The sequence below is a fragment of the Pseudomonas sp. DD1 genome, from assembly GCF_044510355.1.
Classification (GTDB): domain Bacteria; phylum Pseudomonadota; class Gammaproteobacteria; order Pseudomonadales; family Pseudomonadaceae; genus Aquipseudomonas; species Aquipseudomonas shahriarae.
This window is the reverse complement of record NZ_MSAJ01000002.1, coordinates 112,878-168,230: the sequence shown is the minus strand read 5'-3', so window position 1 is coordinate 168,230 and position 55,353 is coordinate 112,878. Positions and strand designations below refer to the sequence as shown.

Sequence of the window (55,353 nt, the reverse complement as noted above, 5' to 3'; positions counted from 1 at the left end):
GCCAAGGCGGCTATCGGGTATTTCGGCAGCGCTCAAGTCGAAAGCGCGATACCAGATGCGGCCGTCACCATCCCGAACGAATACATCCAAGGCTTAAACTGGGAGGACTATTGATGATCGCCACCCTCTGCCTCGCCTACGTCTTCATCTACAAGGGGCCGAGGCCATGAAACAGCATCACGTTTTGATCGGCGACTGCATTGAGTCGATGCGGACGCTTCAGGATCAATCAGTGAACACCTGTGTCACGTCTCCGCCCTACTTCGGGCTGCGTGACTACGGTATGGCCGGACAGATAGGCCTTGAGGAAACACCTGCAGAATTTGTCGGGCGTCTCGTTGAGGTGTTTCGCGAAGTGCGCCGGGTGCTGCGTAATGACGGCACGGTATGGGTAAACATGGGCGACACCTATGCATCAATCGCAGGGGGATACGCACCTGGTGGGTCAGCAGGTAAGCACGACATGGTTTCTCAGGCTACACGCGGAGCGGTACTGCGTGGAAAGCGACGATCACCGCCGATAGGGCTTAAACAGAAAGACTTGATGGGCATCCCCTGGCGCCTCGCCTTCGCCCTTCAAGATGATGGCTGGTACCTGCGCCAGGACATCATTTGGCACAAGCCGAACCCCATGCCTGAATCCACCAGAGACCGGTGCACAAAGTCGCATGAATACCTGTTCCTGTTGAGCAAGTCACCGCGCTATTACTATGACCAGGATGCGATCAAGGAGCCTGTAGCATACAGTTCGATCAAGCGACTGGCGCAGGATCTCGAGCAACAGCTTGGCAGCGACCGAGTGCCCGGAAAGACGAATGGGCCAATGAAAGCTGTGCGTAGCAAGCGGGACAGTTTCAAGCGTGATGATTCAAAGCGAGAGCAACCTATTCCTGGTCAGTCGCTGGGAACACACCGGCCAGACCGAGAGGAAAGCGACTGGCCATTGGATACACGCAATAAGCGCAGCGTGTGGACAGTGCCAACGCAAGGATTCAAGGGCGCCCACTTCGCCACCTTCCCGCCAGACCTGATTCGCCCATGCATCCTGGCCGGCGCGCCACTCGGCGGCGTCGTGCTTGACCCTTTCGGCGGTGCCGGCACTACGGCGGTGGTCGCCATGCAGGAAGGCCGCAAATCGATCCTGTGCGAACTGAACCCGGAATATGCCGCAATGGCTGAACACCGGATCGCGGCCGCCTGGCTCGACGGCGCGGCGCAGATGGATGTTTTCCGCGATACAGCGCAACACCCAGCAGCCTAACCCCAATCCCCCTACATGCCTGCCGATGAGCGGTGGGCAACGAAACACACAAAAGAGTTCACCCAGCCATCTGAGGCCACTCAGCGTTTGCTCTGAAACATCTGGCTGGGCGAACAACAGAAGACTAGCTGCCTTTGATGGCCGCGTCCCTATCCACTTTCTGAACAATTCACCCTCACCTTCTGCCGCCCAGCGCGGCAAGGACACCCCATGTACGCAACGAAACTCACCCTGCTCATCACGGCCATCGTGCTGTACGTGGCGGGGTCCACCTTCTGGTTTTTCTGGCAGGTGCCGGAGCTGCTCTCCACCGGTACCGACCAACACCTTATCGCAGCATTCGCCGGCACCGTCGCCTGGATGCTGCTCACCTTCGGTTTCATCATCCACATCATCAAGACAGCGCGGCCTACAGCGGGCGGCGGGAGGTAGGCATGGACGACATTCAGTTTCTGTCGCATGAAGATGTCTGTGAGCTCACAGGCGCTAAGACAAAAGCCGGGCAGATACTTGTCCTGTCCCGAAATGGCATTCGCCACACCATCAAACGCAATGGCTGGCCATGCGTGATCTCCGCATCACTACTAGTTGGAAAACATGACCGGCAGCCTGAGAAAGTCGAATGGCAGCCTCGGATGGGAATTCAATAAATGGCAAGACGACCCACTAACCCCGGCAGCATTCCCCGGTTGAGAAAGCGACTGCGCCCCGGGGGAAGGGTTTATTACTACTACGACGCAGGTGATAAGCCGCGCCGGGAGATCGCTCTAGGATCTGACTACGGTGCCGCAATTGTTGAGTATGCCCGACTTGAAAAGAGCCGGGCCGCCAATGCAATCGTCGCCCAGGTGCTGACATTTGAGTACGTAGCGAACAAGTACATGGATGAAGTGGTACCGACAAAGTCCATGGCCACCCAAAAAGACAACATTCGCGAGCTGAAGCAACTGCTGGTCTTCTTCAATGACCCACCCGGGCCGTTAGAGGCAATCGAGCCCAAGCATGTTGTTCAGTACCTCCGCTATCGGTCGAAAACGGCAAAGGTGCGAGCCAATCGGGAAAAGGCTCTACTCAGCGCAATCTGGAACTTCGCGCGCCAGAGCGGCTATACGTCACTCGCAAACCCTTGTGCTGGCATCAAAGGGAACAAGGAGACCGGCCGGGACACCTACGTCGAAGACGAGATGCTCGCTGCGGTGTACCTGCATGCGGACCAGCCACTCAAGGATGCACTAGATCTGTTCTACCTCACCGCCCAGCGCATTGGTGACACACTGAAGATGGACGAGCGCGACTTACTCGATGGTCAGCTGCTCATCAAACAGGGAAAGACCAGTGCGAAGCGCAGGATAGAGGTTGTTGGTGAGCTGAAGGTGGTCATTGACCGTATTCTTGAAAGGAAAAAGGGGCACAAGATTCGATCAACCAAGCTCGTTGTAATGGACAACGGCCAGGCGATGACGGCGAGCATGCTCAGGGGAAGATTTGACGCGGCCAGGTTGAAGGCCGGGATTGAAAAGTCTGCGTTTCAGATGCGCGACCTGCGCGCAAAAGCTGCAACGGACAAGGAGGAATCGACAGGCAGCATCCGTGATGCGCGAGACCAGCTGGGACATACAACTGTCGGAATGACAGAGCAATATATTCGGCGCCGTAAGGGCCTGAAAGTGCTTCCAACCAAGTGAAAATCCGTTCCGCAATTAATTTGGCACCCTTGAAAACAAAGGCCTTCAAGGCCTCCTTTTCAAAACAATTGCGGGCCGGATACGACGATAACTTATTGATTTATATACCTTTGAATGCGGACTTAAAATCCCCCGCTCGTAAGGGCGTCCCGGTTCGATTCCGGGTTCGGGCACCATAGATATCAAGGGCTTGCATGATGAACTTCATGCAGGCCTTTATCTTTTCTGTTCCGCAATTTTAGACTCTACTCCGCAATTATCCCTCCCTCGGCGTCCTGCCGACCGAACACGAACTACCAAATTGCCCACGATTCGTGGTGCTTGTCGTATGGCCGCGTTCGGCCAGAAGCGGGAGTTCAGGTCATGGAAAATAAATCTGTCCCGTTATGACTGGTTCCGTTATTACTGCATCGCTTAGATACAGTGAAAAGTTCGCGACCGAGAGCTCGTGCAGTGTCCATATGAACCTTCGGATCCTGCATTTCTGACTCTAGTAGGAGTTCGGACGTCACTACGCATGCGCCGCAATAGTCGAAGATCCCATGGTCAATCTGCGTCTTCATGGCGTCGGCATAACCGTGCCGCTCATAGGTTCCCCCATCGGCACCGCCGACACCGACAAGATGAACGCGCAGGTGACGAAGCTTCTTCACCAGCTTGGCATCCGAACTGTAATCAAACGCCCAGCCATTGGCGAACACGCGATCGATCCATCCCTTGAGAAGCGCTGGCATCGACCACCAGTAGATGGGATAGACCAGCACAAGGGCATCGGCGCGATCGATCCGCGCCTGCTCGGCGGCAACATCAGCGGGAGGCGGTTCCTCCCTGTGATGGACAGCGAGATCAGCCGTAGTGAACCTCGGATCGAACGCTTGCGCCGAGAGGTCCGCGATTTCGAAGGAGTTGCCGGGATCTGCCAGGGATACGCCTTCGGCGATTTGCGAAGCGAGGCTATGGGTGAGGGACTGGGGATCGTGATGAGCAACAACGATAAGCGCGTGCATGTCGAAAACTCCTGCTAGTGATTGAGGGCGAAAGGGCGAACCCTATATACTATTGGTAAGTTACGTACAGTAAGTTACTTTTGGTATATAGCCATGTCAAGCATCGAGACAAGAGAGCAGGGTTCCAGACCGCAGCCGCGTCGGCGCATGTCAAGGGAAGAAAGGCAACGACAGTTGCTGGACGTCGCCTGGCGGCTAGTCCGGGAGGAAGGCACGGAAGCTTTGACGCTTGGACGGCTCGCCGAACAAGCTGGCGTGACAAAACCCGTGGTTTACGATCATTTCAGCACGCGGCCCGGGTTGCTGGCGGCGCTCTATCAGGAGTTCGATGCTCGCCAGACCGCACTCATGGACGCCGCGCTTCAGACGAGCGAACCCACCTTGCTGGAAACTGCGACGGTCATCGCATCGTCTTACGTCGACTGTGTGCTTCTCCAGGGCAACGAGATACCCGGCGTGATCGCGGCGTTGGCCAGCTCACCAGAGCTCGAAAAGATCAAGCGCGAGTACGAAGCGATCTTCATGAACAAGTGCCGGATGGCCCTCTCCCCATTTACCAGAGAGGGTTCTATCGCGCCCGCGAGTCTTCGGGCGATGCTCGGTGCGGCCGAGGCCCTATCCCATGCCGCCGCAACCGGAGAAATCACACCCGAGCAGGCGCAGGACGAACTCTTCGAAACGATCATCGCAATGGTCGACAGAAGCCCGCGCGGTGGCACGTAAAGTGTCGACGAGAGCGGTGAGTTGAGCGTTTAGTGAATCGGAGGGCCAAACACGAATCTATCGGACGTTGCACCGGACGTCCGAAAAGGGTCGATTGTAGCCGGTCGCGAAAGACCGGAACTGGCCCAGAGTGTGTAAAAACGCTCAATGCCTCATGGTCTTGGATCATTGACGTTCGTGGCTGAACGATCCCATGGCAAATGCTGCGTATTGCATCAGTCGCGACCTGGAACACGTCAACGCTGTTTTACAGCCTCTGGGATGGGCCAAAATCAGCTCTTTTATGCCGATAGCGCCTTCATCAAACCGTGAGTACCTATGATTTTCATGACCCGTTTCATGTTGTAGGCGAGCACATTTAAACTCATCTCCGCGCCCACCCCGGCCAGCTTTCGCGTCAGGAAGTGCGTCGCACCCATCCATTGTTTGAGCGTCCCGAAGGGATGCTCAACCGTCCGCTTTCGGACTCGCATCATCTCCGGTGCTTTGCTCAGCCGAAGCTGCATCTCCTCCAATACGGCTTCATGCTCCCAGCGTCGAACCCGCCGTTGTGTGCTCGGTGTGCACTGCGGCTTCATTGCGCAGCCCCGGCATTTCGAACTCCAGTAACGGTGCAACGTCAGGCCTTTTTCAACGTTGGTATAGCGCCAGATCAGCGCCTCTCCAGCCGGGCAACTGTATTCGTTTTTTGCCGCGTCATAGATGAAGGCATCGTTATTGAAACGCCCGTCTGCCTTGGCTCCAGAGGTCATCGGCTTGGGCACATAGGCGGTGATACCTGCATCGTGACAAGCCAGGATTTGTTCGCTTTTGAAGTAACCTCGGTCAGCCACTACCGACAACGTATCTGACGCCATCGCCTCGCGGGCCTGCTTGGCCATTGAGCTGAGTTGATCCCGGTCGGAACCGACGTTGGTCACCTCATGTGCAACGATCAAATGGTGCTGAGTATCGACCGCTGTCTGCACGTTGTAGCCAACGATTCCTGTGCCGCGCGTCATCATGGAACGGGCGTCTGGATCGGTCAGTGAGACCTGCTTATCCGGCGATTCATTGAGCTGGATTTCGATCGTTTGAAGCTCCTTCATTTGAGTTTTGAGCTTGGCGATTTTCTCTTCCAGCCGCCCGGCACTGGGCTCGGAAGCTGTGGGTTCTTGCCGATCGGCAGCATCGAGTGCCGCTAGGTAACGGTTGATACTCGATTCAATTTCTTCCATGCGCCGCTTCAGTTTGGCGCTGGTGAAATTGCGGTCGCGGTTGTTGGCTGCTTTGAATTTACTGCCATCAATGGCGACCAGATGTTCTCCGAACAGTCCCAATTGCTGACATAGCACAACGAACTGGCGACAGACGCCTCTGATGGCCTTGCTGTTGTCTTTTCGGAAGTTGGCGATGGTCTTGAAGTCCGGCATCAAACGCCCGGTCAACCACATCAGTTCGACGTTGCGCTGGGCTTCTCGCTCCAAACGTCGGCTCGACTGGATGCGGTTGAGATAGCCGTAGATGTAGATCTTCAGCAGGATCGCGGGGTGGTAAGCCGGCCGGCCAGTATCAGCTGGAATGGCACCTTCAAAACCCAGATTGACCAGGTCGAGCTCGTCGACGAAGACGTCGACTACCCGCACCGGATTGGTATCGCTGACGTAGTCGTCGAGGCTCTCTGGAAGTAAGGTGCCTTGGCCTCGATGTTCACCTTGGATAAAGCGCTTCATGGGCGATCCCTGCGATGAAATCCTCAGAAATCATAGCAAGAGTTCGCGAAGGCGTTTTTACACACTCTGGGCCAGAAGCGAACACTCAACATAACTCCTAGTCACCATGGTGCAGAATGCCCTTCCAAAGAGCGGCGGCCTCGATTACCGCCGCCATAGATGATCCTGATACCAGCCATCAAGGCAGATAGCCCGGCAGCATAAAGCGTTGGCGAATGCTGACTCAGCCATGCAAGCACGATGAGCCAGGTGTCTGGTTTGTCTGGCATGTTGGGCGTCGTACCTGCGCTGATTAAAGGTAAGTCGCTGATAAAGTTCAGGCTCGGAGAAGAGCATATGGCCACGTGTTACGATCGGCTGCGTTAAACGGATATGTCCCCCAGGAGAACCTGGTACACGATCTAATGAGCTGCAAAACGAGAGGCGAAATATGCAATTTAGAAAACACTACCCAATACTGATCGCTATGAGCTGTCTTCTCTTAACAGCGTGTGACACGAAGAAAGATCAGATTTATCAGGTCGTCCGTTGCGTTATGGCAACAGAGACTGTGGCCGGCGGCGCCCCTGGTGAAGTGGGGATCAAAACCGGGCAGGCGGTTGCTCAATATCAGAAGGACCATGGCCTAGATATGAACTACGAAGAAATTAAAGATCTCGCAGAAAAAGCACGAATAGAAATAACAGGAAATCCGGAGTTGCCAATGCCTGCTCAGATTGATCGAGCAAAAAAAATCATGGCTTCGGATCAATGCAAAAATAGTCATCCCTGATTAACTTGCTTCGCAAAATAATTTCGCAAATAAAAAACCCGACTATGTGGTCGGGCCTCTATCAAACTCGCCGTAGGCAAAATATTAACTATGGGGAAATAATGTTCTCAGCCGTGCGGGAATTCAAGCGGCCTCATTCATCTTGTAAGTTATCCCACCAATTGGGTGTAATGCCTTGGCGTCAATGTCATAGCAGGCATCGAAGCAGAGCTGCACAAAAGGCTCCCAGTCGGTATGACTCACCCACATGGGTTACAAATCAGTTCACGCACATAGGTAACAGTTACTGACTGGCAGGCAATTACTGATCGTCGGGTACCTTCAAATACCTACAAGACACCGACCAAAGCTGATCAAGTCTTGTCGTATAGCTCTGACTCATAAGCTCCCGCCGCATCGCTCCGTCAGGATTCGCCGGCACCGAACAAAGGGCCGGTTCTGAAGCCCTGACATACGCCTGGCACGCCTGCAGCGCGATCAATCCTTGGTCGTAGGCGTTGATATTGCCTATAATAGGCGACCTCAAGATAAAGACAGAGGAGCAAATTTGAACAAGAACTCGTATCGTTATTTGGTGCCTTTGATTTTTGGAACGCTGCTCTCTGCCTCCTTGCTTGTTACATGGCATAGCCATATTTACTCCAGAACCTTCTTCAAGCCAGATCTACAACAAAGCTACCTTATCGCCTCATCAGTACTAGCAATCATAACTTCGCTGGGCATGTTATTCTTTAAAGCAAACATCACACCAGGCAACACTCTCAAAAATATAAAAATCATTATCTGCACTCCAATAGCCGCACTTATAGTATGCATGCTTATATTAGTCATTCCATTTTCACTTTCAATCTACCTTTCCACTGGGACTCAAAGCAGCTACACGACTGCCTATAAAAAAACCTCAGGCGGCAGAAGAAGCTGTAGTGGGATTGAATTCTTCGAGCCAGAACTAAATAAGGAAATCAAAATATGCCGATCAAACGTTATCGACAATACTGGACAGGTAAGCGTTTACAAAACCAGCACTCATAACGGCATAGTCATAATAGGCACAAAAATTTAATGGTGTTCTTAGGCAGAGAATTCATATTTTAGGGAGCTGTAAACTATCCCCTCCCCTATCCGACAGGGTGAACACCTGGCCCTGGGCCCAGTCAGTCATGCCCCGGTAGATCGCCGAGATGTCACGCAGCAGCGACCAGGCATCAGCCTTGCTCTGCAGGTTCAGGTTGCAGATGAAACGCAGCTCCAAAGGCCGAGACTTTGACCGGCCTGCCATCACCCGCAATGACAGGAAAACTGCACGAAAAACCGAGCGTGGGTACAACAATCAGTTTGCGCAAAACGCCACCTGTCGACCCAATACTGTTCACCCTCTTCCCCCCGGCACCCCAACGCCCTGCAAGCTGGTGAACTCCAGAGCGACGGTAAAACGCTGCTGCTCAAGAATTACATCAATCTGCCAGCCCAATTTTGCACATAACTGACGCATCAACTGCAGCCCCAGGCCGTATCCATAATCGCTGGATTCCTCCCTCGGCTTGGCCTCCCTGATGTGGTTGGCAATTACCAGGCGCGGGTAGTTGAAGCTGATTTCTACCTGGCCCTCTTCCGCGTATTGCAGGGCGTTGCGCAGGAAGTTACCGATCACGATGCGGCACGCGGTGGGGGGTAGTCGGCAGGGTTCGCTGTGGATGTCGACAAGCAGCTCGATATCCCGGTTGCCGATCAGGTAGCGATGTTTGTCAATCAGCTCTCCGACCAACGCGCTCAGGTCTATATCTTCCTCAGGCAATGGTTCTGGGCGTTCGCGGCTCATCCACAGCAAGGTCTCGGCGATAAGTTGCATGTTCAACACCGAGCGCTCAATGCGCTGCAGGGAAGATGGCAAGACACCGCCGGCCTGCAGGGTCAACAGTTCTATATTGGCCTTGAGCACCGCCAATGGGGTTCGCAGTTCATGGCTGGTGTAGCGCAACAGGCGGCCTTCACGCTGGCTGGCAGCTTGTACTTGCTCAACACTCTGGGCCAGCGCATCGGCCAGGGTATTGAACTCCTTGAAGCTGAAATCCGGGCGCTCGCCGGCCCGGGCATCCGGGTTGTTCAGGGTACTGGACCATTGGGCCAGGCGTCCGAGCGGCCGCACCAGCCACCAGACCAACAGGGCGATGATGATCAGCGCCGGCACGAACACCGCCAGGCTGACGAACACGACGCCCTGCAGTACCTGATCAAAGTAGGCATCGGACAACGGCGTCTCGACCTCACCGCCCTCTTCGTGATCATGGTCAATGTCATACATGTAAAGGGTCTTGCCGTCACCCAGGGGCTGGGTGAGGACTGCCCGGATCTCAGCATCGTCATCATCGGAGTCTGTATCACCGAAGACCTGAACGGCACCGAAGGACATGCTCGGCGGAGCCTCGAGCAGTTGGCGCACGCTCGCCGGCAAGGCTTCCTTGCCGATGACGGCCTCGAAGAAGTAGTTGCGCGGCGGTGGCGTGGTCGGATCCTTCTTGTAATGCCTGACGAAATACTGAGCCTCTTCTTCCATCATCGCGCTGGCGGTGTAGAGCAGGCCACGCACGGTGTATACCGGCAGCAGTTGGCTGTAGATCAGTAACACCACAGCAATCAGGAACAGGAAGCTGCCACTGATCACCCACTTCAGACTCAGGCGGTTACGCATGGGGCTTCACCTGAACACCGACCCCAGGCAGGGTGTGGATCAGCGGTCGGTCAAAGGGTTTGTCTACCGCCTTGCGCAGCCGGTGCATGTGGACTTTAAGCGTGTTGCTGTCCGGCGGTTCATCGCCCCAGATCGTGGTTTCCAGGCGCTCCCGGGGCACGAGCTCAGGGCTGGCGCGCATCAGATACTCCAGCAGGGTCCAGCAAATGGGCGACAAATGCAGCTCCTGCCCGGCGCGGCTGACTTTGCGGGTGGTCAGCTCCATGACCAGGTCGTCCACCTGCAGGCGGCTGGTCTGGCCACTGCGGCGCACGCTCAGGGCGCGAATCCTGGCGACCAGTTCGGCCAGCTCGAAGGGTTTGACCAGATAGTCGTCGGCCCCCGCCGCAAAGCTGGCGAGCTTGTCAGGGAGCGCGTCCAGTGAAGTGAGCATCAGGATCGGCGTCTGGCTGCCTTGCTGGCGTAGCCGTTCGCACACTTGCTGGCCGTCCAGGCGCGGCAACATGATGTCCAGGAGAATCACGTCGTAATGCTGGTCGAGTGCCAGGTTAAGGCCGGCCTGGCCATTAGTGACGTGGTCGCAGACCATGCCGCTGATTTCCAGGTACTCGATGATGGTCGTGGCCAGGTCAAGGTTGTCCTCGACCAGCAGCAGGTGAATATGCACGGAAAAGTCCCCTCGGACAGGTGTTGCGCAGAGGGTTGAAGGATAACAGAAGTCGGGCGATTTCCCGTGGATGTTTACCTCGCGTTAACCCGGCACTCTCTAAGCTGGGGCTCTTCCTATCCTGAGCTCATCACCGTCATGAACCTTTACTCGATGGTTAAAAGAGTCCTGTTGGCTTTGATTCTATTCGGCCTGATGGCCAGCGTCCTGCCGTCTCGCGGGCAATTGGTCAACCTGGGAGGCGGCAGCCGGTTTCTGGTGGGCGGGCATCTCGAACAGGCAGCTGCGTGCTGTGTCGCCAGTGCGTTCCGATAACGTAGGCGCCAGTTACAGCTGGCAGGTGCTGATATGCCTGGGGCTGATTGTGGGTGTGTCGATTGCGATGGGTAGCTACATCGTTCATTTGAATGCGCGCATTGATAAGCAGCGAGAACTGTCGCCGGTGTATCTGCACCAATGTGGCAACGGGCGCGGGGGGTTTATTGTGTACCCCGACGGCAGGCGCAGCAGTGATGACTGCTACCCCGCCGATGACCTTGAATCGACGAGCACTGATCAGCCACAGGACGTACCAGGCACACCCCGCGAGCAATGGCTCAAATACATCCTGCCTGCCGTTGAAGGCCTGCGCAGAATGACCTCCAACAGTCTGATCAGCACCTCCAGGCCCCGGCCGAAACCCCGGCACGCCAGCCTGCCAGACACATCTGATATGCTTTTTTCTTTAACACCTGCATCTGTACCGAACAGTGCACAACCCGGACAATGGCTCATCGGCAGGAACTCTCCGGCCGCCCTTCTTCCTTTTGGAGGCCCCATGGCTAAGATGGCATTTTTTCTTTTAGGGTTTCTGGCACTGACCGTTGGCATTGGCCTGCTGGCCACGATCTCACCGGTCTGAGCCCCGGCCCGTAAAGGCCTGGACTCTTTAGCCGGCAAAAAACATCGGGTACAACGACAGCACCAACAGCCCCGCCATCGACCTGTTGAACAGCTTCAACCAGCGGGGCTCACGCAGGACATTGCGCAAGCCGGTGCCACACCCCGCCCACACGCACACACTCGGCAGGTTGACCACGGCAAACACCACGGCGATGACCAGCACGTTAGTGAAGTAGCCTTCAGCCGGCGTATAGGTGGTGATCGCGCCCAATGCCATGACCCAGGCCTTGGGGTTGACCCACTGGAACACCGCAGCGGCGAGAAAGGTCATGGGTTTGCGCTTGCCGTCGATGTCGTCCGACATTGCGCTGGAGGTCGCTATCTTCCACGCCAGGTACAACAAGTACGCCGCCCCGATATAGCGCAACGCGGTGTACGCCCATGGCAACGCCTTGAACACCTCCCCCAGGCCCAGGCCGACCGAAATCACCAACAACATAAAGCCCACGCTGATCCCCAGGGCATGGGGAATCGAGCGGCGAAAACCGAAGTTCACCCCCGACGCCAACAGCATGGTGTTATTGGGGCCAGGGGTGATCGAAGACACGAAGGCAAACAGCGCGAAGGCCGATAGCAAGCTGGTGGACATGAACATGGTGCGTCATCCGGCGAATTATTGTCGCCCTGACAGTAGAGGGTTCTGCCGCGCCTCGCCCCGTACAGCTAGGCCCAGATCGAGAGATACAATTCATCAAGGGTGGGAGCTGTCGAGCCCGGCGAGGCTGCGATGGCGGCTGCACACCCGCACAACTGCAGCTTCGCCGAAGCTCGACCGCAGATGCGAAAGGACTGACGCTTAAACCGGCATTGGCACCTGACGATAGGTAACGGTCTGCCCCAGCGCGATGGCACTGGCCTCAAGCCGCAGACGCTCGGCGTCAAGAAAGCCATGCAACGTTTTGAGATGACCGATCTTGAGTTGAATCTCAGCCATTTTGTCGGCCACCAACGCAGCGCCCTGGGCACAGTCAATCGTACTTTGCCGCTTGGCTTCGAGGATTTCGCCGACCTCAGCCAGGGAAAACCCCATCTTCTGCGCCATCTGAATAAACGCCAGGTCCAGTGCCGTCTGCTCACTGTAAACGCGGTAGTTATTGGCTCCCCGCTGCACGGTGATCAGCCCCAGCGCCTCGTAATACCGCAAGGTATGGCGCCCAAGGCCGCTCCTACGCTCAAGCTCTGCGACTTTCACGGTAAATTTTCCTTGACTGTAGAGGTAGCTCCACAGTTTAGCCTGCGCACCTTATCCAACCAAGGAATGCGCCATGAGTACTCAATGTTTTGTCACCGGCGGCAGCGGATTTATCGGGCAGCATTTGCTGGCCCACCTGAGCGCTACAGGGCACGAGGCCTGGGTGCTGATGCGCCACGCCGCAAACCTTGAAACGCTCAGGGAGCAGGTGCGCCAACTGGGGGGAGAACCCTCGCGCATTCAGGCCATTCAAGGCGACCTCAATCACCCGAACCTGGGGCTGAGCGCGACTGACCGCCAGCGTATTGCCTCAGCCCGCGTGGTATTCCACGTCGCCGCCCAGTTCGCCTGGGGCCTGTCTATGGAGCAAGCCCGTGCGGTCAACGTCAAAGGTGCTCTGGAGGTTGCCCGGTTATCGGCAAGCCAGCACAGTCGGCTGCTGATGGTGGGTGGCTACATGCTGCAAAACACCGCGCACTTGACCAGCATTGGCATTGATCAGCAATGCCCCGAACACACCGATTGGCCCGCCGTGTACAGGCGTGTGGGTGGGTACGAGGCAAGTAAGCTGGAGGCGCATTTTGCGGTCATTCGCTACATGCAGGCGCAACGGGCCGACTACACCATCGTGCACCCGGCAACGGTCTGCGGGCATAGCGAGAGCGGGCATATCCTGGCTGGTCAGCCGGTAGCAGAGCTGATTCGCAACCTGGCGACGGGCAAGTTGACGGCGATTCCTGGATCAACCCGCCACTGGCTGCCATTGGTCAGTGTCGATTACCTGGTGGCGTTGATGGTCGCGGCGGCATTCGACCCGGCAATGGCAAATCAGCAGGCCCTGGCACTGGACGAGCTCAGCCCCAATCTGCAAGGACTGGTCACACACATCGCCCACACCCTGGAAGTGCAGACTCCCCGCCGCCACCTACCACTGGGCCCACTCGGATGGCTGCTGAAAATACCGGGCGTGGCTACGCACTTTGGCACTAGCCCGGAATCCCTGAACTTCATCCGCACCGAGCGATTCGACATGACTCATAGCCGCAAGCTGGAAAGCCGATATCAGCTCAAGCATGCTGATTTGGCATTAACGCTGGAGAAAACTGCGCGATTCGTCAGGCATGGACTTCTGAACTGAAGGAGGTTTTGCCCCCCAACAAATGACATGAGCACTGTTGAGTGCTGGCGTAGAATCCAGCCCAAAGCACAATCATATTCAGGGAAATCCGGATAATGCTCTTCGAGAACCTCGCGCTGTTTTTGTTGATTGTCGAGAAAGGCGGATTGTCGGCGGCAGGCCGCGAGGTCGGGCTTTCGCCCACGTCTGTGTCGGAGCGGCTCGGGGCCTTGGAAAGGCACTACGGCGCGACCCTACTGACCCGTACGACCCGCTCAATCAGCCTGACGGACGAAGGGCGGACGCTGATGGAGGGCGCCCGGCGCCTGCTCGCAGAAGCTGAAGACATCGAGAGCACTATCAAACTGGGCACCGAACGAATCTCGGGGCTGATACGCCTGAGCGCCCCCGTCGACCTGGGCCGCAACCGCATCGTGCCCATCCTCGATGATTTTCTGCAGGAGCATCCCAACGTCAGCCTCGACCTGAACCTGACCGATGGCTACCTGGATCTCGCGGGGCAAGGGATTGATTTCGCCATTCGATATGGCGCCCTGTCCGACAGCACCCTGCGCGTCAGAAAACTCAGCGAGGGCCGTAGGGTCGTGTGTGCATCCCCCGCCTACCTCATGGCCCACGGCACGCCCCAACACCCATCGGACCTGGCGCAGCAACAGTGCATCCTGATGCGCTTTGGCAGCAGCATCCACCGTGAATGGCAGTTCCGCGCCGCTGGCCGTACGTTCAAGGTGCTGGTGTCGGGCAGGCGTATTGCCAATGATGGCGATCAGGTGCGCCAGTGGTGCCTGGCCGGCCACGGCATCTGTATCAAGTCCTACATCGATGTGCGTGATGACTTGGACGCCGGCCGACTGGTCGAGGTGCTGGAGACCTACTCCCTGCCGGGCGTGGACTTGCAGATTGTCTACCCTTCCGGCCACGCGATGCCGCGCCGGGTCAAACTGCTGATGGACGAAATCTCCTTGAAGCTGGCGACCTGAGCGCGCCCCAAGGAGATTTTTTTGGAGACCTACCGCTTTCAGCCCTGCTGAGCCCAGGCGGCAAAGTCCGAGTAACCACGTTCGGTACCGCCAAACAACTCAGCGCCTTCCAGACCGGCTAACGGGTAACCCTTCTCCAGCCGCAGTGGCAGATCCGGGTTGGCCACAAACTTGCGTCCGAAGGCGATAAAGTCTGCATAGCCTTTTTCCAGGACCCACTCAGCAAGCTCCAGGTCGTACTTACCGGCCACCACAATCGCATTACGAAAGCGCTCGCGCACGGCTTGGCGGAAGTCTTCGGGAAACTTGGGGGCATCATCCCAGTCCGCTTCGACCAGGTGCAGATACGCAATATTTTTGCCCTGCAAATAGCGGGTCGCTTCCAGCAACGTCGGCAGAATGTCCGGGCAAGCCATGCCACGCGCCGTAAGAAACGGCGCAACCCGGATCGCTGTGCGATCGGCCCCCACTTCATCAATTACCGCATCCATGACTTCCCTGAGAAAGCGCAGACGGTTCTCGCGCGATCCGCCGTACTCATCCGTACGCGTGTTCGACGTGGTGCGCAGGAACTGGTCGATCAGGTAGCCGTTGGCCCCATGCACTTCGACACCGTCGAAACCTGCCGTCATGGCATTACGCGCAGCCTTACGATAATCGTCGACGATGGCGTGGATTTCGGCGCGCTCCAGTGCCCGTGGTGTCGGGCACGGGGCCATACTGCCGACACCCGACGCGGCATCTACTTTCCAGATGCTGCCATCAAACGCAATTGCAGACGGCGCGACCGGTAATTCGCCATTGTGGAAGTCGGGGTGCGACATGCGCCCTACATGCCACAACTGCAGGAAAATTCGTCCGCCAGCGGCATGCACCGCATCGGTCACCAGGCGCCAGCCGGCGACCTGTTCGTCACTGTAAATCCCTGGGGTGAATGAATAACCCTTGCCCTGGGGCGAGATCTGCGTGGCTTCAGTCACAATGAACGCAGCCGACGCCCGCTGCGCGTAGTACACCGCGTTCATAGCGTTCGGCACATCGCCAGGCTGGGTGCTGCGCGAGCGAGTCATGGGCGCCATGACGACACGGTTGGGCGTGCTCAGTTGACCAACAACGCCTGGGGTAAAGAGTGTGGACATCGGTGTCTCCTCGTAGATAGTCGGTGGTGCCAATGACCACAGCGTATCTGCGAGGGGATTTCTTGATAATCGACTCAGTTCGGGAAACATATTCCGGCTAATCCGGATAATGCGATGGTAGGCAGACGCAAAGCCCGCATGATCAAAAGACGGTCGGCAACTCAAGCGCCAAAATTAAAGGCAATAGAAATGCGCGGACGCGCCCCTTCAAAACGTCTTACGGAATGCATCAGCCACGACGGAAACATAATGAATGTTCCACTGGTAGCGGCATAAGTCGTACTAAAGCCAGCAGTAACACAATCTTCCACCCTCATGCGCAGCGCAGGATTGTAGGTCGATGCAACCATCCCGCGGGGGTCGATAAACTCCAGGTCACCGCCAACAGCCGGATCTTCCTCTCGCCCGCCGGCATCCACCCAATAAACCCCCGACCAGAATGCCCCCGGGTGGCCATGCAACGCATTGCTGTGCCCTGCCTGGTTAACGTTTGCCCAGGCATTGAGTTTCCATGCAAAACTCGGCTCAGTTAAGCCGTACTGCTCGCTATGCACCGCCGTCAGTTGAGTGGCGAACTCGGTGGCAAAGCCGACCAACGCATCGCAGGCCTGCCCGCCCCATTCCGGGAAGTCGCTCGCCGACTGCCAGCCGCCGTCATTACTACGCTGCGCGCCGCCCAGATCGTCCGCCATGCGACACGTGATCAGGGTTTTCAGCTCTGCGTTGAGTTTTTCTGCATCGGGGTACTGGAGACTGGCCAGGGGAGTTGCAAACAGCCGTCTGATGTTTATCAGTTCAGGGTTTAGCGGGTTATTACTGGAGTGCATTACGATGCTGACCAAGTTGCGCTAGTTGCAAAAAACTTTACCCGACCCACTAAATAACAGCTGTAAACCTTTGTTAAAATTTACTGGACATTAGTTAACCACACCCTATCAAGTTGCCGAAAAGTCGAATTCAACCTCAGTCCATATAAACCCCCACCGACACACTCAAGCTGAATACTGAGTGATTACCAGCAGTATCCCGAAGCTCACCAGCAAGGCGCCAAAAGCCCGGTCAATCCATTGTCGTGCAGCCATCAGTTTTTCGCGCACCCTCCCAGCGGAAAAGCACAGCGCAATAAGGCTGAACCACAGCACATGCGCCCCCGCGATAAATAGCCCATAGGCCATTTGCACGGTCAACGCGGTGTCCGGTCGTACGACCCCCATAAACAGACTGACGATAAAAATCGATGTCTTGGGGTTCAACGCATTCGTGAGAAACCCGGTACGCAACGCTTCCAGGTCAGACATCGCGGCAGGTGGCGCGTCCAGCTGTTCAGTCGCTGGCCGGGAACGCAGCATCTTGATCCCCAAGTAGACCAGATATGCCGCTCCAGCCAGCTTCAACGCATTGAACAACCAAGGAGTCTGTTGCAGCACCAACCCTAATCCGAGCAGCGTGTAGCCCACATGAACCAGCACCCCCAGGCCGATTCCCACAGCGGTGAGCACACCTGCCCGCCGGGACAGGAGCAAGCCGTTACGAGACACCATGGCGAAGTCCGGCCCTGGACTGATGCATGCAAGGAGTGTGATGGTGATTACTGCTATCCATTCGCCCATGTTGTAGCCTTTGAATTATTGGTTGTGTAAGGCAATATTTGCAGATCCTCTGCTTGGGTAATAACGATGATTTCTGAAGAAAATAGTGACTACAACTCACTTATTTCTGAGACGCGCATGCCCTCCCTGCTTGCATTGCGCTGCTTCGAATCCGCTGCACGCCTGGAAAACTTCGCCCGTGCGGCTGACGAACTGCACCTGACACCCGGCGCCATTAGCCGCGCAGTGCGCCTGCTGGAAGAGGATTTGGGCGTTGACCTGTTCGAGCGACGCAGCCGAAGGGTGTTTTTAACGGAGCCCGGAAGACGCCTGGCAAAAGCCGTCAGTGAAGGGCTCGGGTTGATGAACCAGGCCGTGCGCGGGATACGCAGCGACGCCCGTCGAGCGCGCCGGCTTGTCTTATCCTGCGAGCCAACGCTGCTGATGCGTTGGTTGATCCCTCGCTGGAGCGACTTCCAAACACATTATCAAGGGCTGGACATTCACCTGGTTGCCGGCGGTGGCCCCTTCTCATTCAACCAGGGCATCGACCTGGCCATACGGCGGGACGATTTCCCACGGCCTCCCGGCTACCATGCCGAGACACTATTCCCAGAGAGGGTCGGCCCTGTATGCCGGCCGGACAAAGTAGCTGAGTGGTTTGGTAAAAACGGCAAATCCCTGCTCGCCTCGGCCCCGCGCCTACAGACGACTAGCCGGCCTACGGCTTGGCAAGAGTGGGCCAACGCAAAAGGCCTGCCCACTCCGACCATGGAAATGCAATCCTTTGAGCACTTTTACTTCAGCATCCAGGCAGCGGTTGCAGGCCTTGGAGTAGCCATTGGCCCGTGGCACCTGGTGCGCGACGATATCGAAAGCGGTGTATTAGCCGCTCCATTGGGGTTTGTTGAAGATGGCTCGCGGTACTGCCTGCTATCGCCGGCAGCCCCCAAGCCAGGCAGCATGGAAATGGCGTTACTTAACTGGTTGCAGGAGCGATCCTAAATGCCAGGCAACATTCACCCAGCGAAGGACAGACAGTGCTTATAGTATTCAGCGGCCTTCCCGGCACCGGAAAAACCACTCTCGCCAAGAACCTCGCCGCGACGACAGGCGCCGTCTACCTGCGCATCGATACCATTGAGCAAGCAATCCGAAACTCCGGAGCGCTTGCCCAAGACGTGGGACGCAGTGGTTACGTGGTCGCTAATGAGCTTGCACTGAGCAATCTCCTGCTAGGCCGCACCGTCATCGCCGACTGTGTAAACCCGGTAAGCGAAAGTCGAGTAGCCTGGAGCGAAACCGCCTCAAAGGCCGGTGTTCGGCTAGTCAATATCCAAGTGATTTGCTCTGATAAAAATGAACATCAGCGACGGGTAGAAACACGGAGGGTGGATATTCCGGGGCTGACGCCACCCACCTGGCAGTCGGTGCTCAATCATGAATATGAAGCGTGGAACCCCGCCCCGTTTTGCATAGACACTGCCCTGGCTTCGCCGGCGCAAGCGGTGTCGATGATCACGAACCAATTCCTGCCCAGGGGAGAAGGTGTGATTAGCGAGCAATGACATCGACAGGGCTGCAAATGTAGGATTTATGCAAAATGGTCTGGAGAGGCATATGGACGTTGCAACACTCGCATTATTCCTGCCCGCCTGCTTTGCACTGAATATGGCGCCAGGGCCCAACAACCTGCTGTCCATCAGCAATGCAACGCGCTACGGATATCGCACAGCCTGCATCGCAGGCGTGGGGCGCTTGCTGGCATTCGCCATCATGATCGCACTTGCTTCGGCGGGCCTGGCGGTGGTGTTGCAAACGTCAGAGCTGATCTTCTACGGGATCAAAATAGTCGGCGCGGCGTACCTTTTCTACCTGGCGTATCAGCTGTGGAACGCCGCACCGCAAGCAGCAGCCGAATCAGAAGCCTCTGGGACGGGGTTGTGGGGGCTGGCCAGGCAGGAGTTCCTCGTCGCTGCCGGCAACCCTAAAGCCATCCTGATCTTTACCGCGTTCCTACCTCAATTCGTTGACCCCACGGCAGACGTTGGCGCTCAGTTCCTATTGCTCGGGTTGCTGTTTCTGGTGCTGGAGTGGATTGCCATTGGCGCCTATGCCTATATCGGGCTGCATATGCGCCGCTGGTTTACGCAGCCTCGCGGCAAGAAGATTTTTAATCGTTGCTGTGCCGGTTTGTTGTCTGCGGCTGCCTCGGCTCTATTGATGGCGCGGCGTGCCTGATCCTAGAAACAGGAGCGTTTTATTTTCGAAGCAGCTGCACCAGTGCCCCGAACGCATTGTGTGTAGCACACTCGGGCGAAGCCTGTGTCAGGACGCTGGCCCGGTGGCACTGGATTCTTGCTCTGCCACAACCTGGTTACGCCCCTGTTGCTTGGCGCGGTACAGCAATTGATCTGCCTTCTGGAACACATCATCCATCGAGTCGCCGGCTCGCCAGAGCGCGACCCCCAGCGAGACAGTAATGTGACCAACAGCCTCCAAGGCGGTGGATGCGATCGAGAGTCGTAAACGCTCTGCGATGTCTACAGCGGCAGCGATTGAGCTATCGGGAAGCAGCAAAACGAACTCTTCCCCCCCTACACGGCAAAGCAGATCGCTCGGCCGAGAGTTCTGTTTCATCAGTCCTGCTACCGATCTGAGCGTCTCGTCACCTACGTCGTGGCCAAAGGTATCGTTCACTCGTTTGAAATGATCAATGTCCACAGAAATCACAGCAATCGTCTTCTTCGACTCCAACCACACCGTGAGCGCGTCTTGCATTGCACGACGGTTTGCCAGCCCGGTGAGTGGATCACTTTGAGCCTGGTGGTTGAGTCTGCCGATTTTTTCCTGCAGTAGGCTCACGCTAAGCAAAAGTGCCCGACGTAACTGCCAGCTTTCCAGGTAGTCCACAGGAATGGCGCTGATGCGCTCATAGCTTTCCGGCACGTCCAGGCGTCCGGCGCTGTCCGCCAAGCGGGACAACGGGTTGGAGATTCTCGACCCCGACCACCATATTAGTAGCAAACCCAGCAGGCCCAGTGGCACGATCCCTTTAGCCACCTTCAGCGCGGTAACGCTCAAAGTTTCCTGAACAACGGCCATTGGCTGCTGCGAGACAATGCCCCAACGGCTGCTGGGTATGCCCGCGTAACCCGCAAGCATTTCATTCCCATCCCGGTCGACCGCCTGGAGTGAGCCATTAGCCTGACTGAGTGCAGCATCTACAATCCGATCATGGTCAATGAGCCTGCCGATTTGTTGAGGGTCAGGGTGGTAGAGCACACGCCGCTGACTGTCTACGAGATAGACATATGCCCCATTTTGTCGACGGTTCAAATCCATCAGCGCTTGAAGCGTATTCTGCTGCTCCAACCTGAGAGCCCCGCCCACCAACCCGAGGTACTGCCCATTTGCATCGAAGACCGGCTGGGATACGAAAACCACCAGATTGCCAGTGATAGAGTGAAATGCATTACTGACCAGTGGCTTGCGCCGCTCGAGCGGTTCGCGGCTTTGAAGAGATTGGCCGTTTAGCTGTAACCGCTCTGGCGCAGATGCGACGATAGTGCCGTCGGCGTTGGTAATCAGCACTGAGTTGAAGCTGTTGTCTTGCTCAAGCAGCCGTCGAGCCTCGACAGCCAACAGTTGGCGATCAGAGAAGTTCTTTGAAACGATGGCCGAGCCATATTCAAGGCGGTCTAGATCAGAACTCAACACCCCTTCTACCGCTGCTGCGATACGAGCACCGTAAGCTCGGTTGCCTTCCAGCGCGTTTTCAATGAGCTCTCGCTTTTGGATCTTGAACATTACCCAGAATGTATTGGCAAGAGTGACTGCGGCACTGAACAGCGCAAAGGTGAGCAGTACGATGCGTAGGTTCAGTCTGGGTTTCGGCTGAGAAGGCATTCGGTGTTCCAAGGATATGCAGGTCTAATTTGCTGAAGTCTCAGCCATCGGGTAAAGAATGCACGTCCGAGTGCTTCTAGCTATTGGACAACACCTGCAGGATCTTAAATGGTGCAACGTCAATGGTTAGTGTCTCATGCAAAAGCCCCAGTCACCAACGGCTAGGCCCTGATGAACAGGCCTGGCCAGCAACTAAGCACCGTGGTTGAGGCGATTGAAGGCGTCGCCCTCGAGCCAATCGCCAACCGACCTAGAAGCCTCATACCTTGAGCAAACTCGGCTAGGCGCGTTCACGCCGGTATAGCGGACTCTACGGGCGACCGTACTTCCAGGAGCTTTTCCAGTGTCTGACATGCCGACCCATTTTGCTTACACACAACGCTTCAACGCCGTGCTCGCCTACATTGATGCCAATCTCGAAGGCGACCTGTCGGTGAAGACGTTAAGCGGTGTGGCAAACTTTTCGGCATTTCACTTCCACCGACAATTCACCGCGTTCGTTGGCGTGCCGGTCTCACGATATGTGCAACTGATGCGCCTACGCCGTGCGGCACATCGCCTGGCGGCCGTCGCTGATCATTCGGTACTGGACGCCGCACTCGACGCCGGCTTTGAAAGTCCCGAGGCATTCTGCAGGGCGTTCAAGCGGGCGATCGGTATGACGCCGAGTGCGTTCAGCAAGGAACCGAACTGGCAAGTCTGGAATACGGTGTTCGCAATCCCTCACTTTTCCAGGACTATCATCATGCAAGTAAGGATCGTAGATTTCCCTGAGGTCAAGGTAGCAGCGCTTGAGCACCGCGGGCCAGCAGGGCTCGTCAGCGAGAGCGTGCGCAAGTTCATCGAGTGGCGTATGCACAGCGGACAGTCGCCGCAGGCATCGAGTCGCACCTTTGGCATCCCCTATAACAACCCCGATACGACACCTCCACAAACGTTCCGCTTTGCGATCTGCGGCGAGATTCATGAGGCTGTGGCGCCAAATGAGTTTGGCGTGCACGCCCTCGTCATTCCTGGCGGCCGCTGCGTCGTGGTGCGCCATACGGGTTCACCGGATCATATTGGCGAAACGATCTATCCGATTTACCGCGACTGGCTTCCCACCAGTGGAGAAGAACTTCGTGACCAGCCGCTGTTCTTCAATTACCTGAGCGCCTACCCCCAGACACCGATGGATCAATGGCAAACAGATATTTATGTTCCACTGCAGTAGGGGAATAAGCTGCCTTCGACCTTGAGTTGGCGGTAGCGAGCAAAAATCGGGGGCAGATGTATTTTTAGAGGTAAATCTGCCCCTTTTCACTCACATATCCCCTAACGCTCTCGCAATCAGATCGACAAAATGGAGGTTGATGTGGAGGATCGTAAGCAAAGCCGAGTCGTCGTCATAGGCGCGGGCATAGTGGGCGCGTCCCTGGCTTATCACCTGGCAGGCAAAGGTGCAGATGTTACGTTGGTAGACGCCGGAGATATTGCGTGCGGCGTGACGGGGACCTCATTTGCATGGATCAACGTTTCTCACAGCGGGTTCGACCCTATTGCGCAATTGCGCAGCTTGGTCATCAATGAGTTTCGTCGACTCGACATGGAATTACCCGACCTGAACGTTCGATGGACAGGTGCCCTAACTTACGGCACGAACCTGGATGAAACGCTGCAAAGGGCAGGCAATACAACTGCAGAACATTTAGTGTCCCGCCCCCAGATTGTCGATATTGAACCCAATCTCAAGCATCCCCCTGAACAGGCCTTATACGAAACCCAAGCAGGTGCCTTGGATGCGGTACGAGCAACGCACACCTTGATTGCAGGCGCCAAAGCGCATGGGGCCAATGTATTAACCCATACACGGGTTCTCGGATTTAGAATGCTGAATACTCGAGTTACAGGGCTCGAAACCACAGCGGGAATAATTGACGCCGATATCGTTGTAATCGCAGCGGGGATTGGTACCAAGAAACTCACCGACATGCTTAACGTTTCTCTTCCTATAGAAGAATCTCCAGCCATTTTTATTCGTTACAAGGCACCCGCCAACCTGGTGCAGACCATAATTTCCAGCCCCGCAATGGAAGTCAGACAAGAAGAGGATGGGACATTGCTAGCCGCAGAGGATTATCTGGGTGATGCCCTGGACAACCAGGCAGAAGCGATTGCGCTACGAACAGCCCAGGCCATCCGGGACGAACTTCATGGGGCTGATTCCATTGAGCCGGAATTGGCATGTGTCGGGCTAAGACCATTTCCCGCTGATGGCATTCCCATTGTCGGTTACTTGCCCACAGTCAGCGGTGTATATGTTTGCACAATGCACCCTGGCGTTATCCTTGCCCCAATAATAGGCCGTCTGGCCAGCGAAGAGATAATGGACGCCACCGTGGCCCCTGCCCTCGGCCCTTGCCGCCCCGACAGGTTCATTCAACCTTAGTCCGTGCTGGTTGACACCCTGAACCATGGCCCTATGGAACGTTGATCGCCGGCATCGGACACAGTGGTTTATGGTCGGCGTTGGAGCGACAGTAAAAAGCGCGTCATTGCGCGATTTCTATCCAATCCCTCCTTTGGGTCGATTGCTGCCTGTGGCAAGGGGCAGCAATCGAATGTCGTCATCCATCCTGTCGAGCGGCACCTGCCAGCCACATCAGGAACGCGCTCACATGCACCTGCCGCTCCCACCCTGGCACGCACACCGCAACGTAACGCGGACCAGGCAGGCTTACTTCTGGTCTATAGGCCACTAACTCTCCATGCCTGAGGCTGTCGGCTACCAGTACATTGCTTGCCAGCACCAGCCCATGACCCGCGATCGCAGCGCTCAAAGCAAAATGCTCGTCGTCGAACTCACGCATCTGCGCCGTTTCAAGCCAAGCCTGGCATCCTGCGGCCGCGCACCAGCTTTCCCAATTGATTGAAAAGGGTCCCGGAATTTTCCAGTGCAGGTTGATCAGTTCGACCTGATTTACGTTCAGCGAGGCCACCAGACCTGGGGCGCCGTAAACCGAGAACTGCTCGTTCATTAGCTCCTGACAGAACAACTTCGGGTCATCGCGGCTGACCGAGCGAATAGCAAGATCGACACTGGAATCACGCAGCAGATCGACTAGTTCGTTACGTGTATCGACCCGCACATTGAATTGCGGAAAGCTCCGATAGAAACCACCCAGCCGTGGAATCAACCAGGCTGCCGCCAAGCCCGGCGTAGTGGAAATGGTCAGGGTTTGGGGAGCAGTGTCCGGATAAAAAGCCTCCAGGCTGCGGCGAATGTCTAACAATGCGCGATGAGTACGGCGATACAGCAACTCGCCTTCTTCGGTCAACACCACACCGTGTCCAGATCGTTTGAACAGCATCGCACCGAGACGAGCTTCCAACGTCCTGACCTGGTGGGATATGGCCGTGGAGGTGACTGAGAGCTCCTCAGCTGCCGCTTTAAAGCTACCCAGTCGCGCAGCCGACTCGAAGGTCCGCAGCGCGTTGAGCGCAAGAGTCGAAAACACGCATCGTTCCCTAGATGAATTGAATTGATGTGCCTGCAATTTATCTCATTTTTCTTGGTGTGTACGGAGCGATACCGTCGCGGGTATTTGATCTACCCACCCTTCGGAAAACACCATGCAAGGACCTTCGCGAAAAATTCTGCAAGCCATCCTCTATGAATCAATCGCTGTTGCGGTGCTGTCGCCCAGCATCTCGTTGATATACGACGAAGGCCTGGCCCATGCGGGTGCGCTGTCGTTGATGTTGTCGGTGTGCGCGCTGCTGTGGAACGTGCTGTTCAACTACGTTTTCGAATGCTGGGAAGCGCGTCAGCCACAGCGTGCTCGCACGTTGGGCAGACGTTTGCTCCACTCACTGGGTTTTGAGGGTGGGCTGGTTCTACTGTTGGTGCCTCTGGTGGCATGGTGGCTGGAAATTTCATGGTGGGCTGCACTGGTCACCGATCTGGGGCTGTTCGTGTTCTTCTTTTACGCGCTGGCGTTTCAGTGGGTCTTTGATAGGGTGTTTGATGTACCAGAGTCCGCGAAGGAGCAGGTTTCGGTTAACCCGTAATCCGCCTGGAATCCCGATTGGCCCACCTGCAGCAGCACTAGGATTTGTGCATGAAAAACGCCACCAAAGCGATTGAGAACTACATCTTCGGCAAGGACGGAAATCGGCCTGACTTGTTGCGGCATGCTTTCAGTCCAGACGCAACTCTTACCATGCTGGTGCAGACAAGCACCATCCAATTTCCCCCCAACGTCCAGGGGCGCGAAGATATTGCTGAAGTACTGGTACGCAGCTTTAGCCTGCAATATGAGAACGTTTATACATTCTGCTTCGGTGCCCCTCCAAAGCCCGAAGCACATGCTCATAGGTGCAAATGGCTGGTTGGCATGTCAACAAAAGCAACTGGAGAGTTGCGCGTAGGCTGTGGGGAATATCATTGGGTCTTTTCACCGCAAAGCGGCCTGGCCATGCAACTGTCCATTACTATCGAACACATGTTGGAGTGCCCTTCCCAGCATATGCAGAAAATAATGGATTGGCTTCAAGGTCGCAGCTATCCATGGTGTGAACCTGCCGACATGCTCGATTCGGCACCGCCACTCATTTGCCTCCAGCCGGTTCTTGTCTACGTTGCTGCATGACCCCTATGGTTGTAAACGTTCGCGAGCGTACGCGTTCTTTCGTGTAGCCAAACTGGCGCTTGATCACACGAAAGGCATGTTCAACCTTGGCCCGCACCTACGCTTTGGCGTATTCAATCTTGCGTCGCATACAACCCGATCAAGCTCTTTTTTCCGCGCCTTCTATAGCTGCTAGGACGCGCGGCGATCGCCCACATCATCGCGCAGTTCTGATGCTCGGCACGCTTCTCCTCACCGGTACAACCCGCATCGCCGCACACATACGTTTGCCGGCATACTCGGCATCGGCGAAGGACATCTGTTTCTCGGTGCAAAAGCGCCTCGCATAATGGACGTTATGGCTAAATTCAGCGCCGAGACTTCGCTATTATCCCAGCGCTAAATGCCTCGATTCCGACGGCATAGCGACCATAACATCTCAGACATTATGCTTAACACCGATAGCGACCTGGAACACCGCGCGCCAGATTCAAAAGCAGCCACCGTAATCCTCGGCTGACCGGCCTTCGTTTGGCCTTTGGGCCATCGGACTTTTACGGCTAGTCAGCACACCGTTCACCAACACTATGGTGAACTCGATAACTTTGCCCGTCGTAACGCAGCACTGGAAAACACAAGCCCGGGCCACCGACCTCAACATCAGGCCAACCATTACTGCCTTTGCTAGCGAGAAACTCAGCGACACCGCTTTCTTTGAGCATGAGTTTCCAGTGGCCGTCAGGCTGCTGACTTACCAGATAAAATCCAGTACCTGCTTGCCCATAACAGTAAGTGCTGCCTTCGGTAATCAACGCATCCGGTCGGCCGTCACCGTTCAGGTCCTCAACCAATTCCATGGTTACCGGTCTGTAGCTACCAGTTTCCTGAATTTCACACTCCGACGTCTCTTGGTTAAATCCAGCAGCGTGGAATGCTTTTATCTGCTCGCTACGCGGTAGTTCATCTGCCAGCGCCGTAACACTGCTCACGAAACATGCCACCCATAGACCTGACGTAAAACTTCCCTTCATATCGACCGTCCCTTTATGATGCTCAACGTTATTAAGTATCGTGCATGTACCCACACAAGCATCTTGGATAAGTTGGCCGTTTCACATGGGTACGCGTGCGGTACAGCATGCCTTCCGCAGTACCAGCGACGCTAACGACACCCTCAGGAAAAACAAGACCACGGACTGCATTTTTACAGGTGCCAATGATCATTTCGACCGCACCCAAGGCTCGGCCTTCACGGAGGTAAAACCGGCGATTAAGCCACCCTCCAATGGGTAACCTCGCAGCTGATGCGCGCAAGGTCACGGTCAAGCCGATTAACTCAGCACCGTAGTACCTAAAGCTCTTCCTTGCCAAGCCGATAGCCCGACGAAGCTCTAATAAAGCCGCGTCGATAATAAACGCTTCGTAAGGACGACCTCCATGCCCACACTGCGCTCCATCCAGACCCGCTACACCCTGTTCCTGGTGCTGTTCGTCCTGGTGTTATCGGTACTAACCGTCGTCGGCATCGGCCAGTTGGTCGCCCCCACGTTAAAACACACTGAAGAACAGGTGGTGCTCAACCGCATCGCCGAGGTAGCTGTGCAGATCCAGGGCGAACTCAACAAGGTTCAATCCCAGCAACGCAGCATCACCCAAACCATCCCGCTGCTCGACAGTGACGCCATCGACAAGGTGCTGCCCGGCCTGGTGGATCAGTATGGCGAGCTGAAAGTCTTCGGCGGCGGTATCTGGCCGCTGCCCAACCAGCGCACGCCGGGGCGCAACAAGCACAGCACGTTCTGGCACCGCGATGCCTCGGGCAAGCTGGCGGTGAATACGTTCTGGAACAGCGACGCCGCACCCAATTATTACGACCAGAGCTGGTACAAAGGCGGCCTCGCCTCGCCCCGTGGCCAATGCGCCTGGGCCGCCGCCTACAAGGACGACGCCAGCCAGGAGCCGCGCACCAACTGCGCCATGGCCATCCAGCGGGACGGCGCGGCCTACGGCGTCGCCACCATCGACGTGACCCTGGGCTTTTTCAATGAGCTGGTGGCCAGCAAGGAAAAAGACATCAGCGGCCAGATGCTGATCGTCGAAGGCGACGGCAAGATCATCAGCAACAGCACGCGCATCAGTAGCCCGGTGGTGCTCAAGAACATCAGCGAACTGACCGGCACCTCGGCGTTTGCCGCCCAGGTCAGCAAGGCCCTTGCCCATCGCGACCAGGCCCTGCAGCGCGGTGAATTCGACAACCAGGGAGTGGCCAGCACCTTTTACATGCGCCCAATCGAGGGCACCCCGTGGTTCCTCGCCACTGCCCTGCCCACCTCGCTGATCACCGCCCAGCGTGACGATGTGCTCGGCAGCCTGGCGCTGCTGCAAATCCCGATGGTACTGCTGCTGGTGCTGCTGGCGTTCTATGCGATTCGCAATCTGGTGCAACGCATGAAGTCGCTGCGCACCAATATCGACTCGCTGTCTGCCGGAGATGCCGACCTGACCAAGCGCATCACCATCCGTGCTGAGGATGAAATGGGCGCCATCGGCCACTCGGTAAACCGCTTTATCATCTACCTGCAGAACATGATCGGCGAAGTGACCCAGGCCACGGGCGCCATGGCCTCGGGGCTTGAGCAATTGCAGCAGACGTCGGCGCAGACCAACCGGATTCTGGTGCGGCACGCCTCGGAAACCGATCAGACGGTCACGGCCATCACCGAAATGAGCTCCACCGCCGACACCGTCGCGCAAAACGCCGCTGAAACCGCCTCGTTCACCCAGCGCGCCAACGAACACGCCGACCGCTCCCGCGTGGTGGTGGGCGAAGCCTCGACCAGCGTCAGCGCGCTGATCGGCGAAGTGGCCAGCGCCACCCACACCGTGGAAAACATGCGCCAGGACGCCGCACGTATCACCGAAACCCTCGGCGTGATCGGCGCGATTGCCGGCCAGACCAACCTGTTGGCACTCAACGCGGCCATTGAAGCGGCGCGCGCTGGCGAACAAGGCCGTGGATTTGCGGTGGTCGCCGACGAAGTCCGGGCGTTGGCCGCACGCACCCAGGCCAGCACCTCGCAGATCAACGAGATGTTGGCGCGCCTGACCACTGGCGTGAGTTCGTCGGTGACCGCAATGGAAAACACCCAGGCCAGCTGCCAGTCGGCGGCGGATGCCACGGCACGTGTCAACACTGGGTTGGACGAAATGGCCGGCTCGGTCAGCCATATCAACAACCTCAGCACCCAGATCGCCACCGCCGCCGAGCAGCAAAGTGCGGTAACCGAAGAGATCAACCGCAGCATGGTGCAGATCCGACATATGGTCGAAGAGCTGGTGGAAAGTGGCCATGCCACTGAAACCAATACGCAAAGCCTGCTGGATGCCAATGGCCGGGTGATTACGTTGATGAGCCGCTTCAAGGTGCGCTGATGAATGAGTGAAACACTCCCGTGCAAACCACGGGAGTGGGACTATTCTGGCAGCTCCCAGTGCGGGATCTCGCCACATAGGCGGTGTGTCATGCATGCTGCTGGGCATTCTGTCCGTTGGAGCGGATCAGGCAGGAACGCTTTATCCAAGCCCTCATCGAAGTCGTCTACGACTACGTGACCCAACCCGACCGTTGGCACGAGTGGCCCCCCTCCTCCGTGAGTGCCGACACTGGCACCACCGGTTCACTGCCGGTCGGCACGGCACCATCGCCTCGATCAGGCTCATCACCCGCTCACTCATGTCGCCGTACACTGCATAGTTCTGGACGATGCCGTGCGGCTTGAGCGTGTGCTGGATCTGGAGATATGGCTCGCCCGTTTTGATAAAGGGCTTGGCATCGTAACTGCGGGCAATGACACAGCCATCATCGTTGCTCAGTGCCATGCCGGGTAACTGGGGTTTTCGAAAGGAGGATCACCTCTTTACCACGCTTGTACAGGCGCTTGCAGATGGGCTCATTGCTCAGCAAACCCGCGCTCCGACACATGAGCCTCTTGGCATTGTCAGGCGGTACGCTCAAGCACAATCGAGTAAAACCCTGTTAATCCAGTGGTGCCGAACCTCACCCTGCGCGCTACTGGAACCAGTTCGTTTGATGCCACACCCCTTCTACTCAGGGTTATCAAGCGCAGCCAGCCCTTCATCGCCGACATGGGGAATCAGCGCGCTGGCCTCCAGGTCCCGCATCAGGTCGGTGAGCATCTGCCGCTGATTCTCGGTGTTAGGTGTGGGCACGTACCAGGCGGCCACGCTCATGCCTTCGCGCTTGTAGGTGAAGGTGCGCAGTAGCTCACCGTCCTTGTAGACTTTGCCGGTAAGGTTGTGCACATAGCTGTAGGGCATCGGGAACGTCAGCAGCGTCAACGCGTTGAGCGCCACCAGCACCCCGGCGCCTTTGCCCGGCGGCTGGTTGATGACCAGGCCGTAGCCCTTGCGCGCGAACCCGTGGTCGACGAAGGAGAACGCGCCAGACGACTTCACTGCCACGGTCAGTTCGTCACGTTCTTTGACGTCGAAACGCGTGTAGCCCTCCGGCATCACCATCAGGCTCATCGGCACATAGGGCTTTTCCGCGTGGTAGCCCAATGGTTTCATCGATGGATTGCAACCGCCCAGCAATAACAACCCGGCGACACCCAGCCCCACCTTGAACAGGTTGTTCACCGCTGTGCCTCCAGCGGTTTGCCCGCCAGGCCCGTCACCTGCATGTCACGGGCGAAGGCGCGGGCGACCCGACGGATGTTTTCCTCGCGCTCGGGAATGCCGAGGTCGAGCAGCCAGGAATACTTGGCCATGTAGTTTTCATAGTGATAACGGTTCAGCACCTTGCCATCGCGCATCACAGTGAAGTCGGCCTTGGTGTCCATGTCGTTCTGTATTGGCAACAGGAAAAGGGTGGCGGCGCTGAGGAATACCAGAGGCATAGGTGCAACCTTGCGCTGGGCATCCAGCTTGACCATCACCTGGGTTTCCCCTTCTCCAGCGGTGCCGGTATCGACCTTGCTGAACACGCCGCTTTCACGCAGGTAATTGCGCAGCTTGGAGCTGTGCTCCAGCGAATCAACCATCACGGTGATCGGCGGCAGGTAATCCTCGCCCGTCTTGATTTGTGGGTCGGGCAGGGTCTGGGTGCCCGCGCAGCCGGCCAGCAGCAGGCTTGCGGTAAGGAGCAGGGTCTTCTTCATTGCTGGGGTTCCTTGTTGCTTGTCACATTGCCCGCTGTACGGGCCTGCGGCATGGGCATGACGAAGGGAAATGCCGGCGCCATGTTCAGGTTCAGCGGCTGCAGGCTCGGTAGCCCGGGGGTGTAGCGCCGCGCGATAACTTCATCCCGTGGCTGCTGGTCGTCATGGAAGAACAGGCAGGCTGAAACCCCGAGGCAGCGCGAGCGGAACTCGCCGATGTAATAGGCCTTGCCCGCCTCCAGTTCCATGGGCACGAGGAACTGCTCCCGCGCCTGGATGCTGCGGAAGCCGCCGTTGGAGCCGTTCCAGAAGAACTGGAAGTCATAGAATTCGTAGGCTCCGGGCTTGAGCGGCATGACGAAGATGCTAGCTTCGCCGGGAAGCGCCTGCTTGTCGCTGCCGTGCACCGCTTCGATGTCCTTTGGTGTATGCGCCACCTCGGCATGGCCCCACCAGGCTGCTGCGCCGTATTGCGAGCCGCGCTGGCGCAAGAGGATGCGCTGGTTGGTGTAGGCGTTGTCGCGGCCCAGAGGGCCGATGCTGCCGACCAGGTACGCGACCGGGCCACCCGCGGCCGGTTGCAAGGGCTCGCTGACCACGACGGGGGATTTGGCGGCACAGCCTGTGAGCAGGGCAATGGGTAATAGATGTGCGAATGCACGGAAGAAACCACGCATGAAAGGTCCTTGGGGGGGAAAGATCCATTGGTTGCCGGAGGTGAGTCGAGCGGTAGAGGCGATACCTGCGGGCTTTGGGGGGATGATAAAGCGTGGCAAGGCATGAGGCTAGAGTCAGTCATGGCGATGTCCCGTGTTTTGACTCAATCTCAGTCAGCCCTTCAACAAGGGCCACCTAGGTTCCGTGCGTCACAGGCGCAAAAGGGGACAGATTTATTTTCCAACCTTCAAACTCCTATTCGCTAGAAAATTAGAGCACTAAAAATAAATCTGCCCCCTTTTTCCTGCTGATGGGCGATGAGTTTGCTAATCCGCTCAAGTACTTGCTGGCATTGCGATGCGCTATCCTAATCAACTCGTTAAACAAGGAAGAATAATGTGCTCGTCGTCATTTCTGTCGTATCTCAAACTCCCGGCTGTTCTGCTGATTACCTGTCTTACAACCGCTTGTTCCAACTACCACTACAAGGATTACCAAGGCGATTGGGTGCCGGACTTGATGACGCCATATGACCTGTCCAATAACACGGCCAATGCACCGGTGGTGTACTTCGCCACCACCCGCTTTCGCGGGTTGGGAATAAAATTCCATCGACTGTTGCTGGCCACGCATGTGGACGACCAACTGCTAGAGGGCGCCGGGCGGCGCTCGATCCTCGACGTTTCCGGCAAGCAGGCACTGCGCTTGACCCCGGGCAAGCACTCGTTGAGCTGGTGTTGGGTCTCGATGAATGCCTTGGGTACCGGTGGCGCGAAGTGCGGCTTCGGTGCGCGCGATGTGGAGTTCCGTGCAGGCCAGCGATATGTCGTGGACTTCACCACTCGCGACGACATCAATGGGCCTCCTGGGCGTCAGGTCTCGACCATTACTATCGAATCCGAGATTCGAAATCTGGATACCCATGAAGTGATCTACCCGCTGAAAGGTATTGCAAAGCTGGAGAAGGAATAACGATTGCGACGATCACCGTCACAAACTGAGTTGGTCGGTGATCGGAAGCTACGTGGCAGAGAACAGCTTCCGACTGAATGTTGCCCTTAGCGAGAGACTGCAAACGGCCCAAAGCAGCTGCTCTACAAGGCCTGCTATCGACCCTTCACGGCAAGACATGCCGGCCAAGAACGGCCCTAGGACTTCAACTAAATCGGATATGATTACCCGAACGTTGGAGGCATGAATCAGGCTTAGGTCGGTGCCTGGCAACTGCTTAAATCAAAAGGGAGCACGCATGAGCAAATATCTGGTTTTGTTGTTGGTTGGCGCCGCAGGCGTTGCTCAGGCTCAATCGGTGTGCACTTACCCATGGTATCAATCGATCGATAAGATACTGCATACAACTGACGGACAAGGGCATGGGCCGGATATAGGCTCCGATGAATGGAAATCGGTGATCGAATTCAAATTAGGGGTTCGCGATGGGGCAAATGTCCCTGAACGAAGTTCCGATCAGTGGTGCCAATACATTGATCAGCATATCAATGGGAAGCAGGCGACCGGGGGCAGTACGGGGAAATCGTCGATAGTCAATGTGACACTTGGCCCTTCTTACGATTGCGCCAAGGTGAAGCCTGGTGCTATCGAAGCGATGATATGTGAGGACAAGGTGTTATCCGCGCTCGATCGCAATCTGTCGGAAGTATATGCCAGCGCGAGAATCAAGGCCGGCAACGAGCACCCACCCCAGCTTAAAGCAGAACAACGTGGATGGATAAAGGGTCGCGACGACTGCTGGAAGAGTGATGACGTCGGTGCATGCGTGCGCATGGAGTACCAACGCCGCATCGCCGAGTTGCAAGCACGGTACCGATTGGTACCGGGAACCGGGCCTGTCTATTACGAATGCGAAGGCAACCCTGCCAGCGAGGTTGCTGTCATGTTCTTTAAAACCGATCCGCCGACATTAATCGCCGAGCGTGGCGACAGCGTATCGCTCATGTACCAGCAGCCAAGTGACAGTGGCGTAAAGTACCTTGGACGCAATGAAACACTTTGGGAACATCAGGCCGAAACTATAATCACTTGGGGATACGAGGTGCCCGAATTACATTGCAAAAGAAAGCTTTGAGCAACGACCCAGTCAGCTGGGTAATTGCATTTTGGCGAAAGCTAGCAAGTGGCTGGAGGCGGCGTTCGTGAACGGATTTAAACGGTCCAGAGTGTGTAAATAGGCGGAGTTGCAATCCACGGTAAAAATGTTTTATTTCAAACAGTTAAAGACAATTCGATTCCGCAAAATATTATTTGCATGCTATCTGAAAGCCTTTGAAGCCGGGGACCATAATCTAATTGCGGAACTGACCCGTCCCTCCTCCGGTGTCTTTCCGGCCGGAGACGATAACCATTTATTTGATCTCAGACATGTACAACGTTACGGATTCAAACCTCTTCACCGTCGCCCCCAACGTCAGCACCGACAGTTAAGAAACCTTCACCTCAGTCAGCACCCTGCTGCACGACCTGTACGAAGACCTGAACGGCAAACACCGCGACATCGCCCTGGCGCCCCATCAACTGAGCGAACTGGGCGTACTCCTCACCGCCAAATTGCTCGACCGTGAAACGCCCTGCCCTGGCCAACCCGCCCGGCAAGCCGTCTCAGAACACCTGCAACGGCTCGCCGCTATCAATTGACCCCAGGCCAGCTCTCCACATATTCAATAGTGAAGTCCGGATAGGAATCGACAATCTGGATCTTGTAGTCGGGGTAGCTGTCGACGGTTTGCCATTTGCCGACAGAGTCCGGCCAGGAAACAACCTTCTTTACCTTAAGGTCGGGGTAGTGACTCACCACCTTCACCTTGTAGTCGGGATAGCTGTCCACGAACTGGATCTTGCCGTAAATCTTCGACACATCGACCGTCGTACCGGCGTGAGCGCAAAAAGTACAGGTCAACAGCAAGGAAGCGAGGGTAGCTTTGAACATGATCATTTCATCCTGAAAAATTGAGGCGTCCAGTCTATCGATAGCCGCGCGGGGCCGTGCCGAGAAACGCCTATCCCTTCAACTCACCCGCCCGATTGCTGGCGGCGTCATCATACGCCACATACAACGGCTCAGCGATCTGGCTTCTGATGGCTTTGGTCGATTCAAGTGCCAATACAACCCCCCTCAGCCTTGCTGACTGCACGATTGAGCTCTTTATGAGAGCAAGCGCCAGTGATGGCGTCGAGCTGCTTGGCCGGTTAAGGCTTGCTCGTGCAGTCATTTTACTAGCCCGAGCATCAGTCTCTACTTGTAACAACGCCACACTAACCGAAAAATCACCGCATATTAAAAATCAATTTTTCTGCCGCCGATCTGAGTTTCCATATCATTCTGACCAGCAATGATAGCCGACGCGCTAATTGCATTTTGATTAGCCCAATCACGAAGTTTTATAAACTCATCCTTACGCATTTTGCTCATGGGTACTAAACGCGAAATAGTAGTTTCAAAGTCAACCATACTCAGATCGCTTAGATCATCAGAGCCATTTATCCGCCGCGAGAACGCTTCAATCAGGGAGTCTCCAACCCAAGCTTCGATTTCAGCACCAGATAGCACAACGTCTTTCCCAAAATTCGACTCGCCCCCCAAAGCAGACAATCGATCCAAATCAAATTTTTCTGGGTCACGTTTCAATTTTTTCAAATGTATTTCAAGAATCTTCTTTCTTTCTAATGTCGACGGAAAATCAACAAAAAATATTTCGTCGAATCGCCCCTTTCTCAATAACTCCGGAGGTAAGCTGTTGATGTTGTTAGCGGTAGCAAACACAAAAACAGGCGCCGTCTTTTCCTGCATCCAAGTTAACAGTGTGCCGAATACGCGTGTAGCCGTTCCACCATCAGATGCCCCTCCGGAAGAACCGGAAAGTCCTTTTTCAATTTCATCGATCCATAGGATGCAGGGCGAAACAGCTTCGGCAGTGCGTAGTGCGGAACGAATATTGGACTCTGAAGAACCAACCACCCCTTGGAAAATTTTCCCCATGTCCAAACGTAATAAGGGCATATTCCATGACGACGATACGCATTTCGCTGTTAAAGACTTACCGCAACCGGGAACGCCAGTTAAGAGCAAACCCTTCGGAGTTCCAACACCGAATTCCTGAGCAGTCTGCCCAAAACACTGGCTACGCAAGTGGAGCCATTTCTTAAGAGTTGCCAGGCCTCCAACATCTTCAAGACTCACCTTTGAGTCAATGTATTCCAAGATACCTGTTTTTCGTATGATTTGTTTTTTTTCGGAAAGCAAATCTTTTACAGTATTTTCATTTACACTCAGACTGGATACCAATGAGCGAGATAAGCTATTGTCAATTTCCAACCCCGTGAGGCCCAATGCAGCATCAATGAGTTTCTCTTTGGTTTCGGCAGAAAGATCAATCTTAACGCTACTATTTCCTTGCCATGAATTAACAAAGCTATTTATCTGATCCTTAACCTCATCTCTTGATGGCAAAGGAAAATCAATCAACGTGATTTCCTTTTGAAGATCGTTGGCAACTTCAAAGCTGGGTGCCACGATAATGCAATTGCTTCGATATCCGCGTGAGCGAATATTTATGGCTAAATCTCGAAGTCGACGCCGATAGACAGGATTTGAGCTTGAGGCAAGGTAGTTATGAGCATCACAAAAAACAAAAATATTTTTGCTGCCCTCCTCCTTCGCCTTTTCTTCGCAAAAGTCCAAAGCCATTTTCAAATCAAAGGTTTTATCCCCAGAAACGACGCCATTTATCTGGACACCTACCGTCGAGTTCCAAACGAACAACCGATGGCTAAGAGTCTTAGCGATTTCAGAAATTTCACTGAGTGCACGTTCCTCCTCGAAAGTTTCAATGACCAAAATCGCATAACGCGCCTTGAGGTAATCTGTTATTTGCTTGGTACGATTCATGCCTATTATCCCTATTCTTGAACTGAGTTATACATGCATCGGAAGACCAGTTTTGGTAACACCAGAACTTGAAACAACAAACTCGACAACTCTTCCAATACGGAAAAAGTCAACATCGACCCTGTCGCTAGCTTTGATAATCTGCTTGTGCTGATAGGGATGTTTCGCGTTATGCCGATACCGACCAGCCAACGTCATGTCAACGGCTTTAACTACTCGGATCATGGCCTCATTCTGGAATATCTCTTTTGGCGTATAGCCTGTATAAAGTATCCAGTTTTTCTCACCATTGACGGCATGTATTAATTGCTCCAAGGCTGGCGCTTGGTCGAGGGGCTCCCCCCCAGAGAGGGTGACGCCAGCGATGTCCAGTGCATTTATCTTCTGTGCCAACTCATGAATAGACATCAACGTACTCGCTTCGCGAGCATGGGTTCCCTGATTGAAGCACCCCTTACAATTCAGCGCACAGCCTTGCACCCATAATGTCAAGCGCAACCCAGGGCCGTTAACGCTGCTCAACTCCATATGGTGTACATTTATTTCCATTTATAAATTCGCGCTGAGAATTTGAAGGGTTTGTTCTTCATGGACGACGGTATACTCCGGCTTCCACTCAGTCACAAGTTCCGTAGTTGGGCTAGAAAGTAGAGATTCGAGCTCTTCAGTAAGCTTTGTACAAATATCACCTTTCACGCCATACACTTCCTCCGTAATCTCATTGCCCGTAAAGGTGACATGAATACCGTATTCGTAGTTAGATCCAAATTCAATCTCGAATCCTTGAAAAGTTTCTTTCACTCTTGCTGGGACACCTGATGCGTCTATGCGTTTGATGGTTTCATCGATGGCTACGCTGATATACGCTTTCTGAAAGTTTAAAGCCAGGTCAGCCATTATCGCTTCATCGTCGGCCGAAATCACTCCCCGCTCAATGAGAAGCTTGTAAGAGCCCTCCTCAATTTGGCAAACAAATAAATTGAATTTATCAGCCGTTTGGCCACAAATAGCTCTAAATTGCTGCTTGCCCATATAACCTATTTTGCCCAACACCTTTTTACTGAAGTCGCTGGCAAATACGGAAACCAGATCAGTCGTTGGGTTAATGCCCATTTTACCGAAAGCTTTGGCAATGGCCTCTTCATTAACATAAGAAAATTCAAACTTTGTACAATGAGACATTGTTAAAGCTCCAACCTGCGACCGGGAACAATTTCTTCAGCGTTCTGTATAGCAACTAATACGTCAGAGACAACCTCAATATTGCGCATAGGTGCCACGGATGCAAGCGTAGCCTCAGATGCAACATTTTTTCTGACCTCAGTTGAAGTTCCAGGGTTGGCAACCACCCGACGTCTTTGTACAGCTTGTGATGCGCCACTACCACAAAGAAGACTTGTATCAATCGCTTCCAATAGCCTTCTGATTACTAGAATGGGATTTGATGTTAGCTTTTCATATAGGCCAATGCGCAACAACGCATCAAATCCATCATTGAATTGTAGTTTAACAAAGTAATTTTTATTTTCGTCACCGATGATACCAATGCGCGAGACTTGATTAAGGTCCCGCGACAGCTTGCTCCAACAATATCCATCAAACGACGCCACAATTAATTTTGTCGCTGTTGCGGCAAAAGCATTGCTACCCACTTGAAACCCGTCAGCATCAAAATCCTGGTAGCTGACTAGAACTTTCTCCCCGACAGGAATCCCCAAAGCACTCGCTAAATATTCATTTGCTGAATAATCGACATCTGCGTGAAATTTTAAGCTTTTTGACAAAGTATAAAGACTAAAGGCACCGCCAACCCCATAGCATATTGCACTCAGCACGTCTTTTGATGCTAGGACTACAAAAGCCACGACAACAAAAGCAATGATTCCGTAACCGTATTTTATAGCTGCCTTTGTACTGAGCTTTTTATTTCTATAACCCCGAAATGTTTTGCCGGGAATATACTTTTTTGAAGGTGCAAATAGTAAGGCACACACACCAAAAAAAACCAGACAGATAAGCCCCATTACAGCTTGGCGATTTTGCCCATTTTGCAACCCTTCGAGAAACATCCAAGCACCTATAACGATGAAAGCAGGTAAGGAGGCCAGTACTGCAAATCCCGCCGCCTTACCTTTGGTGATCATCAGCATTTTCCACATCGGGATAGTTTTTATCATTCATAAACCTTCTAGAGTCGGTGCAGAAGCGCGTAGTGTGAGGATGACTGTAGAACTACTCTTTGGTCTATGCTACATGATGATCTTTGGTTTATCACGCCTCCTAAGATGCTTCCAGACCTGAAGAAAACCTCCTAACTAGAGATAGCAAATCAGTGCGGGTCGCAGAAACGGTCCCGAATTTCAGGCAATAAAAAACTCCGTAGACGTTAATCTACGGGGCTTTCAAGAATGGAGACCGAGGTCGGAATCGAACCGGCGTAGGCCGATTTGCAATCCGATCTGGAAACGTAAGCGGGCTGTGACCTGTAGAGATATTTACTTCCGAAACCAGCACAAAAAATCCCCTCTGGAGACCGCGTAGAATGCGGTCTATCTTCTTTATTTGGGAACTGATTTGCCCCTCCCCTAGCGTCCTGCCGACCGAACACAACCCACCACCAAGCAACCCAACTGCTACGCTGTTCACTCCAAGGAGGAACACCGATGCCGAACTCAGACCTGCTCCCTTACCTGGTGCACCGTCGCCCAGATCGCCTGAAATAGAAGGAGGCGCAGACGGAGGATCACTGGACCCAGGTCGAAGAGCTTGGGTGAGCCTGACTGGCGGCCATGGTGCTGATCGGATTCATGAGACCACTACACACTCTTTCAGGCGTGGATGGCGTCACCCAGTACCTAACCGAGCCAGAGCAGAAACGATGCGGGCCCCCCTTCCCTATGCAGGACGATGAAGCAATACCGAGGGCATGGCAGCGTCCCCCACCTATCCGCGTACTTAAATCGGCACCTTCTACTGCATTGCAAACCTTCCTCGCCTGCTTATAATTAAGATCAATTCTTATCCGCATCTTGTAACTAGGAAGATCTAGGTGTCCTACCCTCAGTCTCCCGAATCCTCCCCCCAGGATGATATGCATGCGCTCTATCGCGACCACAGCCAATGGCTTCAGGGCTGGATTCGTCGGCGCCTAGGTGATGCAGATCGTGCCGCGGATATCACCCAGGACACGTTCTTGCGCCTGATCAGCAGCGCACTGCGCCAGCCAGTGAGAGAGCCGCGCAGCTTCCTGGCCACGGTGGCCCGAAGGGTGATGATCGACCAATTGCGCCGACGCAATCTGGAGCAGGCCTACCTTGAGTTTCTGGGCAGCCAGCCGCTCCTCGAGGAGTGCTCCCCCGAACAGCGCCTACTGATGCTGGAAACCCTGATGCAACTGGATGCCATGCTCGACGGCCTGGGCCAGAAAGTGCGAGATACCTTCCTGTACGTACAGCTCGATGGCCTGAGCTACCCTGAGGTCGCGCAGCGCCTCGGGGTGTCCGTCAGCTCGGTGACCAAGTACATGGCCAAGGCGACAGAGCGGTGCCTGCTGTTCGCTTTCGATGCGCAACTATGAATCCTTCCGATCAACGTAAAGCCCTGCGCGAGGCGGCGCAATGGCATGCGCGCCTCCACGCGGCGCGTGACTGTGCGGATAACCGCAGGCAGTGGCAGGTCTGGCTCGATCAGTCGCCGTTGCACGGTTGGGCGTGGGAGCGCCTTGAGCGGTTGCAAGCAGATCTTGCCGGTGTTCCCGGTCCGCTGGCACGGCACACCCTTGTCGCAGGCCATGGGGAACTGGGGCGGCGTACGCTACTCAAGGGCCTGGTGCTGGGTCTTGGCGTTTCAGGGGCTGTCTGGACGGGTTATCGCCACTCGCCGGTTTGGTTGGCCGACGTGCGCACCATCAAGGGCGAACGCCGCAGCCTGACCTTGGAGGACGGTACGCGGCTGACGCTCAATACAGATTCTGCCGTCGATATCCGCTACAGCGCAGACCAGCGGCTGATAGAACTGGTCGAGGGAGAGATTGCCGTTTACACCGCTAGCGACCCACGCCCGTTGCGCGTGCACACGGTGCATGGCCGAATGCGCGCCCTCGGTACCCGCTTCAACGTGCGCCTGCATGCAGACCGCACAGAGCTGATCGTCATCGAACACGCTGTCGCGGTGCACAACGCCGCAAGCGAACACGAAGTGCGGGTCGATGCTGGCATGGCCCTGACCTTCAACAGCGGGCCGCTATCCGAGCCCCGTGCGGCTGACCTTGCTAGCACTGAGTGGCGCGAAGGTCAGTTGGTGTTGGACGGCTGGCCGCTGCGCCGCGCTCTGGCCGAACTCCAGCGTTACCGCCCGGGCGTGTTGAGCTGTAGTGACGATGTGGCGCAGCTGCGTCTCGCCGGGGTGTACCCGTTGGATGACACCGACCGCGCACTGGTGGCAATCGCCGGGGCGCTAAAGCTGAAGGTCAATACCTGGACGCGCTATTGGGTCAGGCTCACCCCGGCCGCTTAAACAAAACGAATGAAAAAAATTCTCAGTTGCATTGTCGGATTGGCCACTCTCGTACGAGCTCTTCTGAAAACCGCCCAAACAGGCATTTTAAGGAGCTGTCATGTCTAGAGCGACAATCTACCCACACGCGCGCCGAAAACACCTCCCCCCCCTGCTGCTTGGCAGCGCCATAGCGCTGCAGGTGGGGATGCTGGCCCCGCTGCTGTCAACGGATGCCCAGGCCCATGCCGAACAGGTCAGCCGCGTTTACGACATTCCCCCGGGGCCGTTGGTAGCAACCTTGAACCGCTTCGCCCGCGAGGCCGGGGTGCTGCTGTCGTTTGATGCGACGCTGACCCAGGGACAACAGAGTCGCGGGCTAAAAGGTCGCTTCAGCACCGAGCAGGGGTTTGCCCAACTGCTGGCTGGTAGCGGGCTGGAAGCTCTGCTGGTGGGTAACAATTGGGTGCTTGCGCCTCAGGCGCAGGCCGGTTCAGCGCTGCAACTGGATGCAACCAGCATCACCGGCCAAAGCTTGAGCGTCACCACAGAAGGCAGTGGTTCCTACACCACCGGCGCAACTGCCGCCGCCACACGCCTGGACCTGAGCCTGCGCAAGACTCCACAGTCAATCAGCGTAGTGACACGCCAGCAGATGGACGACCAGAACCTGCAAAGTGTTTCCGATGTCCTGAAGCAAACCCCTGGCATCACCGTCAACCAGGAAAGCTCCGAGGCCTTCACTTTCTATTCGCGCGGTTTCAAGCTGGATAACTTCCAGTTCGATGGCGTGCCCAGCCTGTCCTCGGACGGCGGCTCATTGCGCGACAACTACAGTATCGGCAACAGCCTGATCTATGACCGAGTCGAAGTGCTCAAGGGTGCGACCGGCCTGGTCAACGGCTCCGGCAATCCTTCGGGGGTCATCAACCTGGTGCGCAAGCGCCCGACTGCCGAGGCGCAGGGCCATATCAGTGTCGGCGCAGGCTCCTGGGATAAATACCAGGCCGATTTTGACTTCGCCGGGCCGTTGACCGACAGCGGCAATATCCGTGGCCGCATGGTCGCGGGTACGCAGTCGCAGCGCAGTTATGTCGATTACCTGACCGGCGAACAAAATACCTTCTACGGTGTGCTGGAAGCCGACTTGAGCGAGAAAACCCTGCTCACACTCGGCCATGACGTACAGAAAAACTATGACAACGGCAGCACCACCGGTGCCCTGCCCGCGTTCTTTATGGATGGCCGCAGGGCCAAGTTCGATCGTGACACCAACGCTGCCGATCGCTGGACCTGGCGCAATCAGGAAACCCAGCGCACTTTCGTGGAGTTGGCCCACAGCTTCGACAACGACTGGGTCCTCAAGGGGGTCGCCAGCAGCCGCGACTACCGTTCGAGGGAGCTGATCTCGGGCATCAGCAGTGAGGCCATTCAGGCCGACGCAAGCATCTCCCACGGCTTCATCGCCGGCAACGTCGACCGCGCCAGCGGCTATGTGAACAACAGCGGCACCGCGAGCAAGTTCAACACTACCAGCAAGGAAAAAGGCCTGGACCTGTATGCCCGCGGCCCGTTTTCGCTGGGTGGTCGCATGCACGAAGCCGTATTCGGCTACAGCATCGCCCATACCGAATCCACGTCCAAGCGCCACGACGGGGTTACCAATGGCATCATCAACGATGTATTCCAATGGGATGGCTATGGCGATACACCGAGGGACTTCGAATGGTGGTCGACCTTCAATATCGAAGCACGGCAGAAAGTCGGGTTCGCGGCCACCATCCTTAAACCGACCGACGCGCTGGCAGTGATCCTGGGCGCCCGTATCGTCGACTACAAATGGGACATCGACACGATCAACGCCATCGGTCGCCGCCTTCCGGCCAGCGCCACCAACTCCAGCGAAGTCGTGCCTTATGCCGGCATCACCTACGATCTGGACGCCTACCACACGGCCTACGCCAGCTACACCGACATCTTCAAACCGCAGGCCTACAGCCTCGGCCCGGACGGTAAACCTATCGACCCACTCTCCGGCGAAAGTCATGAGGTCGGCATCAAGGGCGCCTACTTCGACAACCGCCTAAATGCCAGCATGGCGCTGTTCGAGCTCAAGCAGGACAACTTCGCCGTACCCACCGGCGGTAGCACACCGAGTGGTAGCAGTGCCTATCGAGCAGAGAAAGGCGTCACGACTCGCGGCGTCGAGCTGGAGGTGAACGGCGAACTGATGAATGACCTGCAGGTGATGGCAGGCTACACCTTTGCCGAGTCCCATAACGCGGATGACCGGCGCGTGGCCACCAACCAGCCGCAGCACCTGCTCAAGATGGCAACCAACTACCGCTTGCAGGGCGATTGGCACAAATTCACCGTGGGCGGCAATGCCTACTGGCAGAGTTCGACGTTCTTTAAGCCAAGCGACGAGGATTGGTACGAGATCAAAGACCCCACCGCCAAATTCGAGCAGAAGTCTTACGCACTGGTGGGGCTGGTTGGCGGCTATGATGTCACCCGCGACCTGAAGGCGACTCTCAACGTCAACAATCTGTTCGACAAGCACTACTACAGTGGTATTGGCAATTACGGCACAGTGTTCTGGGGGGCGCCGCGCAACGTGATGTTCAATGTGAAATACAGCTTCTAGGCGGTTTCTCGGTAGTACGCTTACCCCCTGGGCCAAGGCGCCGGGGGTACGACGAGTACGTTCAGGCCTGGGAAAATTTAGCTCAAGCGCTTGAGGCCACGCCGAAAACACTTTTGAATCGCCCCTTATTTCATCGACGCGTTCAATTGTCTGACTTTTGCCAATTAGCCTGTTCTGAATGACGGAAGCGGGTCATAAGCCGCCTGACCCGATCGGCGGCTTTTGGCCGAATGCGGCCCCTCATGACAGACAGCAATCGGCCGAGGCCGTGTAAAAACGTTTTTGAGCGCGCCAGGTGCTCAAAACCGGACTGGAAATCGCGTTTCTACGCGAAATCCACATCTGCAGACGTGCCGATAAATTTCAGATTTAACGTAGACGCGCACACTTCAATTTTGGCGAAGCGTTTTTACACACTCTGGGCCAGAAGCGTTCATCTAAGTTGCGCGCTATCCGGAATGACTTAGGCCTCGACGTTAAACCTGCTCAACAATGCGGCACCGTCAGTGACACCAAGAATCTGATCGATTGCAGCGATTTTAAAGCTTGCCTTGGCGATCTGAAAATCTGCGTTGTTGTATGCAGCCTCCGCCTCATTGTGGAGCGCATAGGCCATATGTGCCGCGACACGGACACTCATAGGAGCATCTACATCTCTGCCCAGGTAATCGGCAAGCAATGTCCTGATCTCAAGCAGTGCGAGCGCGAGTAGCTTGGTCTGGTCAGTCTGCATAAAGTGATCCCGGATTCTAAAAGCGAGAGTGCTAGCGGATTCGTGAGGTTACATAAACTCTTGGTCAGTCAAAAGCGGACGCTAATGAACGGAAATGCTTAACTATTAACCGATTAAAGACCTGATGCCCACAAATTCGTATCCTGAATGTAGAACTTGTCACTTTTCTCCTTTGCCCGTGTTGAGCTACTGGCACTCGGCTCAAGACTCGTGGATTACATACGACGAGGGACGGCCTGCGACACAGGTGGCGTAAAAAATTTATCATTTGTATCGCCCACTTCTAGTTAGGTGTTGAGACTATGCGCATCCAAGATCATAAATTGGCGTGGCGCTGGACCGATCCAGCGTATGCCGTGTTGCCAAATAAAGTCCTCGCGCAAATGCACTCAGTGACCTCCGATGAGGCGAAGGCGTTGTATAAGCGGGCGCAAGGGTTCATGGGTAATCACGGCCTGAGCACCGAGCTACGTCCTGAAATGGTCAGCGCCGAAGAGGCCGCCTCGGAGGCCGGTTCCAATTGGCTGAAGCAACATCAGCCACATTTAGAGCAGCCAGTATCGCTTTCTTGGGATTCAGAGACCGCGCTGCGTACAACCTGGGGAGTGTTCATTTCATACTGGCCGGAGTTCTGCTATCCGGCTTCAGACAATCTGGTCGTGTTTCCAGAGTCAGAGGCGTGGATGCTCTTGTACCATCATGAGCGTGAGTTTCACTTTGGTAGACGAGCCGCCAAAGCCTAGCCAGTTGTTCCAACTGAGTACTCCGCCGCCGCTTTACTCCAACGCAGGATTCCACGCATGCATCACATGAAAAAGGCAATTGTTGTACTGGCAATCACGGGCCACATCGCAGGGTGCCAAACCTCCAGGCCGCCAAGCTCCTTTGAACAAACTCTGGCCAAAGTCCAATGCATACTTTTTGAGGGCGTAAAAAGCCCCACTGCAGAAGATGTTCAATACATTCGTAAAGCCAGCGATGACGGCAACGTGCGTTGTAAGATCGCGCTCGGCGGTTTGTACGAATCCGGCCGTGGCGGTCTGCCACAAGATTTTGGCAGGGCCAAATCGCTCTATGAATCCGTCGCTGCCGTAGATGGCGTCGGTAACGAGAGACTGGCGCGCATGGCCGAAGAGGGCCATGGGCAAGCACGCAACGACGTGGAAGCGCGACGGCTTTATCAGTTGGCGCTGACCAACAGCGACAGCGATAAAAGTAAACTCGCATTGGCCAGATTGATGGAGGAAGGCCGCGGTGGCCCGCAGGATTTGTTCGGGGCAATGATGTATTACGTGGAAGCCAGCCAACATTCCGGCGATGTTGCCTGGAAGGGCATTCAGCGGATCCGCTCTCAAGGGTTGGTGCTGACGGCTGCACAGACACAGCGCTACAACGACGTCTGGAGCGATACCAGCCGCAAGAGTCTAAACCGTACGACATTGGACATCGAGATTGCCTTGAACAAGCAATTCAAACGCGGCAGCGCCAGCAAACCGGTGACGCTGCAAGTGCAAGGCAAGCCGGGTTCAAATGTGCCGAAAATCGCATTGATAGAAAGCTCGGGCAACGCCGACGTAGACCAGGCCGTCGTCAAGGCATTCGGTAAATACCGCATTCCTGCCGAACCAACATTGCAAGCAGGCCAGGACTCCTGGTCTTCCGAGCGGTCCATCAAAGTCGGCTTGAATTGAAGCGCTAGCGCCGTTTACCTAGACCGAAAAGGAGACGGATTTATTTGTTTCTTAAGTCCGCTGTCGCTTAAATGAACCCGCCTTCTTTTGCCTTTAGGTTGATGTCGCTCGCTTGTGCATGAAGCTGGAAAAGGCGTTCTGCGGGAAAGGGGCCGGGGTGGATGTTGACGCATAATGCCCGGCCGCTCCTTTTACTTCGCTGTAGAGACTTCTTTTGCGTAGGCCTGACAGGCTCGCCGCGCGATCAATCCTTGATCGCCGCTGTCGGTAATGGCGATAATTCGTTGAGCATGCGCTGGGGCAAGTTGGGCTCGACGGGCTGCATGAACCACGCCGACGCCGCCGGTGGTGGCAGGCACGTTGAAGTCACTGGCTGAATCCGTGGCCTCGAGAAGGACTGACAGCCGCACATCAGCAGTAGCAAGGCGGTCACGCAGGAGAGCCTGGCGGCGTTGAGCATCGGAAAGTTCTCGGGTGTGTTGTTGATCGGATGTGGCCAGCGTCTGCTCCAGGTCCAGGCGCCCGCCCTGCTCAACGCTCACCTGATTGGCGGCGGCCGCGCTGACGGCAGCCAGTTCGCCCTGGTGCAGGCCGACCTGCTCGGACAGCCTCTTGCCCGTGCGCCATTCCTGCACCTGCCAGGCGGAGCCGGCGGCGCTGGCCATCAGCACCAGGATCAGCACCATCAGCCCGGCCAGCTTCTGCACGGGCGTCATCACGGCACATCCTTGAAAAAAACGTGATGCCCGAAGCGCAACGTCTGCTTGGCCTTCGCCGCCCAGGCCGGAGCCTTGGGCATCGTGGTTGCGTAGTAGTGCGTGGCCCCGCCGGTTGGATCCGGTATTGATCAGCTCCGCTTCGCTCCGGACGCCATGGACGAAAAGATCAAGGCTGCCGAGGCAACGCCAAAACGCGAGGTTTGGCGAGTCTGTCGTGGCAGCGTATGCGTGGGCAACTACCCAGAGGATCAGTACGAAAAAGCAGCCGACCACCTGCTGCACATCTTCAAACCGAAATTCATGGAAGAGGCAGCGGGCTACGTGAAGAAGCCCTACGGCACCGAGACGTTCCGCCGCGAACTGCCAAGCATCGAGATCAATGCGAGTTACCCAGTTCGAATACGACACCGAGTGGCTCCCCTCCAAATCCTAAACCACCTTCTGCTGCCCAGCGCAGCAAGAACGGGGATGCGCGTGTCTCAACAAATGCTGCGTAACAGATGGGACGACGCCCGAGAAGCTGCTCGCTCTTTGGCCGCCAGTGAGGGACGAGTTGATGACGCGGAGAAGATCCAACAGTTTCAGTTCAAGGATATCCGACCGAAGGCGGCATCCGAAATTACAGATATCGCAGACGCCAGCCTCCTGCTCGGGCACTCGGAGCAGGAGATCACCAAGCGCGTTTACCGGCGCATCGGTGCGGTCGCGCAGCCTTCAAAATGAGATAGTTTCGGAACTCCACTCTCTAAAGTTTCGGAACTCCAGCACTTTCCTACAGGCAATAAAAAACCCCGTAGACGTTAATCTACGGGGCTTTCAAGAGTGGAGGCCGAGGTCGGAATCGAACCGGCGTAGGCGGATTTGCAATCCATAAATATCCTGTTATTTATCAACCAGTTACGAACAAATCAATTCCGCATCGTCAATATTTACACGGCGCTGGAGCCCTTTGAAATCGGGCGGTTCAATTTTAGTTGCGGAACTGATTTCCTACGCTTGGTCGCCTACAGTCGAGCCCCCCTGGCTCGTCATCGCAAACCTTTATTACACAGGCCCATGGATGGGGATTCGAACCCCTTCCAATCCACCTTTAGTCTGCTATGGACCATAAAAACGGGCCTACAAGCTCGTTTCCAATGGCTTAACGCGGCCTATGGCGGCCCTGAATATGCCCTAGCGGATCGCCCTCTAGCTAACATAAGGGAACTGATTTACGCGCCTCAGTATTTGTATATAAACACAGTATCAATGAGGCTCAGCTATGACTGGAAAACTCGTAGACCTGAATAAAGCTCGCAGCCTGAAACAGGACGAATTTAATTTTAGAGCGTACGACGGAAGCTTTTTTGTAGCTGCTCAAATCGCACAGCGCAACGCCCCTCCTTGTACACGACCACTCCTCGTTCTAGTCAGACTCACTATGCCCCTTGTTCGTGGTGCCGCTTCCCAACCGCTAAAAACCGGAGTAACGTAATATACATTACAAATTATATAGCTATCTCTACATGAATAATTGGCTAGCTCTCATTCTTGGCTTACCTACTGCCAATGCCACCGAACGCATGCGAGCTTGGCGTGCGTTGAAAGCTTCGGGGGCTGCGGTTCTGCGCGATGGCGCGTATCTACTGCCAGACATTGGCGCCTGCCGTGAGGTATTGACGTCTGTCGAGCGCGATATCCTCGCCATCAATGGCACGGCCTACGTTCTGCCGGTTGTCGACCCCGGCGGTGAGCGCTTCGTCAAGTTTTTCGACCGTAGTGATGACTACGGCAAGCTTGGTGCGGAGATCGAAGAATGCCGTGGACAGCTGAATGCTGACAATGCGCTGGCGACGACGAAACAGATCCGCAAGCTGCGCAAAGCCTACGATCAGATAGCGAGCATCGATTACTTCCCAGGTGAACCAAAGTACCAAATTGATTCGGCTCTGCAGGAGTTAGAGACGGCAGTCAGTAGAGCCCTGTCGCCGGATGAGCCACACAGCTGTAATCAACCGATATCGGTACTCAATCTCAGCGATTATCAGGGCCGTATCTGGGCAACGCGCAAACGTCCCTGGGTCGACCGGCTCGCCTGTGCCTGGTTGATCCGCCGCTTCATCGACCCGCAAGCTCAGATCCTCTGGCTGAGCACTCCACAGGACTGCCCAGTCGACGCCTTGGGGTTTGATTTTGATGACGCAACCTTCAGCCATGTTGATAACCGCGTCACCTTTGAAACCCTACAAGTCAGTTTTCAAATCCAGATACAAGGTCTAGGTCGCATTGCTGCCCTTGTGCATTACCTCGATATCGGGGGCATTCAACCGGTGGAGGCTGCCGGCATCGAACGTGTACTGGCAGGGCTACGAGAAACCATTACCGACGACGACCAGCTGCTGGCTGCCGCGAGTGCCATTTTCGACGGTCTGCTCGCCGGTTTTGTGAAAGAGGAGCAGCCCAATGAGTAAAGTTATGGCACCAGCGGTTGAAGCGGATCCGTTGAGGCCTGAACAGATTAGTCTGCGCGAGGCGTTCTGGTTCTGGTTGAAGCTCGGCTTCATTAGCTTCGGCGGGCCTGCGGGCCAGATCTCGATCATGCACCAGGAGTTGGTGGAGCGGCGACGCTGGATTTCAGAACGCAGATTTCTGCATGCCCTCAATTACTGCATGTTGTTGCCAGGGCCCGAGGCTCAGCAACTGGCGACTTACATTGGTTGGCTGATGCATCGGACCTGGGGAGGCGTGATCGCCGGTGCGCTGTTTGTGTTGCCCTCATTGTTCATCTTGATCGCGCTTTCGTGGATGTACATCGCGTTTGGCGAAGTACCCGTGGTAGCCGGACTCTTCTACGGCATCAAGCCCGCCGTGACGGCCATCGTGGTGCAGGCGGCGCATAGAATCGGCTCTCGGGCACTGAAGAATAATTGGCTGTGGGCGATAGCAGCGGCTTCATTTGCCGCGATCTTTGCATTCAATGTTCCGTTCCCGTTGATCGTCTTAGGGGCAGCATTGATTGGATATCTTGGCGGGCGATTGGCACCTGAGAAGTTCAGAACCGGTGGCCATAGCGCCGCCAAAAAATCCTTCGGCCCGGCTTTAATCGATGACGACACGCCGTCCCCTGAACATGCTCGGTTCAGCTGGTTGAAATTGGCCTCACTCGCACTGATTGGTGCCGTGCTATGGGCTTTGCCGATGGGTGTTTTGACCGCACTCTTTGGGTGGGAAGGAACCCTGACCCAGATGAGCTGGTTCTTTACCAAAGCTGCATTGCTGACCTTCGGCGGGGCTTATGCCGTACTGCCGTATGTCTATCAAGGCGCAGTCGGTCACTATGGCTGGCTAACCCCGACACAGATGATCGACGGCCTTGCGCTGGGGGAAACCACGCCAGGGCCGCTGATCATGGTGGTGGCTTTCGTCGGCTTCGTCGGGGCCTATGTCTCGCAAGTGTTCGGGGCTGATCAGGTGTTTCTGGCCGGAGCTGTCGCAGCTGCCCTGGTGACCTGGTTCACCTTTTTACCCTCATTCCTGTTCATCCTTGCGGGTGGCCCTCTGGTTGAGTCGACCCACGACGAACTCAAGTTCACTGCACCGCTTACCGCCATCACCGCCGCCGTAGTTGGGGTGATCCTCAATCTGGCGTGCTTCTTCGGGTATCACGTGCTTTGGCCGAAAGGCTTCAGCGGTAACCTCGACTGGCCCTCTGCATTGATCGCCATCGCAGCGGCAATAGCATTGTTCCGCTTCAAGCGCGGCGTCATTCAGGTACTGATGGCCTGTGCGCTCGCTGGTCTAGCAGTACATCTGTTGCGCTAGCTATCACGAGCGGATTAAACAGCGTCCGTCAGACACCAACGCCCCTTCAGATCTGAAGCGACCAGCTCACACCAAAGCCCAGCCTGACGCTGGGCTTTTGCCATTTAATGGCAGTGGTAGTCGTTGGTTTTATGGTTGCGATGGCAACCTTTTGAATCAGTACCGCCGCTGTGCGCGAAGGCAGCAACGGACGTAATCGAAAGTAAAGCGGCGATCAAAATGGCGGACAGTTTCATCAGGGCTTGCTCCTTGCTCATATTTTTATATCCGTGAGAGGTCTCACGCCCGGCAGCGTATGGCTAAGTGCCTTCACTGAGCAAGCTACTTCTCCGGAGACTCGATAAAAGGTCGAATGCTTATTTCTTGAGCTACTTCTAGCTCTGGTTTAGGATGAATTCATATCCCCCTAGGGGGGATACAAATTCATCTGAAAACGAGAATCTCGGAGTTCTTTTATCTTCGGGAAATCTCAGTAACCAGATAGTCGTACGCGCTTCCTTTTGAGATTTCTCATGCTGAAAATCCTAGCCAACCGGACCTATCGCCATCTTTTCCTGGCTCAGGTGATTGCACTCGTAGGGACTGGCCTTGCCACCGTCGCGCTCGGTTTACTGGCGTTCGATCTAGCAGGCGCCCAAGCAGGTGCCGTTCTCGGCACGGCGTTGGCTATAAAAATGACGGCCTATATTGGCGTAGCGCCCATTGCAGCGGCTTTTGCAGAGCGCCTGCCTCGCAGAGCCATGCTGGTCGCGCTGGATCTGGTGCGGGCGCTGGTCGCGCTTGCTCTCCCGTTTGTGACCGAGATTTGGCAAATCTACGTGCTGATTTTCGTCCTTCAGTCCGCATCGGCAGCGTTCACTCCAACGTTCCAAGCGACCATTCCAGACATCCTGCCGGATGAAGACGACTACACCCGTGCCTTGTCGCTATCGCGTCTGGCTTACGATCTCGAAAGTGTCGCGAGCCCGATGCTCGCTGCCGCGCTCCTGACGGTGATCAGCTTCCACAACCTTTTCGCCGGCACGGTCATCGGCTTCCTCGCTTCTGCCGCCCTAGTCGCCACGGTGTTGTTGCCAAAGGCGAAGCAAGTACCACGACGCAGCATCTATGAAAGAACTACCCGTGGCATGCGCATATTCCTAGCGACGCCCCGCCTGCGAGGGCTGCTGGCTCTCAACCTTACGGTAGCGGCTGCCAGTGCCATGGTCATCGTCAACACCGTGGTGCTGGTTCAGTCGCGCTTCGCTCTGCCCCAAAGCTCAACGGCATTGGCGCTGGCTGCGTTTGGTGGTGGTTCCATGATCTCGGCCCTGGTCTTGCCTCGCCTGCTGAAAAATATCAACGACCGAACGGCCATGTTGTTTGGCGGAGGAATACTGGTCGTAGGCTTGGCCGTTGGCATCAACCTGACCACCTACAACTTCCTGCTGCCGTTGTGGATGGTGCTCGGGGTGGGCTATTCGCTGGCTCAGACTCCGAGCGGTCGCCTGTTGCGTCGCTCGGCACATGCCGAAGATCGCCCGGCGTTGTTTGCCGCCCAATTTGCGCTGTCCCATGCTTGCTGGTTGATTACTTATCCACTGGCGGGATGGCTGGGAGCCAACATCAGCCTCACGGCGTCGTTTGTTGGCCTCGCCGTGGTGGCAGGCGGTGCACTACTGGTCAGCATCGTGATCTGGCGCCCAGCTCATGATCAGGAGTCGATCAAACACACCCATGAGAATCTGCCGGGCGATCACGCGCGCATCGACGGCCAGGACGGTGTGGATCACGAACACCCATACGTGATCGATGATCAGCATCGCCGATGGCCCAACAGATGATCGTGAGTTCCTAGGGCTTGCTAAAGCTGGTGACCGGTATTCAGACCAGCAACCGTAGCGCTTGCAAAGCGGCAAGGTGGCCCGGATAGAACCAGTATCCCCATTGACGCACCGGCCAGACCTTAAAGGTGAAGGTCTGACGTAGTAGCCAGAGTCCGATCAGCGGCGCCGCGAACGCGGTGCTCAACGCCACCAATGAATAGACTTCCAAGTCCAGCGCCCTAGTTACGATGCTACTTCGCGTATTGCTCATCAGGCATAAAGCCGCTGGCAGCAGCCAAAGAACACCGGGGCCTTTGATTGCTATTAAGACAGCCGCTGGAACAAGTGCACCGTAGAAGCCGTACATCAGTGGATCATCCAGCACATAGGCAATCGCGGCGGCCATCAGCGCCATAGCGCTGCTCGACAGGGTGCGATGTTGCCATCCCCAAGCAATCACCAGTCCCAATGCCAGCGTCACCAACACGTTGAATGATCCCGAGGTGCTGATGTAGCGATAAGGCACTTCTGAAATGGCGGCGAACACCAGCATCAAGGCAAGGTATCGACCATTCGCCGCCGTCAACAACTCGCCCTGTTTGGAGCGCGCCACGTTGGCGGCAATGGCGACACAGAACAACGGAAAGGAAAGTCTCCCCGGAATAAACAGGTTGCTCATCTCCGGCCACACCAACCGCAAGTGATCGATAACCATGGTCAACATCGCCAGCCACTTGATCAGATCCAGGCTACTGCTTCGGCTCTTGAGTGGGGAAAGCGGGACAGTAGGCATCGTCATGCCCACCCCAGTGTGACGGCGGTCAGCACGAGATAACGTACGCCCTTGGCCAGGGTGACAATCAGCAGGAAACTCCAGAGTGGCTCGCGCATGACTCCAGCGACGACTGTCAGCGGGTCGCCAATGATGGGCACCCAGCTCAACAACAGTGACCAGCGCCCGTAGCGCAGATAGGAATGCTGGGCTTTTTCTAACTTGCTCTCGCTCACGGGGAACCAGCGCTTGTGGCGGAATCGCTCAACAGAGCGGCCCAGAAGCCAGTTCAGTGCGGAGCCAAGCACGTTGCCAAAAGTGGCGACTGCCAAGAGCGTAGAAACGACGTACCGGTCGGAGAGCAACATCCCGACCAGCACGGCTTCAGACTGCATCGGCAATAACGTCGCGGCACCGAATGCCGCCACGAACAGACCAATGTAGCTCGTGAGTTCAAACACGAAAGACTTGCCTCAAGCGTTCAGGCCGATCCAGCCATGGAAGCCCACGTACAGACCAACACCAATGATCAGCACGCTGGACAGGTACGGAGCACGACGAGCCACGGTGCCCAGCCAAGGCCAACGGTTGGAGGCCTGCTTAGCACCAATTGCCGCAGCAGCACCTACAGTGACCAAGGTGAGCGCCAATCCGATGCTGAAGCACAGGACAAGCATGCCTCCCAGCGCGACTTCTTTAACCTGAAGACATAGCAACAGAACGGTAATGGCTGCCGGGCAAGGAATCAGACCGCCAGTCAGGCCGAACATAACGATCTGGCCCGTGGTGACCTCGCGATTGGTGAAGCGCTTGCGGATATCGTTGGCATGCGCACGTTCATGCGCATCCTGGTAGCCATCAATCGACAACTCTAAGCCTTCCAATTCGGAATGAGCATGCCCGTGATCGTGTTCCTGATACTGGAGATCGTAATCATGGGAGTGACCTGCATGCCCAAGACTCAAGCGAGCACTGAACTCATGTGGTTCCGGAATATCGATTGTCGATTCCAGGAAGCCTTCGCGCTCAACGAAAGAGAACGATTGGGTGCTACCGTCCGGACGCGTCGTCATCAGGCGAACATCTGAGGCTGCCCAGGCGTGCCCGGTCAGTGTCTTCAGGCGCCAGTGCGGTGGCATGCCTTCCTCGAAGATCGACAGCTCGATGCGGCCATGGCCGGTATCGATTCGATGGGTCTCATCATGATGACCATGGTCGTGCTCGCCGTGGTAGTGATCATCACCTTGCTCGAACTTGAACATCTGCTCGCCGCGCCAAGTACGCCAGAGCATCCATAGCGCAATCACGATAATCAGTGCAGAAGAGGCAAGCTGGAAGTACGGCTCAGTGGTTTGCGCATCCAGGCCTTTGCCCAGGTACATGCCGCCGATGGCGACCAACCACACCACTGCGGTATGCGACAACGTCGCGGCCAAGCCTAACAAAACAGCCTGTTTGACCGAGCCACGGATGGCCACGATGAAGGCCGCCATCATGGTTTTGGAATGTCCCGGCTCCAGGCCATGCAAGGCACCGAGCAGGATCGCGCTCGGGAAATACAGCCAGGCGTGAGCCCCGCCTTGTTGCAGCAGTTCAGCGAAATTGGGCATGTCAGACCTAGAGGTACTTGGTGATTTGCTTGAAAGCTTCTAGTGGTGCGCGCTCGCCATTGCCTAGCGCAGAAACGGTGTCCTCCAAGCAGTGATCAATGTGATCCTGGATGAGCGTACGTTTGGCTTGGCACACTGCTTTTTCAACCGCATGCAGCTGCTGGGCGATGTCCACGCACTCACGACCCTCTTCGATCATGGTGATGATGCCGCGTAAATGCCCATCCGCCCGTTTGAGACGTTTGATGATTGCCTCATGACTTTGGTGGGTGTGGGGATGGCTATGTTCGTGTTCGTGCTCACTCATGACTTGAGCCTCAGGCCTC

57 protein-coding genes and 9 pseudogenes (1 of these 66 cut by a window edge) are annotated in these 55,353 nt (G+C 55.7%); 33 read left to right on the top strand and 33 right to left on the bottom strand.

Translation table 11 applies throughout. The features are described from left to right. The 5 genes from PSFL_RS01985 to PSFL_RS01965 all read left to right on the top strand — a co-directional run. Positions 1 to 114, top strand: the 3' portion of a protein-coding gene (locus PSFL_RS01985) for a hypothetical protein (RefSeq protein WP_397469640.1). The gene continues 333 nt to the left of window position 1, outside the view; only the last 114 of its 447 coding nucleotides appear in the window; its start codon lies beyond the left edge, outside the window; the stop codon is at positions 112 to 114. Between the two features lie 52 nt (positions 115 to 166). Next, the gene (locus PSFL_RS01980) at positions 167 to 1,261 is read left to right on the top strand and encodes a DNA-methyltransferase (RefSeq protein WP_397469639.1); all 1,095 of its coding nucleotides are present in this window, start codon (positions 167 to 169) and stop codon (positions 1,259 to 1,261) included. A gap of 210 nt (positions 1,262 to 1,471) precedes the next feature. After that, a complete protein-coding gene (locus PSFL_RS01975; RefSeq protein WP_172314872.1) occupies positions 1,472 to 1,693 on the top strand; it encodes a hypothetical protein in 222 nt (73 codons plus the stop codon). 2 nt (positions 1,694 to 1,695) lie between these two features. After that, positions 1,696 to 1,911 carry a DUF4224 domain-containing protein gene (locus PSFL_RS01970; protein ID WP_029294919.1) on the top strand — a complete coding sequence of 72 codons (216 nt, stop codon included), beginning with the start codon at positions 1,696 to 1,698 and terminating at the stop codon, positions 1,909 to 1,911. Continuing rightward, positions 1,912 to 2,946, top strand: a complete 1,035-nt coding sequence (locus PSFL_RS01965) for a tyrosine-type recombinase/integrase (RefSeq protein ID WP_128593487.1) — start codon at positions 1,912 to 1,914, stop codon at positions 2,944 to 2,946. A gap of 356 nt (positions 2,947 to 3,302) precedes the next feature. Here the strand turns inward: PSFL_RS01965 and PSFL_RS01960 are convergent, their stop codons facing one another. Continuing rightward, complete coding sequence (locus PSFL_RS01960) at positions 3,303 to 3,953, bottom strand: NAD(P)H-dependent oxidoreductase (protein WP_170060611.1); 651 nt, start codon at positions 3,951 to 3,953, stop codon at positions 3,303 to 3,305. A gap of 93 nt (positions 3,954 to 4,046) precedes the next feature. On the opposite strand from PSFL_RS01960, the gene PSFL_RS01955 reads away from it, so the two are divergent. Next, positions 4,047 to 4,676 carry a TetR/AcrR family transcriptional regulator gene (locus tag PSFL_RS01955; RefSeq protein WP_397469638.1) on the top strand — a complete coding sequence of 210 codons (630 nt, stop codon included), beginning with the start codon at positions 4,047 to 4,049 and terminating at the stop codon, positions 4,674 to 4,676. A 281-nt stretch (positions 4,677 to 4,957) separates the two neighbouring features. Here the strand turns inward: PSFL_RS01955 and PSFL_RS01950 are convergent, their stop codons facing one another. Next, positions 4,958 to 6,388, bottom strand: coding sequence for an IS1182 family transposase (locus PSFL_RS01950; protein ID WP_397469637.1), 1,431 nt, complete (start codon positions 6,386 to 6,388; stop codon positions 4,958 to 4,960). A gap of 119 nt (positions 6,389 to 6,507) precedes the next feature. Beyond that, a pseudogene (locus PSFL_RS01945) lies at positions 6,508 to 6,657 on the bottom strand (phage holin family protein); the annotation flags it as partial. A 161-nt stretch (positions 6,658 to 6,818) separates the two neighbouring features. On the opposite strand from PSFL_RS01945, the gene PSFL_RS01940 reads away from it, so the two are divergent. Continuing rightward, positions 6,819 to 7,160 carry a hypothetical protein gene (locus tag PSFL_RS01940; protein ID WP_057445079.1) on the top strand — a complete coding sequence of 114 codons (342 nt, stop codon included), beginning with the start codon at positions 6,819 to 6,821 and terminating at the stop codon, positions 7,158 to 7,160. Positions 7,161 to 7,461: 301 nt separating this feature from the next. Here PSFL_RS01940 and PSFL_RS01935 read toward each other — a convergent pair. Next, positions 7,462 to 7,584 (bottom strand): annotated as a pseudogene (locus tag PSFL_RS01935) (DUF4113 domain-containing protein); the annotation flags it as partial. 123 nt (positions 7,585 to 7,707) lie between these two features. Here PSFL_RS01935 and PSFL_RS01930 point away from each other — a divergent pair. Further along, positions 7,708 to 8,223, top strand: a complete 516-nt coding sequence (locus PSFL_RS01930; protein WP_170060614.1) for a hypothetical protein — start codon at positions 7,708 to 7,710, stop codon at positions 8,221 to 8,223. Positions 8,224 to 8,529: 306 nt separating this feature from the next. Here the strand turns inward: PSFL_RS01930 and PSFL_RS01925 are convergent, their stop codons facing one another. Both PSFL_RS01925 and PSFL_RS01920 read right to left on the bottom strand, forming a co-directional pair. Next, positions 8,530 to 9,849 carry a HAMP domain-containing sensor histidine kinase gene (locus PSFL_RS01925; protein WP_057441967.1) on the bottom strand — a complete coding sequence of 440 codons (1,320 nt, stop codon included), beginning with the start codon at positions 9,847 to 9,849 and terminating at the stop codon, positions 8,530 to 8,532. Next, entirely contained in the window at positions 9,842 to 10,516 is a 675-nt protein-coding gene (locus PSFL_RS01920) for a response regulator transcription factor (protein WP_057441969.1), read from the bottom strand. The genes PSFL_RS01925 and PSFL_RS01920 overlap by 8 nt, the downstream gene beginning before the upstream one ends. A gap of 171 nt (positions 10,517 to 10,687) precedes the next feature. On the opposite strand from PSFL_RS01920, the gene PSFL_RS01915 reads away from it, so the two are divergent. Together PSFL_RS01915 and PSFL_RS01910 are read left to right on the top strand one after the other, a co-directional pair. Then, positions 10,688 to 10,831 (top strand): hypothetical protein, encoded by a 144-nt coding sequence (locus tag PSFL_RS01915; RefSeq protein WP_169961124.1) that lies wholly within the window; start codon positions 10,688 to 10,690, stop codon positions 10,829 to 10,831. Further along, positions 10,818 to 11,417, top strand: coding sequence for a hypothetical protein (locus PSFL_RS01910; protein ID WP_232545796.1), 600 nt, complete (start codon positions 10,818 to 10,820; stop codon positions 11,415 to 11,417). Before PSFL_RS01915 ends, PSFL_RS01910 begins: the two co-directional genes overlap by 14 nt. Positions 11,418 to 11,444: 27 nt before the next feature. Here the strand turns inward: PSFL_RS01910 and PSFL_RS01905 are convergent, their stop codons facing one another. Both PSFL_RS01905 and PSFL_RS01900 read right to left on the bottom strand, forming a co-directional pair. After that, positions 11,445 to 12,053, bottom strand: a complete 609-nt coding sequence (locus PSFL_RS01905; protein WP_115128057.1) for a LysE family translocator — start codon at positions 12,051 to 12,053, stop codon at positions 11,445 to 11,447. 201 nt (positions 12,054 to 12,254) lie between these two features. Continuing rightward, complete coding sequence (locus PSFL_RS01900; RefSeq protein WP_057441976.1) at positions 12,255 to 12,650, bottom strand: MerR family transcriptional regulator; 396 nt, start codon at positions 12,648 to 12,650, stop codon at positions 12,255 to 12,257. A gap of 73 nt (positions 12,651 to 12,723) precedes the next feature. Between PSFL_RS01900 and PSFL_RS01895 the strand changes: the two genes are divergently transcribed. Then, positions 12,724 to 13,788: an SDR family oxidoreductase gene (locus tag PSFL_RS01895; protein WP_397469636.1), complete on the top strand. Its 1,065-nt coding sequence runs from the start codon at positions 12,724 to 12,726 to the stop codon at positions 13,786 to 13,788. A 95-nt stretch (positions 13,789 to 13,883) separates the two neighbouring features. Then, the gene (locus PSFL_RS01890) at positions 13,884 to 14,768 is read left to right on the top strand and encodes a LysR family transcriptional regulator (RefSeq protein ID WP_115128055.1); all 885 of its coding nucleotides are present in this window, start codon (positions 13,884 to 13,886) and stop codon (positions 14,766 to 14,768) included. A gap of 38 nt (positions 14,769 to 14,806) precedes the next feature. Here PSFL_RS01890 and PSFL_RS01885 read toward each other — a convergent pair whose 3' ends face one another. The 3 genes from PSFL_RS01885 to PSFL_RS01875 all read right to left on the bottom strand — a co-directional run bounded on the left by PSFL_RS01885 (position 14,807) and on the right by PSFL_RS01875 (position 17,517). Beyond that, positions 14,807 to 15,907 (bottom strand): alkene reductase, encoded by a 1,101-nt coding sequence (locus PSFL_RS01885; protein WP_057441981.1) that lies wholly within the window; start codon positions 15,905 to 15,907, stop codon positions 14,807 to 14,809. Between the two features lie 161 nt (positions 15,908 to 16,068). After that, positions 16,069 to 16,734: a TIGR02466 family protein gene (locus tag PSFL_RS01880; RefSeq protein WP_057441982.1), complete on the bottom strand. Its 666-nt coding sequence runs from the start codon at positions 16,732 to 16,734 to the stop codon at positions 16,069 to 16,071. A gap of 165 nt (positions 16,735 to 16,899) precedes the next feature. Next, positions 16,900 to 17,517, bottom strand: a complete 618-nt coding sequence (locus PSFL_RS01875) for a LysE family translocator (protein ID WP_057445077.1) — start codon at positions 17,515 to 17,517, stop codon at positions 16,900 to 16,902. Between the two features lie 66 nt (positions 17,518 to 17,583). On the opposite strand from PSFL_RS01875, the gene PSFL_RS01870 reads away from it, so the two are divergent. Genes PSFL_RS01870 through PSFL_RS01860 form a run of 3 tightly spaced genes read left to right on the top strand, consistent with a single transcriptional unit; the run spans position 17,584 to position 19,737 of the window. After that, positions 17,584 to 18,501 carry a LysR family transcriptional regulator gene (locus PSFL_RS01870; protein WP_397469635.1) on the top strand — a complete coding sequence of 306 codons (918 nt, stop codon included), beginning with the start codon at positions 17,584 to 17,586 and terminating at the stop codon, positions 18,499 to 18,501. Positions 18,502 to 18,536: 35 nt separating this feature from the next. Further along, entirely contained in the window at positions 18,537 to 19,064 is a 528-nt protein-coding gene (locus PSFL_RS01865) for an AAA family ATPase (protein WP_397469634.1), read from the top strand. A gap of 52 nt (positions 19,065 to 19,116) precedes the next feature. Beyond that, positions 19,117 to 19,737, top strand: a complete 621-nt coding sequence (locus PSFL_RS01860) for a LysE family translocator (RefSeq protein ID WP_170045096.1) — start codon at positions 19,117 to 19,119, stop codon at positions 19,735 to 19,737. 87 nt (positions 19,738 to 19,824) lie between these two features. Here the strand turns inward: PSFL_RS01860 and PSFL_RS01855 are convergent, their stop codons facing one another. Continuing rightward, entirely contained in the window at positions 19,825 to 21,405 is a 1,581-nt protein-coding gene (locus tag PSFL_RS01855; protein ID WP_397469633.1) for a diguanylate cyclase, read from the bottom strand. Positions 21,406 to 21,748: 343 nt separating this feature from the next. On the opposite strand from PSFL_RS01855, the gene PSFL_RS01850 reads away from it, so the two are divergent. Continuing rightward, entirely contained in the window at positions 21,749 to 22,618 is an 870-nt protein-coding gene (locus PSFL_RS01850; RefSeq protein WP_115128053.1) for a GyrI-like domain-containing protein, read from the top strand. Between the two features lie 129 nt (positions 22,619 to 22,747). Further along, the gene (locus PSFL_RS01845; RefSeq protein ID WP_115128052.1) at positions 22,748 to 23,833 is read left to right on the top strand and encodes an FAD-binding oxidoreductase; all 1,086 of its coding nucleotides are present in this window, start codon (positions 22,748 to 22,750) and stop codon (positions 23,831 to 23,833) included. Between the two features lie 178 nt (positions 23,834 to 24,011). Here the strand turns inward: PSFL_RS01845 and PSFL_RS01840 are convergent, their stop codons facing one another. Next, positions 24,012 to 24,902, bottom strand: coding sequence for a LysR substrate-binding domain-containing protein (locus PSFL_RS01840; protein ID WP_115128051.1), 891 nt, complete (start codon positions 24,900 to 24,902; stop codon positions 24,012 to 24,014). Positions 24,903 to 25,017: 115 nt separating this feature from the next. Between PSFL_RS01840 and PSFL_RS01835 the strand changes: the two genes are divergently transcribed. After that, complete coding sequence (locus PSFL_RS01835) at positions 25,018 to 25,455, top strand: PACE efflux transporter (protein ID WP_397469632.1); 438 nt, start codon at positions 25,018 to 25,020, stop codon at positions 25,453 to 25,455. Positions 25,456 to 25,505: 50 nt separating this feature from the next. Then, positions 25,506 to 26,036 (top strand): hypothetical protein, encoded by a 531-nt coding sequence (locus PSFL_RS01830; protein ID WP_115128050.1) that lies wholly within the window; start codon positions 25,506 to 25,508, stop codon positions 26,034 to 26,036. On the opposite strand, the pseudogene PSFL_RS01825 reads toward PSFL_RS01830, so the two are convergent. Then, a pseudogene (locus tag PSFL_RS01825) lies at positions 25,996 to 26,305 on the bottom strand (transposase); the annotation flags it as partial. The gene PSFL_RS01830 and the pseudogene PSFL_RS01825 overlap by 41 nt on opposite strands. Before the next feature lie 270 nt (positions 26,306 to 26,575). Next, entirely contained in the window at positions 26,576 to 27,004 is a 429-nt protein-coding gene (locus PSFL_RS01820; protein WP_115129389.1) for a hypothetical protein, read from the bottom strand. 448 nt (positions 27,005 to 27,452) lie between these two features. On the opposite strand from PSFL_RS01820, the gene PSFL_RS01815 reads away from it, so the two are divergent. Together PSFL_RS01815 and PSFL_RS01810 are read left to right on the top strand one after the other, a co-directional pair. Beyond that, positions 27,453 to 29,447 carry a methyl-accepting chemotaxis protein gene (locus PSFL_RS01815; RefSeq protein ID WP_397469631.1) on the top strand — a complete coding sequence of 665 codons (1,995 nt, stop codon included), beginning with the start codon at positions 27,453 to 27,455 and terminating at the stop codon, positions 29,445 to 29,447. Positions 29,448 to 29,537: 90 nt separating this feature from the next. Continuing rightward, a pseudogene (locus PSFL_RS01810) lies at positions 29,538 to 29,707 on the top strand (SRPBCC family protein); the annotation flags it as partial. Between the two features lies 1 nt (position 29,708). Here PSFL_RS01810 and PSFL_RS01805 read toward each other — a convergent pair. The 4 genes and pseudogenes from PSFL_RS01805 to PSFL_RS01790 all read right to left on the bottom strand — a co-directional run. Then, positions 29,709 to 29,894, bottom strand: a pseudogene (locus PSFL_RS01805) (DNA polymerase V subunit UmuC); the annotation flags it as partial. A gap of 225 nt (positions 29,895 to 30,119) precedes the next feature. Beyond that, positions 30,120 to 30,674, bottom strand: a complete 555-nt coding sequence (locus PSFL_RS01800) for a hypothetical protein (RefSeq protein ID WP_258558613.1) — start codon at positions 30,672 to 30,674, stop codon at positions 30,120 to 30,122. Further along, positions 30,671 to 31,195, bottom strand: a complete 525-nt coding sequence (locus tag PSFL_RS01795; protein WP_057442011.1) for a hypothetical protein — start codon at positions 31,193 to 31,195, stop codon at positions 30,671 to 30,673. The genes PSFL_RS01800 and PSFL_RS01795 overlap by 4 nt, the downstream gene beginning before the upstream one ends. Then, complete coding sequence (locus PSFL_RS01790; protein WP_397469630.1) at positions 31,192 to 31,872, bottom strand: hypothetical protein; 681 nt, start codon at positions 31,870 to 31,872, stop codon at positions 31,192 to 31,194. The genes PSFL_RS01795 and PSFL_RS01790 overlap by 4 nt, the downstream gene beginning before the upstream one ends. Before the next feature lie 499 nt (positions 31,873 to 32,371). Between PSFL_RS01790 and PSFL_RS01785 the strand changes: the two genes are divergently transcribed. From PSFL_RS01785 to PSFL_RS01775, 3 genes and pseudogenes are all read left to right on the top strand, one after another. Beyond that, positions 32,372 to 32,824: a hypothetical protein gene (locus PSFL_RS01785; RefSeq protein ID WP_232545803.1), complete on the top strand. Its 453-nt coding sequence runs from the start codon at positions 32,372 to 32,374 to the stop codon at positions 32,822 to 32,824. Positions 32,825 to 33,101: 277 nt separating this feature from the next. After that, positions 33,102 to 33,938: an MliC family protein gene (locus tag PSFL_RS01780; RefSeq protein WP_397469629.1), complete on the top strand. Its 837-nt coding sequence runs from the start codon at positions 33,102 to 33,104 to the stop codon at positions 33,936 to 33,938. Between the two features lie 293 nt (positions 33,939 to 34,231). Continuing rightward, a pseudogene (locus tag PSFL_RS01775) lies at positions 34,232 to 34,504 on the top strand (DUF6124 family protein). Here PSFL_RS01775 and PSFL_RS01770 read toward each other — a convergent pair. The 6 genes and pseudogenes from PSFL_RS01770 to PSFL_RS01745 form a co-directional block, all read right to left on the bottom strand. Then, the gene (locus PSFL_RS01770; protein ID WP_170060627.1) at positions 34,497 to 34,796 is read right to left on the bottom strand and encodes a hypothetical protein; all 300 of its coding nucleotides are present in this window, start codon (positions 34,794 to 34,796) and stop codon (positions 34,497 to 34,499) included. The pseudogene PSFL_RS01775 and the gene PSFL_RS01770 sit on opposite strands and share 8 nt — an antisense overlap. A gap of 70 nt (positions 34,797 to 34,866) precedes the next feature. Then, positions 34,867 to 35,050: pseudogene (locus tag PSFL_RS01765) on the bottom strand (hypothetical protein); the annotation flags it as partial. A 94-nt stretch (positions 35,051 to 35,144) separates the two neighbouring features. After that, positions 35,145 to 36,755 (bottom strand): AAA family ATPase, encoded by a 1,611-nt coding sequence (locus tag PSFL_RS01760; protein ID WP_397469628.1) that lies wholly within the window; start codon positions 36,753 to 36,755, stop codon positions 35,145 to 35,147. Between the two features lie 27 nt (positions 36,756 to 36,782). Continuing rightward, complete coding sequence (locus tag PSFL_RS01755) at positions 36,783 to 37,283, bottom strand: 4Fe-4S single cluster domain-containing protein (protein WP_233092170.1); 501 nt, start codon at positions 37,281 to 37,283, stop codon at positions 36,783 to 36,785. 21 nt (positions 37,284 to 37,304) lie between these two features. Continuing rightward, positions 37,305 to 37,937, bottom strand: a complete 633-nt coding sequence (locus tag PSFL_RS01750; RefSeq protein ID WP_397469627.1) for a DUF2997 domain-containing protein — start codon at positions 37,935 to 37,937, stop codon at positions 37,305 to 37,307. 2 nt (positions 37,938 to 37,939) lie between these two features. After that, the gene (locus PSFL_RS01745; RefSeq protein WP_397469626.1) at positions 37,940 to 38,899 is read right to left on the bottom strand and encodes a hypothetical protein; all 960 of its coding nucleotides are present in this window, start codon (positions 38,897 to 38,899) and stop codon (positions 37,940 to 37,942) included. A gap of 947 nt (positions 38,900 to 39,846) precedes the next feature. Here PSFL_RS01745 and PSFL_RS01740 point away from each other — a divergent pair. The 3 genes from PSFL_RS01740 (at position 39,847) to PSFL_RS01730 (ending at position 43,896) form a co-directional block, all read left to right on the top strand. Further along, positions 39,847 to 40,332: a sigma-70 family RNA polymerase sigma factor gene (locus PSFL_RS01740; RefSeq protein WP_397469662.1), complete on the top strand. Its 486-nt coding sequence runs from the start codon at positions 39,847 to 39,849 to the stop codon at positions 40,330 to 40,332. Continuing rightward, entirely contained in the window at positions 40,329 to 41,270 is a 942-nt protein-coding gene (locus PSFL_RS01735; protein WP_397469625.1) for a FecR domain-containing protein, read from the top strand. The genes PSFL_RS01740 and PSFL_RS01735 overlap by 4 nt, the downstream gene beginning before the upstream one ends. Before the next feature lie 100 nt (positions 41,271 to 41,370). Then, positions 41,371 to 43,896, top strand: a complete 2,526-nt coding sequence (locus PSFL_RS01730) for a TonB-dependent siderophore receptor (protein ID WP_397469624.1) — start codon at positions 41,371 to 41,373, stop codon at positions 43,894 to 43,896. Positions 43,897 to 44,359: 463 nt separating this feature from the next. On the opposite strand, the gene PSFL_RS01725 is transcribed toward PSFL_RS01730, so the two are convergent. Further along, positions 44,360 to 44,629: a hypothetical protein gene (locus PSFL_RS01725; protein WP_115128046.1), complete on the bottom strand. Its 270-nt coding sequence runs from the start codon at positions 44,627 to 44,629 to the stop codon at positions 44,360 to 44,362. A gap of 302 nt (positions 44,630 to 44,931) precedes the next feature. Here PSFL_RS01725 and PSFL_RS01720 point away from each other — a divergent pair, with 302 nt between their 5' ends. Further along, entirely contained in the window at positions 44,932 to 45,372 is a 441-nt protein-coding gene (locus tag PSFL_RS01720) for a hypothetical protein (RefSeq protein ID WP_397469623.1), read from the top strand. A 57-nt stretch (positions 45,373 to 45,429) separates the two neighbouring features. Beyond that, on the top strand, positions 45,430 to 46,320 hold the full coding sequence (locus PSFL_RS01715; protein ID WP_115128044.1) for a tetratricopeptide repeat protein: 891 nt from the start codon (positions 45,430 to 45,432) through the stop codon (positions 46,318 to 46,320). A gap of 191 nt (positions 46,321 to 46,511) precedes the next feature. Here PSFL_RS01715 and PSFL_RS01710 read toward each other — a convergent pair whose 3' ends face one another. Next, complete coding sequence (locus PSFL_RS01710; RefSeq protein WP_397469622.1) at positions 46,512 to 47,036, bottom strand: lysis protein; 525 nt, start codon at positions 47,034 to 47,036, stop codon at positions 46,512 to 46,514. Further along, positions 47,036 to 47,164 (bottom strand): annotated as a pseudogene (locus tag PSFL_RS01705) (cell wall hydrolase); the annotation flags it as partial. The pseudogene PSFL_RS01705 and the gene PSFL_RS01710, both read right to left, overlap by 1 nt. Positions 47,165 to 47,501: 337 nt before the next feature. On the opposite strand from PSFL_RS01705, the pseudogene PSFL_RS01700 reads away from it, so the two are divergent. From PSFL_RS01700 to chrA, 3 genes and pseudogenes are all read left to right on the top strand, one after another. After that, positions 47,502 to 47,762: pseudogene (locus PSFL_RS01700) on the top strand (integrase); the annotation flags it as partial. Between the two features lie 782 nt (positions 47,763 to 48,544). After that, complete coding sequence (locus PSFL_RS01695) at positions 48,545 to 49,489, top strand: chromate resistance protein ChrB domain-containing protein (RefSeq protein WP_397469621.1); 945 nt, start codon at positions 48,545 to 48,547, stop codon at positions 49,487 to 49,489. Continuing rightward, complete coding sequence (chrA, locus tag PSFL_RS01690) at positions 49,482 to 50,840, top strand: chromate efflux transporter (RefSeq protein WP_397469620.1); 1,359 nt, start codon at positions 49,482 to 49,484, stop codon at positions 50,838 to 50,840. The genes PSFL_RS01695 and chrA overlap by 8 nt, the downstream gene beginning before the upstream one ends. Before the next feature lie 104 nt (positions 50,841 to 50,944). Here chrA and PSFL_RS01685 read toward each other — a convergent pair whose 3' ends face one another. After that, positions 50,945 to 51,097: a YHYH domain-containing protein gene (locus tag PSFL_RS01685; RefSeq protein WP_223656464.1), complete on the bottom strand. Its 153-nt coding sequence runs from the start codon at positions 51,095 to 51,097 to the stop codon at positions 50,945 to 50,947. Positions 51,098 to 51,352: 255 nt separating this feature from the next. Between PSFL_RS01685 and PSFL_RS01680 the strand changes: the two genes are divergently transcribed. Then, positions 51,353 to 52,663, top strand: coding sequence for an MFS transporter (locus PSFL_RS01680; RefSeq protein WP_397469619.1), 1,311 nt, complete (start codon positions 51,353 to 51,355; stop codon positions 52,661 to 52,663). Between the two features lie 40 nt (positions 52,664 to 52,703). On the opposite strand, the gene PSFL_RS01675 is transcribed toward PSFL_RS01680, so the two are convergent. The 4 genes from PSFL_RS01675 to PSFL_RS01660 are packed head-to-tail and all read right to left on the bottom strand — an operon-like array spanning position 52,704 to position 55,334. Then, positions 52,704 to 53,444 (bottom strand): TraX family protein, encoded by a 741-nt coding sequence (locus PSFL_RS01675; RefSeq protein ID WP_397469618.1) that lies wholly within the window; start codon positions 53,442 to 53,444, stop codon positions 52,704 to 52,706. Next, the gene (locus PSFL_RS01670) at positions 53,441 to 53,878 is read right to left on the bottom strand and encodes a YqaA family protein (protein WP_103451567.1); all 438 of its coding nucleotides are present in this window, start codon (positions 53,876 to 53,878) and stop codon (positions 53,441 to 53,443) included. The genes PSFL_RS01675 and PSFL_RS01670 overlap by 4 nt, the downstream gene beginning before the upstream one ends. Before the next feature lie 12 nt (positions 53,879 to 53,890). Beyond that, complete coding sequence (locus tag PSFL_RS01665) at positions 53,891 to 55,027, bottom strand: nickel/cobalt efflux protein RcnA (RefSeq protein WP_397469617.1); 1,137 nt, start codon at positions 55,025 to 55,027, stop codon at positions 53,891 to 53,893. Positions 55,028 to 55,034: 7 nt separating this feature from the next. Then, positions 55,035 to 55,334 (bottom strand): metal-sensing transcriptional repressor, encoded by a 300-nt coding sequence (locus PSFL_RS01660; protein ID WP_032894820.1) that lies wholly within the window; start codon positions 55,332 to 55,334, stop codon positions 55,035 to 55,037. Positions 55,335 to 55,353: the final 19 nt, after the last annotated feature.

Coding starts and splice junctions, on each gene's coding strand:
- PSFL_RS01905 (WP_115128057.1), bottom strand. CDS start 12,053: ATGTTCATGTCCACCAGCTTGCTATCGGCCTTCGCGCTGTTTGCCTTC.
- PSFL_RS01960 (WP_170060611.1), bottom strand. CDS start 3,953: ATGCACGCGCTTATCGTTGTTGCTCATCACGATCCCCAGTCCCTCACC.
- PSFL_RS01940 (WP_057445079.1), top strand. CDS start 6,819: ATGCAATTTAGAAAACACTACCCAATACTGATCGCTATGAGCTGTCTT.
- PSFL_RS01835 (WP_397469632.1), top strand. CDS start 25,018: ATGCAAGGACCTTCGCGAAAAATTCTGCAAGCCATCCTCTATGAATCA.
- PSFL_RS01660 (WP_032894820.1), bottom strand. CDS start 55,334: ATGAGTGAGCACGAACACGAACATAGCCATCCCCACACCCACCAAAGT.
- PSFL_RS01895 (WP_397469636.1), top strand. CDS start 12,724: ATGAGTACTCAATGTTTTGTCACCGGCGGCAGCGGATTTATCGGGCAG.
- PSFL_RS01760 (WP_397469628.1), bottom strand. CDS start 36,755: ATGAATCGTACCAAGCAAATAACAGATTACCTCAAGGCGCGTTATGCG.
- PSFL_RS01780 (WP_397469629.1), top strand. CDS start 33,102: ATGAGCAAATATCTGGTTTTGTTGTTGGTTGGCGCCGCAGGCGTTGCT.
- PSFL_RS01695 (WP_397469621.1), top strand. CDS start 48,545: ATGAATAATTGGCTAGCTCTCATTCTTGGCTTACCTACTGCCAATGCC.
- PSFL_RS01685 (WP_223656464.1), bottom strand. CDS start 51,097: ATGAGCAAGGAGCAAGCCCTGATGAAACTGTCCGCCATTTTGATCGCC.
- PSFL_RS01925 (WP_057441967.1), bottom strand. CDS start 9,849: ATGCGTAACCGCCTGAGTCTGAAGTGGGTGATCAGTGGCAGCTTCCTG.
- PSFL_RS01870 (WP_397469635.1), top strand. CDS start 17,584: ATGATTTCTGAAGAAAATAGTGACTACAACTCACTTATTTCTGAGACG.
- PSFL_RS01755 (WP_233092170.1), bottom strand. CDS start 37,283: ATGGAGTTGAGCAGCGTTAACGGCCCTGGGTTGCGCTTGACATTATGG.
- PSFL_RS01790 (WP_397469630.1), bottom strand. CDS start 31,872: ATGCGTGGTTTCTTCCGTGCATTCGCACATCTATTACCCATTGCCCTG.
- PSFL_RS01885 (WP_057441981.1), bottom strand. CDS start 15,907: ATGTCCACACTCTTTACCCCAGGCGTTGTTGGTCAACTGAGCACGCCC.
- PSFL_RS01975 (WP_172314872.1), top strand. CDS start 1,472: ATGTACGCAACGAAACTCACCCTGCTCATCACGGCCATCGTGCTGTAC.
- PSFL_RS01740 (WP_397469662.1), top strand. CDS start 39,847: ATGCATGCGCTCTATCGCGACCACAGCCAATGGCTTCAGGGCTGGATT.
- PSFL_RS01950 (WP_397469637.1), bottom strand. CDS start 6,388: ATGAAGCGCTTTATCCAAGGTGAACATCGAGGCCAAGGCACCTTACTT.
- PSFL_RS01965 (WP_128593487.1), top strand. CDS start 1,912: ATGGCAAGACGACCCACTAACCCCGGCAGCATTCCCCGGTTGAGAAAG.
- PSFL_RS01750 (WP_397469627.1), bottom strand. CDS start 37,937: ATGTCTCATTGTACAAAGTTTGAATTTTCTTATGTTAATGAAGAGGCC.
- PSFL_RS01980 (WP_397469639.1), top strand. CDS start 167: ATGAAACAGCATCACGTTTTGATCGGCGACTGCATTGAGTCGATGCGG.
- PSFL_RS01955 (WP_397469638.1), top strand. CDS start 4,047: ATGTCAAGCATCGAGACAAGAGAGCAGGGTTCCAGACCGCAGCCGCGT.
- PSFL_RS01735 (WP_397469625.1), top strand. CDS start 40,329: ATGAATCCTTCCGATCAACGTAAAGCCCTGCGCGAGGCGGCGCAATGG.
- PSFL_RS01875 (WP_057445077.1), bottom strand. CDS start 17,517: ATGGGCGAATGGATAGCAGTAATCACCATCACACTCCTTGCATGCATC.
- PSFL_RS01795 (WP_057442011.1), bottom strand. CDS start 31,195: ATGAAGAAGACCCTGCTCCTTACCGCAAGCCTGCTGCTGGCCGGCTGC.
- PSFL_RS01845 (WP_115128052.1), top strand. CDS start 22,748: ATGGAGGTTGATGTGGAGGATCGTAAGCAAAGCCGAGTCGTCGTCATA.
- PSFL_RS01715 (WP_115128044.1), top strand. CDS start 45,430: ATGCATCACATGAAAAAGGCAATTGTTGTACTGGCAATCACGGGCCAC.
- PSFL_RS01675 (WP_397469618.1), bottom strand. CDS start 53,444: ATGACGATGCCTACTGTCCCGCTTTCCCCACTCAAGAGCCGAAGCAGT.
- PSFL_RS01725 (WP_115128046.1), bottom strand. CDS start 44,629: ATGCAGACTGACCAGACCAAGCTACTCGCGCTCGCACTGCTTGAGATC.
- PSFL_RS01815 (WP_397469631.1), top strand. CDS start 27,453: ATGCCCACACTGCGCTCCATCCAGACCCGCTACACCCTGTTCCTGGTG.
- PSFL_RS01710 (WP_397469622.1), bottom strand. CDS start 47,036: ATGACGCCCGTGCAGAAGCTGGCCGGGCTGATGGTGCTGATCCTGGTG.
- PSFL_RS01730 (WP_397469624.1), top strand. CDS start 41,371: ATGTCTAGAGCGACAATCTACCCACACGCGCGCCGAAAACACCTCCCC.
- PSFL_RS01680 (WP_397469619.1), top strand. CDS start 51,353: ATGCTGAAAATCCTAGCCAACCGGACCTATCGCCATCTTTTCCTGGCT.
- PSFL_RS01860 (WP_170045096.1), top strand. CDS start 19,117: ATGGACGTTGCAACACTCGCATTATTCCTGCCCGCCTGCTTTGCACTG.
- PSFL_RS01830 (WP_115128050.1), top strand. CDS start 25,506: ATGAAAAACGCCACCAAAGCGATTGAGAACTACATCTTCGGCAAGGAC.
- PSFL_RS01785 (WP_232545803.1), top strand. CDS start 32,372: ATGACGCCATATGACCTGTCCAATAACACGGCCAATGCACCGGTGGTG.
- PSFL_RS01855 (WP_397469633.1), bottom strand. CDS start 21,405: ATGCCTTCTCAGCCGAAACCCAGACTGAACCTACGCATCGTACTGCTC.
- PSFL_RS01720 (WP_397469623.1), top strand. CDS start 44,932: ATGCGCATCCAAGATCATAAATTGGCGTGGCGCTGGACCGATCCAGCG.
- PSFL_RS01665 (WP_397469617.1), bottom strand. CDS start 55,027: ATGCCCAATTTCGCTGAACTGCTGCAACAAGGCGGGGCTCACGCCTGG.
- PSFL_RS01770 (WP_170060627.1), bottom strand. CDS start 34,796: ATGTTCAAAGCTACCCTCGCTTCCTTGCTGTTGACCTGTACTTTTTGC.
- PSFL_RS01880 (WP_057441982.1), bottom strand. CDS start 16,734: ATGCACTCCAGTAATAACCCGCTAAACCCTGAACTGATAAACATCAGA.
- PSFL_RS01970 (WP_029294919.1), top strand. CDS start 1,696: ATGGACGACATTCAGTTTCTGTCGCATGAAGATGTCTGTGAGCTCACA.
- chrA (WP_397469620.1), top strand. CDS start 49,482: ATGAGTAAAGTTATGGCACCAGCGGTTGAAGCGGATCCGTTGAGGCCT.
- PSFL_RS01745 (WP_397469626.1), bottom strand. CDS start 38,899: ATGATCACCAAAGGTAAGGCGGCGGGATTTGCAGTACTGGCCTCCTTA.
- PSFL_RS01890 (WP_115128055.1), top strand. CDS start 13,884: ATGCTCTTCGAGAACCTCGCGCTGTTTTTGTTGATTGTCGAGAAAGGC.